Source organism: Corallococcus sp. CA054B (genome assembly GCF_003611625.1).
Lineage (GTDB): Bacteria > Myxococcota > Myxococcia > Myxococcales > Myxococcaceae > Corallococcus > Corallococcus coralloides.
Genome location: NZ_RAVY01000058.1, coordinates 1 through 46,482, shown reverse-complemented (window position 1 = coordinate 46,482; position 46,482 = coordinate 1). Strand labels below are relative to the sequence as shown.

38 protein-coding genes are annotated in these 46,482 nt (G+C 70.0%); 27 read left to right on the top strand and 11 right to left on the bottom strand.

Features of this window, described 5'->3' with window-relative positions; genetic code table 11:
- Positions 1–156: 156 nt before the first annotated feature.
- From D7V80_RS16630 to D7V80_RS16620, 3 genes are all read right to left on the bottom strand, one after another.
- On the bottom strand, positions 157–570 hold the full coding sequence (locus tag D7V80_RS16630) for a hypothetical protein (protein ID WP_120589093.1): 414 nt from the start codon (positions 568–570) through the stop codon (positions 157–159).
- Between the two features lie 50 nt (positions 571–620).
- Positions 621–1,664, bottom strand: a complete 1,044-nt coding sequence (locus D7V80_RS16625; RefSeq protein ID WP_120589092.1) for a diguanylate cyclase — start codon at positions 1,662–1,664, stop codon at positions 621–623.
- A gap of 175 nt (positions 1,665–1,839) precedes the next feature.
- Positions 1,840–2,460, bottom strand: a complete 621-nt coding sequence (locus D7V80_RS16620; protein WP_014399078.1) for a tRNA (guanosine(46)-N(7))-methyltransferase TrmB — start codon at positions 2,458–2,460, stop codon at positions 1,840–1,842.
- A gap of 80 nt (positions 2,461–2,540) precedes the next feature.
- Between D7V80_RS16620 and D7V80_RS16615 the strand changes: the two genes are divergently transcribed.
- The 6 genes from D7V80_RS16615 (at position 2,541) to D7V80_RS16590 (ending at position 10,875) form a co-directional block, all read left to right on the top strand.
- Entirely contained in the window at positions 2,541–3,467 is a 927-nt protein-coding gene (locus D7V80_RS16615) for a bifunctional riboflavin kinase/FAD synthetase (RefSeq protein ID WP_120589091.1), read from the top strand.
- 210 nt (positions 3,468–3,677) lie between these two features.
- Positions 3,678–5,378 carry a type IV-A pilus assembly ATPase PilB gene (gene pilB / locus D7V80_RS16610; protein WP_120589090.1) on the top strand — a complete coding sequence of 567 codons (1,701 nt, stop codon included), beginning with the start codon at positions 3,678–3,680 and terminating at the stop codon, positions 5,376–5,378.
- 45 nt (positions 5,379–5,423) lie between these two features.
- The gene (locus D7V80_RS16605) at positions 5,424–6,536 is read left to right on the top strand and encodes a type IV pilus twitching motility protein PilT (RefSeq protein WP_120589089.1); all 1,113 of its coding nucleotides are present in this window, start codon (positions 5,424–5,426) and stop codon (positions 6,534–6,536) included.
- Between the two features lie 55 nt (positions 6,537–6,591).
- Positions 6,592–7,848, top strand: a complete 1,257-nt coding sequence (locus D7V80_RS16600; RefSeq protein WP_120589088.1) for a type II secretion system F family protein — start codon at positions 6,592–6,594, stop codon at positions 7,846–7,848.
- 28 nt (positions 7,849–7,876) lie between these two features.
- On the top strand, positions 7,877–9,445 hold the full coding sequence (locus tag D7V80_RS16595) for a nitrogen regulation protein NR(II) (RefSeq protein WP_199738694.1): 1,569 nt from the start codon (positions 7,877–7,879) through the stop codon (positions 9,443–9,445).
- A complete protein-coding gene (locus tag D7V80_RS16590; protein WP_120589087.1) occupies positions 9,442–10,875 on the top strand; it encodes a sigma-54 dependent transcriptional regulator in 1,434 nt (477 codons plus the stop codon). Before D7V80_RS16595 ends, D7V80_RS16590 begins: the two co-directional genes overlap by 4 nt.
- Before the next feature lie 25 nt (positions 10,876–10,900).
- Here D7V80_RS16590 and D7V80_RS16585 read toward each other — a convergent pair whose 3' ends face one another.
- The 4 genes from D7V80_RS16585 to D7V80_RS16570 form a co-directional block, all read right to left on the bottom strand.
- Positions 10,901–11,668 carry an ABC transporter permease gene (locus D7V80_RS16585; RefSeq protein ID WP_120589086.1) on the bottom strand — a complete coding sequence of 256 codons (768 nt, stop codon included), beginning with the start codon at positions 11,666–11,668 and terminating at the stop codon, positions 10,901–10,903.
- Positions 11,665–12,645 carry an ABC transporter ATP-binding protein gene (locus tag D7V80_RS16580; RefSeq protein ID WP_120589085.1) on the bottom strand — a complete coding sequence of 327 codons (981 nt, stop codon included), beginning with the start codon at positions 12,643–12,645 and terminating at the stop codon, positions 11,665–11,667. The genes D7V80_RS16585 and D7V80_RS16580 overlap by 4 nt, the downstream gene beginning before the upstream one ends.
- Positions 12,642–13,547: a pilus assembly protein PilG gene (locus D7V80_RS16575; RefSeq protein WP_120589084.1), complete on the bottom strand. Its 906-nt coding sequence runs from the start codon at positions 13,545–13,547 to the stop codon at positions 12,642–12,644. The genes D7V80_RS16580 and D7V80_RS16575 overlap by 4 nt, the downstream gene beginning before the upstream one ends.
- Before the next feature lie 122 nt (positions 13,548–13,669).
- A complete protein-coding gene (locus D7V80_RS16570) occupies positions 13,670–14,299 on the bottom strand; it encodes a type IV pilin protein (RefSeq protein WP_120589083.1) in 630 nt (209 codons plus the stop codon).
- 229 nt (positions 14,300–14,528) lie between these two features.
- Between D7V80_RS16570 and D7V80_RS16565 the strand changes: the two genes are divergently transcribed.
- The 18 genes from D7V80_RS16565 (at position 14,529) to D7V80_RS16480 (ending at position 40,026) form a co-directional block, all read left to right on the top strand.
- A complete protein-coding gene (locus D7V80_RS16565; RefSeq protein ID WP_120589082.1) occupies positions 14,529–15,554 on the top strand; it encodes an A24 family peptidase in 1,026 nt (341 codons plus the stop codon).
- A 22-nt stretch (positions 15,555–15,576) separates the two neighbouring features.
- A complete protein-coding gene (locus D7V80_RS16560; RefSeq protein ID WP_120589081.1) occupies positions 15,577–16,695 on the top strand; it encodes a sensor histidine kinase in 1,119 nt (372 codons plus the stop codon).
- 35 nt (positions 16,696–16,730) lie between these two features.
- Positions 16,731–18,143, top strand: a complete 1,413-nt coding sequence (locus D7V80_RS16555) for a sigma-54 dependent transcriptional regulator (protein ID WP_120589080.1) — start codon at positions 16,731–16,733, stop codon at positions 18,141–18,143.
- A 227-nt stretch (positions 18,144–18,370) separates the two neighbouring features.
- Positions 18,371–19,453: a type IV pilus assembly protein PilM gene (pilM, locus tag D7V80_RS16550; protein ID WP_014399064.1), complete on the top strand. Its 1,083-nt coding sequence runs from the start codon at positions 18,371–18,373 to the stop codon at positions 19,451–19,453.
- Between the two features lie 30 nt (positions 19,454–19,483).
- Positions 19,484–20,167 (top strand): PilN domain-containing protein, encoded by a 684-nt coding sequence (locus tag D7V80_RS16545; RefSeq protein WP_120589079.1) that lies wholly within the window; start codon positions 19,484–19,486, stop codon positions 20,165–20,167.
- A 22-nt stretch (positions 20,168–20,189) separates the two neighbouring features.
- Positions 20,190–20,813, top strand: coding sequence for a type 4a pilus biogenesis protein PilO (locus D7V80_RS16540; protein ID WP_120589078.1), 624 nt, complete (start codon positions 20,190–20,192; stop codon positions 20,811–20,813).
- A gap of 44 nt (positions 20,814–20,857) precedes the next feature.
- Entirely contained in the window at positions 20,858–21,418 is a 561-nt protein-coding gene (locus D7V80_RS16535; protein ID WP_199738690.1) for a pilus assembly protein PilP, read from the top strand.
- 58 nt (positions 21,419–21,476) lie between these two features.
- Positions 21,477–24,233, top strand: coding sequence for a type IV pilus secretin PilQ (pilQ, locus tag D7V80_RS16530; RefSeq protein WP_120589076.1), 2,757 nt, complete (start codon positions 21,477–21,479; stop codon positions 24,231–24,233).
- A gap of 30 nt (positions 24,234–24,263) precedes the next feature.
- Entirely contained in the window at positions 24,264–24,953 is a 690-nt protein-coding gene (locus D7V80_RS16525; RefSeq protein WP_120589075.1) for a hypothetical protein, read from the top strand.
- Positions 24,954–25,316, top strand: a complete 363-nt coding sequence (locus tag D7V80_RS16520) for a hypothetical protein (RefSeq protein ID WP_120566331.1) — start codon at positions 24,954–24,956, stop codon at positions 25,314–25,316.
- 140 nt (positions 25,317–25,456) lie between these two features.
- A complete protein-coding gene (efp, locus tag D7V80_RS16515) occupies positions 25,457–26,038 on the top strand; it encodes an elongation factor P (protein WP_120589074.1) in 582 nt (193 codons plus the stop codon).
- Between the two features lie 40 nt (positions 26,039–26,078).
- The gene (gene accB / locus D7V80_RS16510; protein ID WP_120589073.1) at positions 26,079–26,669 is read left to right on the top strand and encodes an acetyl-CoA carboxylase biotin carboxyl carrier protein; all 591 of its coding nucleotides are present in this window, start codon (positions 26,079–26,081) and stop codon (positions 26,667–26,669) included.
- A 76-nt stretch (positions 26,670–26,745) separates the two neighbouring features.
- Positions 26,746–28,131, top strand: coding sequence for an acetyl-CoA carboxylase biotin carboxylase subunit (gene accC / locus D7V80_RS16505; protein WP_120589072.1), 1,386 nt, complete (start codon positions 26,746–26,748; stop codon positions 28,129–28,131).
- A 191-nt stretch (positions 28,132–28,322) separates the two neighbouring features.
- The gene (locus D7V80_RS16500; RefSeq protein ID WP_120589071.1) at positions 28,323–31,493 is read left to right on the top strand and encodes a tetratricopeptide repeat protein; all 3,171 of its coding nucleotides are present in this window, start codon (positions 28,323–28,325) and stop codon (positions 31,491–31,493) included.
- A 27-nt stretch (positions 31,494–31,520) separates the two neighbouring features.
- On the top strand, positions 31,521–32,462 hold the full coding sequence (locus tag D7V80_RS16495) for an ExeA family protein (protein WP_014399053.1): 942 nt from the start codon (positions 31,521–31,523) through the stop codon (positions 32,460–32,462).
- A gap of 4 nt (positions 32,463–32,466) precedes the next feature.
- Positions 32,467–36,396, top strand: a complete 3,930-nt coding sequence (locus D7V80_RS16490) for a translocation/assembly module TamB domain-containing protein (RefSeq protein ID WP_120589070.1) — start codon at positions 32,467–32,469, stop codon at positions 36,394–36,396.
- A gap of 14 nt (positions 36,397–36,410) precedes the next feature.
- Positions 36,411–39,479, top strand: a complete 3,069-nt coding sequence (locus tag D7V80_RS16485; protein WP_120589069.1) for an outer membrane protein assembly factor — start codon at positions 36,411–36,413, stop codon at positions 39,477–39,479.
- A gap of 16 nt (positions 39,480–39,495) precedes the next feature.
- A complete protein-coding gene (locus D7V80_RS16480) occupies positions 39,496–40,026 on the top strand; it encodes a hypothetical protein (RefSeq protein ID WP_120589068.1) in 531 nt (176 codons plus the stop codon).
- Between the two features lie 10 nt (positions 40,027–40,036).
- Here D7V80_RS16480 and D7V80_RS16475 read toward each other — a convergent pair whose 3' ends face one another.
- From D7V80_RS16475 to D7V80_RS16465, 3 genes are all read right to left on the bottom strand, one after another.
- Positions 40,037–41,164, bottom strand: a complete 1,128-nt coding sequence (locus tag D7V80_RS16475; RefSeq protein ID WP_147447120.1) for an Ig domain-containing protein — start codon at positions 41,162–41,164, stop codon at positions 40,037–40,039.
- Positions 41,165–41,276: 112 nt separating this feature from the next.
- Positions 41,277–42,032, bottom strand: coding sequence for a hypothetical protein (locus tag D7V80_RS16470; protein ID WP_120589066.1), 756 nt, complete (start codon positions 42,030–42,032; stop codon positions 41,277–41,279).
- Complete coding sequence (locus D7V80_RS16465; RefSeq protein ID WP_120589065.1) at positions 42,029–43,285, bottom strand: hypothetical protein; 1,257 nt, start codon at positions 43,283–43,285, stop codon at positions 42,029–42,031. Before D7V80_RS16465 ends, D7V80_RS16470 begins: the two co-directional genes overlap by 4 nt.
- A gap of 129 nt (positions 43,286–43,414) precedes the next feature.
- On the opposite strand from D7V80_RS16465, the gene D7V80_RS16460 reads away from it, so the two are divergent.
- On the top strand, positions 43,415–44,044 hold the full coding sequence (locus tag D7V80_RS16460; protein ID WP_120589064.1) for an RNA polymerase sigma factor: 630 nt from the start codon (positions 43,415–43,417) through the stop codon (positions 44,042–44,044).
- On the top strand, positions 44,041–44,814 hold the full coding sequence (locus D7V80_RS16455; protein WP_120589063.1) for a hypothetical protein: 774 nt from the start codon (positions 44,041–44,043) through the stop codon (positions 44,812–44,814). The genes D7V80_RS16460 and D7V80_RS16455 overlap by 4 nt, the downstream gene beginning before the upstream one ends.
- A 101-nt stretch (positions 44,815–44,915) precedes the next feature.
- Here D7V80_RS16455 and D7V80_RS16450 read toward each other — a convergent pair whose 3' ends face one another.
- Positions 44,916–45,134: a hypothetical protein gene (locus D7V80_RS16450; protein ID WP_199738685.1), complete on the bottom strand. Its 219-nt coding sequence runs from the start codon at positions 45,132–45,134 to the stop codon at positions 44,916–44,918.
- A gap of 282 nt (positions 45,135–45,416) precedes the next feature.
- Here D7V80_RS16450 and D7V80_RS16445 point away from each other — a divergent pair.
- Positions 45,417–46,482, top strand: a 1,066-nt coding sequence (locus D7V80_RS16445; protein ID WP_120589062.1) for a lysophospholipid acyltransferase family protein, incomplete at its 3' end; no start/stop codon positions are given.

Below are 46,482 nucleotides of genomic sequence, written 5' to 3'. Positions count from 1 at the left end.
GGGGAGGGGGTGGGGGCAGTCGAGGACGGCGTCACCGGGCCGCCGGGCGTGGAGCCCGGCCTGCGGATGACTTCGACTGCGGGGAGCACCCGCCGTGTCTTCCTGTCGTTCACGGTTGTACGTTACCTGATGCGCGGGGCCCGGGCATGCCCGGGCTCACGGCTGGGGGGATGCTGAAAAGTCCACCTTCCACCCGGACGGTTCCCTCACCATCCGGACCTCGCCCGACCTTCCCGCCGAGCGCACCACCAAGGTCGCCACGTCGCCCTCCTGGCGGAGCAGCGAAACCTCCTGAACATCCGGCGGCACCGGGACATTCGCGAAGAACAGCGGGAGCGGCTCCGGCTTCACCATGCCCCCTGACGCGTCGCTGACCTCCTGCGCCCGCGTCTTCAGGACCTGCTGGGTCTGTTGTGACAACCCGGCGTACGCCTTGGGCAGCTCTCCGCGCTGCACGTGCCGGTGGAACGTCTGGTAGGCCCCCACGGGGGGGTCCGGCTGCAGCCGGCTGCAGCCGCCCAGGGAGAGGAGGGCGAACAGCAGCCAGGTCGTCATCGCGAGCGGGCGCATGAGGCCTCCGATTTAGGTCAAACCGCCGCTGTGGGGAAGCGGGAGGTGTGTCACGCCGCGTGCTGGTGGACGCGGTTTCGCCCCGTCCCCTTGGCGGAATACAGGCTCGCGTCCGCCGCGCGCAGCAGGGCCTCCGTGCCCGGCAGGTCGTCCGCGGGCACCGTCGCCACGCCCAGCGACGCGGTCAGCTTCACCTCCTGCGACACTCCGTCCGGGCCCTTCCACGTCAGCTCCAGCCGCTCGATCGCCTCCCGCACCCGCTCGCACGCCCGCAGCGCGTCCTGGGGGGCCGCCTCCGGCAGGAGGGCAATGAACTCCTCGCCGCCGTAGCGGGCCAGGAGGTCCACCTCCCGCAGCGTCGCGCGCGCCGTGTGCGCCACCGCGCGCAGCACCTCGTCCCCGAAGGGGTGCCCGAACGTGTCGTTGATGCGCTTGAAGTGGTCGATGTCCAGCATCACCAGCGACAGGGGGGAGCGGTACCGGCGCGAGCGCATGAACTCCTCGCTCAGCCGCTCCTCGAAGTAGCGCCGGTTGTACAGGCCCGTGAGCGCGTCCGTGCGGCTGAGCGCGAGCAGCTCCTGCCGGCGGCGGTCCAGCTCGCGGTTGGCCCACTCCAGCTCGCGGTTCTTCTCCACGAGCGCGTCCTGCAGCGCCTTGAGCCGCAGCATGGACTTCACGCGCGCGCCCAGCTCCAGCATGTCGAACGGCTTCACCAGGTAGTCGTCCGCGCCCAGCTCCAGCCCCTCCACCTTGCCCGCCGCCTGCCGGGCCGTCATCAGGATGACCGGGATGAAGCCGAAGCCGCCCTCGCCCGCGTTCGCCTTGACGATGCGGCACACCTCCACGCCGCCCAGGCCCGGCATCTCCACGTCCATCACGATGAGGTCCGGCCGGCCCGCGCGGATGGCGGACAGCGCCTGCGCCCCGTCCAGCGCTTCCTTGAAGATGTAGCCGTGCGGGGCCAGGCCCTCGCGCACGTGGCGGATCTGCGCCGGATCATCGTCCACGATGAGCACGGTGCGCCCGGAGAAGTCGTTGGCGGGTCCGCTCCTGCGCACGCCCTCCGGCATCCGTTTCCTTTCGGCTTCCGGCATGAGGCGCCCACCCCCCAACAGGATGCGGTCGTGGCCCGACGTCGCGAGTGTCCCCTGGGGTAGGAACCCCGTGGGTGGATTCTCCTCCGGGTGAGGGGCGCTGCCAAGGGCCCTCGCGGGCACCCCCAGGACACGGGGCCGCCGGGCGTCCAGGGCCTGACAGGCGCCGGCGGAACTAGGACGCGGGTTTCACCAGGCGTGCGCGGTACACGGGCTCTCCGGACGCCAGGTAGCGCCGCTCGCGGGTGGAGGGCACCTCTTCCGGGTCGTACGGGTGGAACACCCCGGCGCCCAGCGGGTTGTGGAAGCCCGCCGCCTCCAGGATTTCGAGCATGGCCACCGCGCGGTCCTGCACGTCGGTGCGCATGTCGAAGCGGCCGCCGGGCTTGAGCAGCCCCAGCATCACCTTCGCGAAGTCGGGCTGCACGACCGCCCGCTTGGCGTGCGAGCGCTTCCACCACGGGTCGGGGAACTGCAGGTGGATGACGTCCAGCGACCCGGGGGCGAAGATGCGCGGCACCACGAAGCGCGCGTCGGATTCAATGACGCGCAGGTTCTTCATGCCCGCCTTCTCCGCGCGCATCTGCGTGTCGCGCGCGTACTTCTTGCGCCACTCGAAGGCCACGAAGCGCACGCCGGGGTTGCGGCGGCAGTACTCCAGCGCGTGCCCGCCCGCCCCGGAGCCGATCTCCAGCTCCAATGGCCCGGTGAAGCCGAACTCCGCGTCCCAGTCCGGGGGCGCTTCCAGGGGGACGAACTTGAGGCCGACCGGATCAGGGAGCAGGGCAGGGCGCATGGCGGGAGCGGGGGCCTCTAACCATGGAGCCGCGTGGGTTGGCCAGGGCAAAAGCGTGCGGGGTGGTATAGGGAAGGGCCATGAAGGTCTTCCAGTCCGTGTCCGAGGCGGGCCGCCAGCTTCAGGGGCAGGCCCTCGCGCTGGGCAACTTCGACGGGGTGCACGTGGGCCACCAGGCCCTCTTCGCGGAGGCGCTTCGCCACGCCCCCGCGAACGCGCTCACCTTCCAGCCCCACCCGGGCAAGGTGCTCCAGCCGGACCTGGCGCCCAAGCTGATTACGCTCCTGCCGCGCAAGCTGGAGCTGCTCGCCGCGTGCGGCCTGTCCCACGTGGTGGTGCAGTCCTTCACCCGCGACTACGCACGCTCCACGCCGCAGGACTTCGAGGCCGCCCTCTTCGACACCCTGGGAGTGGGCCACGTCGTCGTGGGCAGCGACTACACCTACGGCGCCCAGCGCGCCGGCACCGTCACCACGCTGCGCGACGCCGCGGCGAAGCGGGGCGCGCAGGTGCACGTCGTGCAGCCGGTGAACGTGGACGGCGTCGTCGCGTCCTCGTCGCGGATCCGCGAGTACATCCTGGAGGGCAGGGTGGGCGCGGCCAGGCGCCTGCTCGGCCGCCCGTTCGACCTGGACGGCACGGTGGTGTCCGGCGCGGGCCGGGGACGCACCATCGGCTTTCCCACCGCCAACGTGGACACGCAGAACGAGCTGCGGCCCGCGCCCGGCGTGTACGCCATCCGCGTGCGCCTCCTGGCGGAGGCCGAAGGGCCCTGGCGGCCGGGGGCGGCCAACATCGGCGTGAAGCCCACCTTCGGGGGCACGGAGGTCACCATCGAGGCGCACCTCCTGGACTTCTCCGGCGACCTCTACGGCAAGGAGCTGCGGGTGCAGTTCCTGGAGCGGCTGCGGCCCGAGCAACGCTTTGGTTCCGCCGCCGAGTTGGTGGGTCAAATCAAACGCGACGTGGAGGCCGCGCGCACCGTGGTGGCCCGCGGCGACGGGTAGGGCCTGTAGCGCCCTGCTGAAGAGGGCGCCGGACAGCAAGGGAGCACGCCAGGGCGCCTTGACAGGCCGCGCATCGGTTTCCTCTAATCCGGGAGGATCCGTGCCAGGGCTTCAGGCCCCTGCCTCACGGGCTCATTTCCCCCCCGCGGGTCCCGCTGACAGCCGGGGCTCTGGCTGTTCCCTCCTCACGCTCAAAGAGGCATCCCAGAAATGTCCGGTCGACTCGGTGAATTGCTGGTGCGCGAGAACCTCATCTCCGTCCAGCAACTCCGCAAGGCGCAGGAGGAGCAGCAGAAGAGTGGTGCGCGCATCGGCACGGCGCTCATCAAGACGGGCGCCATCGAGGAGTCGAAGCTCACCGACTTCCTGTCGAAGCAGTACGGCGTCCCGGCCATCAACCTGAAGGACTTCGACATTGATCCGGACATCATCAAGCTCGTGCCCAAGGAAGTGGCCGAGAAGCACCTGGTGATCCCGGTCAACCGCGCGGGCCCGTCCCTCATCGTGGCCATGTGCGACCCGTCCAACATCTTCGCGGTGGACGACCTGAAGTTCCTCACCGGCTACAACATCGAAGCCGTCGTCGCGTCCGAAATCTCCATCCGCGAATCGATTGAGCGCTACTACGCGGAGAAGGGCCCCTCGCTGGAGGACATCGTCGGCGACGTGGGCGACGACATTGAAGTCGCCAAGGAGGAGCAGGAGAACGTGGATGAGATGGCCAAGGCCGCGGATGACGCGCCCGTGGTCAAGCTGGTGAACCTCATCCTCATGGACGCCATCAAGAAGCGCGCGTCCGACATCCACATCGAGCCGTACGAGAAGGACTTCCGGGTCCGCTTCCGCATCGACGGCGTGATGTACGAGGTGATGCGCCCGCCCATGAAGCTGCGCAACGCCATCACCAGCCGCCTGAAGATCATGGCGTCGCTGGACATCTCCGAACGGCGCCTGCCGCAGGACGGCCGCATCAAGATCAAGATCGGCGGCGGCAAGGAGATGGACTTCCGCGTGAGCGTGTGCCCCACGCTCTTCGGCGAGAAGGTCGTGATGCGCTTGCTCGACAAGAGCAACCTGCAGCTGGACATGACGAAGCTGGGCTTCGACGCGCAGCCCCTGGCCTGGTTCAAGGAGGCCATCGACCGGCCCTACGGCATGGTGCTGGTGACGGGCCCCACGGGCTCCGGCAAGACGACGACGCTGTACTCCGCGCTCTCCAGCCTCAACGACGTGGGCACCAACATCTGCACCGCGGAAGACCCGGTCGAATTCAACTTCGCCGGCATCAACCAGGTGCAGATGCACGAAGACATCGGCCTGAACTTCGCGGCCGGCCTGCGCTCCTTCCTCCGCCAGGACCCCGACATCATCATGATCGGTGAGATCCGCGACTTCGAGACGGCGGAAATCGGCGTGAAGGCGGCGCTCACGGGCCACCTGGTGCTCTCCACGCTGCACACCAACGACGCCCCGGGCACGGTCAGCCGCCTGCTCAACATGGGCATCGAGCCGTTCCTCGTGACGGCGTCGCTCAACCTCATCCTCGCCCAGCGTCTGGCGCGCCGGCTGTGCCCGGCCTGCAAGCGCCCCGCGGAGAAGGTGGACGAGCAGGCCCTCATCGACGCGGGCATCCCGCCGGACAAGATGGGCACCTTCACCATGTACGAGAAGGTCGGCTGCCGCGAGTGCAACGACCGCGGCTACCGCGGCCGCGTGGCCATCTACGAGGTCATGCCCTTCTGGGACGGCCTCAAGGAGCTGGTCATCAACGGCGCCTCCGCCGCGGAGCTCAAGCAGGAGGCCATCCGCCTGGGCATGAGCAGCCTGCGCATGAGCGCGCTCAAGAAGCTCATGGACGGCATGACCACCCTGGAAGAGGTCGTGGGCAACACCGCGCCGGACCGCTTCTAGTCACCCCCTTCCTCCACCACTTTTCCCCCGACAGGACACGCATCCGTGGCCAACCTGCACCAGCTCCTCAAGGCGATGGTCGAGAAGGGCTCTTCCGACCTCCACATCACCACCGGCTCGCCGCCGCAGCTCCGCGTGGACGGTGAGCTCGTCCCGCTCAAGACGGCGCCGCTCACGCCCGTGGAGACCAAGCAGCTCTGCTACTCCATCCTCACGGACGCCCAGAAGCACAAGTTCGAGGAGGAGAACGAGCTGGACCTGTCGTTCGGCGTGAAGGGCCTGTCGCGCTTCCGCGCGAACATCTTCATGCAGCGCGGCGCCGTCGCCGGCGCGTTCCGCACGATTCCCTTCAAGATCCTGACGTTCCAGGAGCTGGGCCTGCCGCCGGTGGTGGCGGAGCTGGTGAAGAAGCCGCGCGGCCTCATCCTGGTGACGGGCCCCACGGGCTCCGGCAAGTCCACCACGCTGGCCTCGATGATCGACAAGATCAACACCGAGCGTCATGAGCACATCATGACCATCGAGGACCCCATCGAGTACCTGCACCCGCACAAGAACTGCCTGGTGAACCAGCGCGAGGTCGGTGCGGACACGCGCAACTTCAAGACGGCCCTCAAGTACATCCTCCGCCAGGACCCGGACGTGGTGCTCGTCGGCGAGTTGCGCGACCTGGAGACCATCGAAGCGGCGCTCACCATCGCGGAGACGGGCCACATCTGCTACGCGACGCTGCACACCAACAGCGCGGTGCAGACCATCAACCGCGTCCTGGACGTGTTCCCGCCGTACCAGCAGCCCCAGGTGCGCGCCCAGCTGTCCTTCGTGCTGGAAGGCGTGATGAGCCAGGCGCTCGTCGCCAAGCAGGGCGCTCCGGGCCGCGTGCTGGCCCTGGAGGTCATGGTGCCCAACCCCGCCATCCGGAACCTCATCCGCGAGGACAAGGTCCACCAGATCTACTCGTCCATGCAGGTGGGTCAGGCGAAGTACGGCATGCAGACGTTCAACCAGGCGCTGGCCGCCCTTCTGGCGCGCCGGGTCATCTCCCAGGACGAGGCCTTCGGCCGTTCCTCCGACCCGGAGGAGCTGCGCAACATCCTCGCCACGGGCGGTGGGCCGGGTGGAGCCCAGCGGCCGGCCGGGGGAGCGGGTGCCCGTTAGTTTTGGGGCATGAAAATCACAGGTTAGACTCCTCGCCCTCCCCGGAGGTCCCGTCATGGCAGCACCGGCAGTGCAGCAGAAGGCGACAGCGTCCAAGAAGAACACGGCCCAGTTCCTCTGGGAGGCGAAGACCAAGAGCGGGGAGAACAAGAAGGGCGAGATGGAGGCCTCGGACATCGAGGCCGTCAACGCGCGCCTGAAGTCCCTGGGCCTCAACCCGACGAAGGTGCGCAAGAAGAGCGCGCTCGACGGGGAGATCTCCCTGCCCGGCCTGGGCGGGGTGACGGGCAAGGACATCCTCATCTTCACCCGTCAGTTCGCGACGATGATCGACGCGGGCCTGCCGCTGGTGCAGTGCTTGGACATCCTCGCCAGCCAGATGGACAACCCCGCCTTCAAGAAGGTGGTGTTCGCCATCAAGAGCAAGGTGGAGCAGGGCAGCACCTTCGCGGACGCGCTGAAGGAGCACCCCAAGGTCTTCGACGAGCTCTACGTGCAGCTGTGCGCCGCGGGCGAGGTGGGCGGTATCCTCGACACCATCCTCAACCGGCTCGCCGCCTACCGTGAGAAGAACGAGAAGCTCAAGGCGAAGGTCAAGGGCGCCATGACCTACCCGACGGTGGTCATCCTGGTGGCCATCGGCGTGACGGCGCTGCTGCTGCTCAAGGTGACGCCCGTCTTCGAGAAGATGTTCTCGGACTTCGGCTCCGCGCTGCCGGGCCCCACGCAGGTCGTCGTGGACATGTCGAAGTTCGCCCAGGCGTACTTCCTCCACACCGTCGTGGCCATCGCCGCGGTCGTCTTCGCCTTCACCTGGAGCTACCGCCAGCCCAGGGGCCGCAAGTTCTGGGACAAGACCTTCCTCAAGCTGCCCCTGTTCGGCGACGTGCTGCGCAAGGTGGCGGTGGCGCGCTTCACGCGCACGCTGGGCACGATGATCTCCTCCGGCGTGCCCATCCTGGACGCGCTGGACGTGACGGCGAAGACGGCCGGCAACCGCACGGTGGAAGAGGCCATCTACTACGTGCGCGGGAAGATCGCCGAGGGCAAGAACATCGCGGGTCCGCTCCTGGAGACCAAGGTGTTCCCGTCCATGGTGGTGCAGATGATTGGCGTCGGTGAGGCGACGGGCGCCATGGACACCATGCTCAACAAGATCGCCGACTTCTACGATGACGAAGTGGACACGGCCATCGGCGCGCTGACGTCGATGATCGAACCCATCCTGATGGTGTTCCTCGGCGGCGTGGTCGGCGGCTTCCTCATCGCCATGTACCTGCCCATCTTCTCGCTTGCCGGCGCGATCAAGTAACGCGGTGTCAGGAAGCACGGCGCGAAGCGTGGCCCCGGGGCTGCGCTCGCGCCTGGTGTGGCTGGTGTTGTTCCGCACCGTGGCGGCGAGCCTGTCGCTCGCCGTGACGGTGGTGCGGCTGGTGACCCAGCCCGTGCAGGAGCCCAGCCGCGCGGACTCGCTGTCGTTCGCGGTCATCGCGGGCGCCTACCTCCTCACCGTGGTGACGGGCCTGCGGCTGCGCCGGGGCACGGCCGGGCGCCTGGACGCCACGGTGCAGGTGGTGGGCGACGTGCTCATCGCCACCGGGCTCGTCTACTTGAGCGGCGGCGCGGACTCCCCGCTCACGTTCCTCTACAGCCTGGCCGTCATCGGCGCGGCGGTGGTGCTGGACTGGCGCGGCGCGCTGGTGGCCGCGGCCGTGTCCACGTTCGCCTTCACCGTGCTCCTGCTGGTGATGGGGCTCACCACGCCCGCGGGCAGCGTCATGGTGTCGCCCTCACGGGTGCTCTTCGTGCTGGGCAGCAACGCGCTGGCGCTGGTGCTCATCGCCGTCCTGTCCGGCTACCTGTCGCGCCAGCTGTCCGCCACCGGCGGCGCGCTGTCCCAGAGCGAGGCGGACCTGCGCCGGCTGGGGCGGCTCCAGCAGCTCATCCTGTCCTCCATGCCGTCGGGGCTCGTCACCTGCGACGTCCACCGGCGCGTCACCTTCCTCAACACCGCGGGCAGCGGCATCCTCCAGGAGGACGCCCACGCGTGCGTGGGGCAGCCCCTGGAGAAGCTGCTGCCGGGCGTGTCCTCGCTGGCGCCGCGCTCCATCCGCAGCGAGCTGCCCGTGCAGACGCCGGGCGGCAAGCGGGTGCTGGGCCTGTCGGTGTCACCCCTGGAGGGGGAGGCGGGCGCGCTGCTCATCGTCTTCCAGGACCTCACTGAACTGCGGCGCATGGAGGAAGACCTGAAGCGCACGGACCGGCTGGCCAGCCTGGGCACGCTCTCCGCGCAGCTGGCGCACGAGCTGCGCAACCCGCTGGCCTCCATGCGCGGCTCCGCGCAGCTTTTGGCCCAGGAGCAGTCGCAGGACGCGGTGGTGCAGCGGCTCACCGGCATCCTCACGCGCGAGTCGGACCGGCTGGCGCGGCTGGTGGAGGACTTCCTGCGCTTTGCCCGCCCGCCCCAGCCCCAGCGCCGCCCGGTGGCGCTGGACACGCTGGTGTCGGAGACGGTGGACATGCTGCGCGCGGACCCCCTCACGCGCGAGGTGACGCTGGAGGTGCGGGCGCCCCAGCCGCTCACGGCGCCGGTGGATCCGGATCAGCTGCGCCAGGTGCTCATCAACCTGGTGCGCAACGGCTGTCAGGCGGCGGGGGCGCGGGGCACGGTGCGCGTGGCCCTGGCGCGGGCGGATGAGGAAGCGCAGATTCGGGTCTGGGATTCGGCCGGCAGCATCACGGAGGAGATGATGGGACACCTGTTCGAACCGTTCTTCACCACGCGGAACGGTGGCACCGGGCTGGGCCTGTCCACCGCGCACTCCCTCATCCGCGCGCACGGCGGCACCATCCGCGTGAAGTCGCACCCGGCCGAGGGCACCGAGTTCCTGGTGGGGCTGCCGCTGTGAGCGCGCTCCATGAGGGAGGCCCGCGCGGCCAGGTGCTGGTGGTGGACGACGAGCTGTCCATGCGCGAGTACCTTGAAATCCTGCTCGTGCGGGACGGCTACGCGGTGACGAGCGTCCCCACGGTGGCGGCCGCCTGCGAGGTGCTGGCCCGGGACTCCGTGGACCTGGTCATCTCCGACATGAAGCTGGGCCCCGGCGGCAGCGGGCTGGACGTGCTGCGGGCGGCGCGCGCGCGCAAGGAGCCGCCGGAGGTGGTGCTCATCACCGCCTTCGGCACGCCCGCCTCCGCGGTGGAGGCCATGCGCGAGGGCGCCTACGACTACATCTGCAAGCCCTTCGACAACGAGGAGCTGCGGCAGCTGGTGCACAAGGCGCTGGAGAAGCGCGCGCTGCGCCAGGAGAACAGCACGCTGAAGGAGCGGCTCTTGCCGGGCCTGGGCGGGTTGATGGTGGGCTCCAGCCCCCGCATGCGCGCGCTGTGGCACCTGGTGGAGAAGGTGGCCCCGGGGCGCAGCACGGTGCTGGTGACGGGGGAGAGCGGCACCGGCAAGGAGCTGGTGGCCCGGGCCATCCACCTGCGCGGCCAGCGCGCCGCCCAGCCCTTCCTGCCCTTCAACTGCGGCGCCCTCAACGAGGGCGTGCTGGAGAGCGAGCTGTTCGGCCACATGAAGGGCTCCTTCACCGGCGCCACGCACGAGCGTCCGGGCCTGCTGGTGTCCGCGGGCGAGGGCACGGTGATGCTGGACGAGGTGGGGGAGATGCCCCTGTCCACGCAGGTGAAGCTGTTGCGCGTGCTGCAGGAGCGCAAGGTGAAGCCCGTGGGCAGCGCGGCGGAGATCCCCTTCCACGCGCGCGTCATCGCCGCCACCAACCGCCGGCTGGAGGCGGAGGTGAAGGCGGGGCGCTTCCGGGAGGACCTCTTCTACCGGCTCAACGTCATCACCCTGGAGCTGCCCGCCCTGCGCGAGCGCCCGGACGACATCGCCCCGCTGGCGACCCACTTCCTGGCGCGCCTGGCGGAGGAGCTGGGCCGCCCGGGGCTGCGGTTCGCCCCGGAGACGCTGGCCCTGATGGAGCGTTACGCGTTCCCGGGCAACGTGCGCCAGTTGCAGAACATGGTGGAGCGCGCGGCCACGCTGTCGGACTCGGACCTGCTGGGGCCCACGACGCTGCCGCCCACGGTGCGCGGCGAGGCGGAGCCCCAGTCCCGCGCCGGCGAGGCCGGCGAGCCCGCGATGGGGGCGGGCTTCAACCTGGAGCGCCACCTGGACGACAGCGAGCGGCGCCACCTGCTGGCCGCGCTCAAGCAGGCGCAAGGCGTGAAGACGCGCGCCGCGGAGCTCCTGGGGCTGTCCTTCCGCTCCTTCCGCTACCGGCTGGCCAAGCACGGCCTCACCGAAGAGATGGACGAGCCGACGCCCCGGGCCTGAAGCCCGGGGTCCGCCGTGCTTCACCTCAGCGGAAGTCGCGCCGCTCGAAGATGACCGTGGCCAGGGCGATGAGCACGCCCGCCCACGCGACGCTGTAGGCCGCGCCGGACAGGAAGGTGCTGGCGTCCACCGGCAGCGCGTACGTGGCCTGCGGACGGAAGTTCACCCGCTCCAGGTTGGGCAGCGCGTAATAGATGCTCTTGCCCAGCACCTGGATGAACGTGCTCTCCGAGCGGCTGGCGATGGCGTAGAGGTCGCCCGTCAGGTGCCCGGTGAAGTACAGGCCCGTGGTGGCGATGGCCGACACCGCGGGGCCCGCGAAGCTGGAGAAGAGGATGCCCACGCTGCTGATGACCAGCAGCTCGAACCACAGTCCCGCGCTCGCCAGCAGCTGCGTGGAGGTGATGTTCGCGCCGAACATCACCAGCTGAAGCAGGAAGACGAGCGTCATCGCCACCAGCAACGCGCCCAGCGTCAGCATGGTGCCGGCCAGCCGCGCCAGCAGGAACTGGGTGCGGGACACGGGCTTGCTCACCACCAGGAAGATGGTGCGCCGCTCGATTTCGCGGCTCAGCAGGCTGCTCGACAGGAACACCGCCAGGAAGACGAGGATGATGCTCATCATCCCCAGGCCGAAGTCCGTCAGCACGCGGTCGAACGTGGTGACCGTCACCTCCGTCACCAGCGTGGAGGAGAAGAGCACCACCGCGGCGAACACGCCCACCACCACCGTCACCCGGTTGCGGCGCGCCTCGCGAAAGCCATTCCACATCATCGCGCTGAAGGCGCTCATGTATTGATCTCCCCGCCCACGGTGGACGCGCGCCCGGACTCCTTGAGCGCGTTCATGAACAGCTGCTCCAGCGAGAACCGCGCCGGCTGCACCTGGTTCACACGGCCCCCGGCGCCCAGCACGCCGCTCAAAAGCCGCTGGGTGTCCACGTCCGACACCTGGAGCAGCACGCGGCCATCGAGCGCCTGGAGCGACTCCAGGGGAATGCCCAGCCCCTTCACCGCGTCCGGCGCCATGCCCTCCACCACGACCTCCACGGTGGGCACCTGCGCGGACACCAGCTCCCGGACGCTGCCTTCGCGCACCAGCCGTCCGCCCACCAGCACCGCCAGCCGGTCGCACAGCGACTCGACGTCCGGGATGATGTGGCTGCAGAAGAGGACCGTGGTGCCCTTGTCCCGCTCCGCCAGGATGAGGTCGCGCATCTGGCGGCGGCCCAGCGGATCCAACCCGCTCGTCGGCTCATCCAGGATGAGCAGCTTCGGCCGGCTCACCAGCGCCTGGGCCAGCGCCACGCGCTGCACCATTCCCTTGGAGTAGCGGCGGATCTGCAGCTTCTCCGCGCCCGCCATCTCCACCGAGCCCAGGACCTCCTTGACGCGCACGTCCAGCTCCTGGCCGCTCAGGCCCGCGAGCTGTCCGGCCAGCGTCACGAACTCCCGGCCCGTGAGGTACTCGTACGGGGCGGGGTTCTCCGGAAGGAAGCCCACCAGCCGCCGGGTGGAGGCCTCATCCACCGGCTGGCCGAAGATGCGCGCGACCCCGCTGCTGGGGCGCACCAGGTTCATCAGGATCTTGATGGTGGTGGACTTGCCCGCGCCGTTGGGCCCGAGCAGGCCGTAGATCTGCCCGGCCCCCACCTGGAGGTCCAGCGACTGCAGGGCACGCACGGTGCGGTTGAACCAGAAGCCGACCTTGTAGGTCTTGGCGAGCCCCTGGGCCAGGATGGGAGGGGCGTCAGGATGGGGTGTCGTCATGGCGCTTGGGTCGTGCGGGGCTTGGGCAGGATGCGTTCGCCGCTTTCGTCCTTCTCGTCCTGGATGAGCTCCAGCCGGAACCTGGAGGCGTTGGAGTAGGCCCGGCCGTCCTCGCCCAGGAAGAACTCCCCGCCCAGCGGATCCTCGGGAATCACGCGCAGGTCGCCGGCGGTCACCAGCGCGGGCAGCGTGTCGGGCAGGCGTCCCTCGCGAGCGCGGTAGCGGGCGATGGCCGCGTCGATGCCCCGGAGCACGCGCTCCTGCTGGATCTCCTGGATGCGCTGCTCGTAGAAGGCGCGCGACTCCTCGTCCTCCGCGCTGTCGCGCAGCGCGAGGGTCAACGACATGCTCGCGTCGAAGTCACCAGACTGCGCGTACAGCCGCGTCGCGAGCGCGGCGAAGTAGGGCGGGGCCCCCTCCCACCGGGACATCTCCTGGATGAGGTCCGCGGCTTCCTTGTACTTCCGCTCGAAGAACATCAGGTTGTACGCGAGCTGGAAGGTCAGGGGCTGGTCGTGCGGGACGTTCGCCACGCCCTTGCGCAACAGGGCCGTGGACTCCGCCGTGTTGAGGTAGCCGCCCTTGCCCGTGTAGACGGGGATGGTGAGGCCTCCGTAGAGGTACGCCTGCCGGAACTTCGGATCCAGGTCCGTCACCAGCTCCGCGTAGTCGGCGACGTGGAGGTAGTCCTCCGCTCGCACCGCGCTGCCAATGCGGTTGAGCATGAGGATCCAGAAGTAGTCCGTCACCAGCCCCTTCTGCGCGGTGAACAGCGCCTTGAGCAGATCAGGACGTGGCAGTAGGGGACCGCCACCTTGCCTGCGCGGGGGGACGGGCGGCGCGGACAGGAGGGCTACCAGCAGCAGTCCCGGAACGAATCGCAGCAGGGGCAGCTTTCGCATGGCCTCACGAAACGACAACGGGACGCCCGAAATGCCCGGGCGCCCCGTTGATTGTGCCATGTCGAGCCGCTTCGATGAATCAAATGAAGCGGGCCCGGCAGGCTTGCACGGCGTGCAGGGTATTAACCGCCGCAGCTCACGTCGTTGAACGCGTTGGTGGGCTCGCCCGCGACCAGGTTCAGGCCGTTCGGGGTGTCCTCGTCGATGCCGCAGGGGTTCTGCACAACGGCCTCACCGGCGACCGTGTTGGACGTGATGCCCCAGGTGTCACCCTCGGGATCGTTGTCCACGTTGCCAACCGCCGTCGCGTTGAACGAGCAGTTCGGGCAGTCGTCGATGGTGGGGTTCACGCCCACCGCGTTGACGGCGTCCGCGGCGGCCGGCGCCGTGGGGAACTTCAGCGCGTCCTGGCCGATGCAGCCGGCGATGGCGCCAGCGCGACGAGCCGTGGGGGTCGCGTCGACGGGCTGGTTGCAGCCCGTGGCCATGCCGTAGCTGTAGCGGTTGCCGGCCTCGGGATCAAAGCCGATGACCGTGAAGTTCACCTGGTACTTGTCCTTCTCACCGAAGTACGCCTTCTGGGCCGTGAAGATGGCCTTCAGGTTCGTCTTCGCCTCCGACTGCTTCGACTTCGCCTGGAAGCGGATGAAGTTCGGGATGGCGATGGCGGCCAGGATGCCGATGATGGCGACCACGATCATCAGCTCGATGAGGGTGAAGCCACCCTTCTTCCGGAAGAGACGGTTCATCATGATTGGGAACTCCGCAGTGGGCAGAGGGGGGTTGGACGACGTGCGAACTCTTAGCATGAAGAGTGCCAGGCCGAACACTTCCCCCAACCGCTGGGATTCCCAGGGCAGGCGGCCCAAGCAGGGGGTGGATCACCCGCGGGCCTGCCAATTTTTGTCACTGACGCTGACGGTTTTCGTCCTCCATCGCGCAGTCGCCAGCTTTGGAAGTGGCGGGTAGGATTCCAGCCCCGTGACGTTCACCTACGCGCCGGGCTGGGCCGAGCCCCTCTTCATCCTCTTCCTGTTCATCCTCGGCCTGTGCATCGGCTCGTTCCTCAATGTCGTCATCGCACGGGTGCCCGAAGGGCTGAGCATCGTGCGGCCCGGGTCCCGCTGCCCCAAGTGCGGGCATGTGCTCTCCTGGTACGAGAACATCCCCGTCCTGTCGTGGCTGGGGCTGCGCGGGAAGTGCCGCGGCTGCGGCATGCGCATCTCCCCGCGCTACGTCCTGGTGGAGCTGCTCACGGGGCTGCTCTTCCTCGCGTGCCTCAAGCGCTTTGACTGGACGTACGCGCTGGTGCCCGCGCTCGTGCTCGTGTTCCTGCTGGTGCCGCTCACCTTCATTGATCTGGAGCACTGGATCCTGCCCTTGTCGCTCACCGTGCCGGGCATCGTGGCGGGCATCGTGCTGGCCATTCCCCTGGGCCAGGACGCGGTGGTGAACGCGGTGGTGGGCGCGTCGGTGGGCTTCCTCACCTTCCGCTTCATGGAGTACGTGGGCTGGAAGGTCTTCAAGAAGGAGGCGCTGGGCGGCGGGGACAAGTTCCTCGTCGCGCTGCTGGGTGCGTTCCTCGGCTGGCAGTCGCTGCTCGGCATCCTCTTCTTCTCGTCGCTCCAGGGCTCCATCGTGGGCGTGGCGATGCTCGCCTTCACGGGCCGGGCAGGCCCTCGCGGCGAGGAGAAGGACGACCCATCCAAGGCCGCCGCCGAGGAGGAGCCGGAGGAGCCCCCGTCCACGATGACGTGGGAGTTCACGAAGCCCGGACTGCCCTGGTGGAAGCGGGTGGCGCTGGTGATTCCGTGCCTGCTCTTGCAGGACATCCCGGACGTGACCCTGGACGAGGAGACGGGCGAGGATCAGTGGGAGCCCGGGGTCACCAACATCCCCTTTGGCCCGTGGCTGGCGCTGGCGGGGCTGGAGCTGATGCTCCTGGGGCCGTTGCTCGCGCGCGTGCTGTCCCCGGAGGTGGCGATGATGCTCGGAGGGACGCAGTGAGGCACCCCGCGCCGGTGCGGGGATGAAGTGGCGCATCGCCAGCGTGGCGTTCCTGCTGGGCTCGCTGTCCACGGGCCTGTCGTGGCTGACGCTGCAGCCGGTGCTCATCCGCCTGCTGGACACGGCGCGCCGGCTGGCACTGCCGGGGTCGCTGGACATGGAGAGCCTCGCGCGGATCCGCGCCTTCCTGCCGCTGGCGCTGGGGTTGGATCTGCTGGTGCTGACGCTGCTGGCCTATGGCGTGCTGGACCTGGCGGTGGGCCGCCCGCTGCGCGCCATGGAGAAGTCCGTGGAGCAGCTGGGCCGGCTGCAGCTGGACGTGCCGCTCTCCGGACAGGGGGGGCCGCTCCTGTCGCGCATCCAGCGCGAGCTCCAGCGCATGGCGGAGGCGCTGCGCCAGGAGCAGGCCCTCACGCGCGCGCAGCTGGAGGCGCTGCGCGAGGCGAACGCCCGGCTCGCGAGGGCGCAGACGGAGCTCGTCGCCTCCGGGCGCCTGGCCACGGTGGGAAAGCTGGCCGCGGGCGTGGCGCACGAGGTGGGCAATCCGCTGGCGGGCATCCTGGGCTATCTCTCCCTGGCCCGCTCCAGGGCGCAGGGGCCGGAGCTCAAGGACTTCCTGGAGCGCATCGACCATGAAGTGCTCCGCATCGACCGCATCGTGCGGGGGCTCCTGGACCTGGGCCGCCCGGCCAGCACCCAGCCCGGGCCGGTGGACGTGGGGCAGGTGGTGGAGACGTGCGTGCGGCTGGTGCGCGCCGGGCCGGAGCTGGACCGGGTAGACGTCACCCTGGACGCGGCGCCCGGCCTGCTGGCCCGCGCGGATCCGGGCCCGCTGTCGCAGATCCTCATCAACCTGCTGCTCAACGCCGCGCAGGCCATGGGGGGCGAGGGCCGCGTGCGCATCTCCACCCGGCGCGAGGACGCGCTCGTCCTGGTGGAGGTGGAGGACAGCGGCCCGGGCCTTTCACCGGAGGTGAGAGCGCACCTCTTCGAGCCGTTCTTCACCACCAAGGGCCGGCAGGGCACGGGCCTGGGACTCGCGGTGTCCTTGAACCTGGCCCAGGGCATGGGCGGCCGGCTGGACGCGCGCGACGGGGCGGGCGGCGGCGCGTGCTTCCGGCTATCGCTGCCAGCGGCCTGACGGCGGGGCCGGACAGCATATGATGGGCATCCCCCATGCCCCTCTTCCGCACCGTCCTCGTCGCCGACGACGAGCCGTCCATCCGCCACATCCTCACCCTGGTGCTCACCGACAAGGGCTACGACGTGCGCGCCGTCGCCGACGGGGACGAGGCCCTGCGCGAGCTGTCCACGCGCGCCTACGACGTCCTGGTGACGGACGTGCGCATGCCCAAGCGCGACGGGCTGTCGGTGCTCAGGGCCGCGCTGGCGGAGCAGCCCGGCCTCACCGTGGTGGTGATGAGCGCGTACGGCTCCCAGGAGCAGGCGCTGGAGGCGGTGCAGGCGGGCGCCTACGACTACGTCCAGAAGCCCTTCAAGCCGGAGGAGATCGTCCTCGTCCTGCGCAAGGCGGAGGAGCGCGAGCGGCTGGTCCGCGAGAACCGCCGGCTGCACGAGGCCCGGCTCCCCGGCGCCTCGGGCAGCCACATCCTGGGGCACAGCGCCGCGCTCCAGGCGGTGCTCAAGCAGGTGGCGCGCGTGGCCCCCGTGGACACGACGGTGCTCATCTCCGGAGAGAGCGGCACGGGCAAGGAGCTCATCGCGCGCGAGCTGCACGGAAAGAGCCGCCGCGCCGCCATGCCCTTCGTCGCCGTCAACTGCGGCGCCATTCCCCACGGCCTGCTGGAGAGCGAGCTGTTCGGCCACGCGAAGGGCGCCTTCACCGACGCGCGCACCGCCCGCCGCGGCCTGTTCGCGGAGGCCGACGGCGGCACGCTCTTCCTCGACGAGGTGGGCGAGCTGCCCCTGGGCGCGCAGGTGAAGCTCCTGCGCGTGCTGCAGGAGGGGGAGATCCGCCCGGTGGGCGAAAGCCGCGTGGAGCGCGTGGACGTGCGCGTGGTGGCCGCCACGCTGCGCGACCTGGGCAAGCTGGTGACCCAGGGCGACTTCCGCGAGGACCTCTACTACCGCCTCAACGTCGTGAACCTCACCCTGCCGCCCCTGCGCGAGCGCCGCGAGGACATCCCGCTGCTCGCCCGCGCCTTCCTCCAGCGCTTCAACCGCGACCTCAACCGCGAGCCTCCGGTGGAGGGCTTCACCCCGGAGGCCGAGGCCCTGATGACGGCCTACGCCTGGCCGGGCAACGTGCGCGAGCTGGAGAACGCCATGGAGCGCGCGGTGCTGCTCGCGGAAGGCACCCACATCGCGCCCGGCAGCCTGCCGGAAAAGCTGTGGGCGGCTTCCGCACCCGCCCCGGCCGGGACGGCTCCGCCGCTACAGGCCGGGAGCGACCTGTCGCTCAAGCGCGCCATCCGGGAGCTGGAGGAGTCCTACATCCGGGCGGCGCTGCGGCGCACGAAGGGCAACCGCACCCGGGCGGCGGAGGTGTTGGACATCAGCCACCGGGCGCTCCTCTACAAGATCAAGGAGTACGGCATCGATCCGGACGCGGAGGGTGCCCGGACCTGAGGGCAGGAAAGACGCCCGGCGGGCAACCCTGGAGGAATCCTCCGGCGCGATTTGACGGAACGCCGCCGGGGCCGGAAAATCGGGCCTCCGCGACGGTGGGCCTGGGGGCGCGGTCGTGGCTGGCTTTCACGGCGCTCTCCCGTCCGCAGGGCGGCCGGGCGCCAAGCACTTTTTAGGAGGGGTATCAAGCCGGTGCTACGCTGGCGCCCTCTCCGATGGAGTTACGCATGGCGAAGGGCAAACTGGCACTCGGGCTGGATATCGGGTCGACGTCGATCAAGATGATCATGCTCAAGGAGCAGCGCAAGCGCGGTGAAGTCGGCTACGCGCTCCAGAGCTTCGGAATGAAGCCGCTGCCTCCCGAGGCCATCGTGGACGGCGCGTTGATGAACTCCACGGCCATCGTGCAGGCCGTGCAGGAGCTGATGTCCGAGCTGAAGGTCAAGGGCAAGGACGTCGCCATCGGCGTGTCCGGCCACTCGGTCATCATCAAGAAGATCCAGATGCCCCGCATGAGCCAGGAAGAGCTCGAGGAGAGCATCCAGTGGGAGGCGGAGCAGTACATCCCCTTCGACGTGAAGGATGTGAACATCGACACGCAGATTTTGGACGGCGGCGGCAACGACGCCACCGGCCAGATGGACGTGCTGCTCGTCGCCGCCAAGAAGGACATGATCAACGACTACACCACCGTGGTCTCCGAGGCGGGACTGGCCCCGGTGGTGGTGGACGTGGACGCGTTCGCCGTCCAGAACATGTTCTCCACGAACTACGAGCTGCCGGACAAGGAGACCGTCGTCCTCATCAACGCCGGCGCCTCCGTGGTGAACATCAACATCATCGCCAACGGCGTCACCGTCTTCACCCGTGACGTGACCATCGGTGGCAACCAGTTCACCGAGGAGATCCAGAAGCAGCTCAACGTCTCCTACGAGGAGGCGGAGGCGCTGAAGATCGGCGGCAACCGCGCGGACGCGGACGCCGTCGTGCCGCAGGACGTCGAGCGCGTGCTCTCCAGCGTGGCGGAGCAGGTGGCCGGTGAAATCCAGCGCTCGCTGGACTTCTACGCGGGCACCGCCGCGGACTCGAACTTCACCAAGGTCTACCTGTCTGGCGGCACCGCGAAGATCCCCGCCCTGTTCAAGACCATCGAGGCGCGAACCGGCGTGCCGGTGGAGATCCTCAACCCGTTCCGGAAGATTGAAGTGGACAACCGCAAGTTCGACCCCGCGTTCATCATGGACGTGGCGCCCATGGCCGCGGTGGCAGTGGGACTGGCGCTCCGGCGCCCGGGCGACAAGCTGGGCTGATCCCGCTCTGGCCACGAGGAAATCACGCACATGATGATCCGAATCAACCTGCTGCCCGTCCGGGCGGTGAAGAAGCGGGAGATGGGCCGGCAGATCCTGGCCCTCTACGCCGCGGTCCTGATCGCCGCGGTGATCGGCAACTACGCCTGGTACTCGAACCGCGACGACGAGCTGCAGCGGGCCAACCAGGGCATCGCCCAGACGAAGGCGAAGATCGCGGAGCTGGAGAAGGTCATCGGCGAGGTGACCAACATCAATGCCCGCAAGACGGAAGTGGAGAAGAAGCTCGCGGTGCTGGACACGCTGCGCAAGGGCCGCAACGGGCCGGTGCGCATGCTGGACGCGCTGTCCTCGGCCATCCCGAAGAAGGTCTGGCTCAAGAACTTCGCCGAGGCGGCCAACAAGGTCACCATCGACGGTTCGGCCGTCAGCCACGACGAGGTCGCGGAGCTGATGCGCGGCCTGGGCAGCATGGTGTGGACGCCCAAGGGCATGGGGCGCCTGGTGGATCAGGGCCGCACCGCCAGCAAGACGTCCCGCGTGGAGCTCTTCAACACGGAGACCGCCAGCGTGGAGGAGTTCTCCGCGAACGAAATCAAGCCCTTCTTCGGCAACGTCGAACTGACCAACGCCGTGCAGTCCAAGGGCGCCACCGCCGGCGCGGCGACGTTCGTCGACTTCAAGCTCACCCTCACCGCCAACTACGCCATCTGATTGGCGGCGAAGGACCCCTGTCATGGAAAAATACCTGGATCAACTGGCGAAGGCTCCCCCCGCGGCGAAGTTCGGCGGGCTCGCGGCCATCGTCATCATCTTGACCGTGGGCAACTTCTTCTCCTTCATCAAGCCCACGGACGAGAACATCGCCCGCCGCGCGGCGGACCGCCGGAAGCTCGATCAGGAGCTCGCGGAGAAGAGCGAGATCGCCCAGAACCTCAACGAGCGCCGGCGTGAGATGGACGTGCTCGAGCAGAAGCTGGCGGAGGCCCTCACGGAGCTGCCGGAGCGGCGCGACATGGAGGAGCTGCTCGCGCAGATCAACGACATCGGCAAGAAGTCCGGCCTGGAGATCGCCCGAGTGGAGCCCGGCAAGGAGTACGTCGAGGGCACCGAGTTCTTCGCGCGCATCCCCATCAAGATGACGGTGAGCGGCAACTACCACGAGATCGCCATGTTCCTGCAGGAGATGGCGAACATGCGCCGCATCGTGAACGTCAACAACATCAAGCTCGATGGCGCGACCCTGAAGAACGAGAAGGTCGTCCTGCAGAGCAGCTTCCTGGCGACGACGTTCCGGTTCGTCGACACGAAGGCCGCCGCCACGAAGGCCACCGACAAGAACAAGAAGAAGAGCAACTAGAAACTTGATCCGCCCGGCAACAAGGGCGACAAGGGATGACGCGGATGAAGACGTTCAAGTCCACGATGACCGCTGCGGTGATGGCGCTGACTCTGTCCGCTTGTTCGGACACGCCCAAGGCCTCACCCCCTGCTCCTGCCAAGGCCGCCGCCCCCGCGCCGGCCCCGGTGACGGAGAAGACCGAGGCGTCGGCGGCGCCAACGTTCGTCTACACCTACAGTCCGGTGGGCAAGCGGGATCCGTTCCGCAGTCCGCTGGAGGAGATCGGGCCGGTGGCGCGTGACGCACCGGAGCGAGCCTGCAACGAACCCCTGTGCGTGTTCGATCTCGACCAGCTCAAGCTGGTGGCGGTCGTCACGGGGGATGCCAGCCCGCTGGCGATGGTCGAGGACCCCCTGGGTCGCGGCCACATCGTCCGGCGCAACACCCGCGTGGGGCGCCAGGGCGGCAAGGTTACACAGATTCTCCGGGACTCGGTCACCGTCACCGAGGTCTTCACGGGAGCCAAGGGCGAGCTCATCAGCAATCCGGTGAGTCTCCAGCTCAAGGCGGATGGCGTGAAGGACCCCGCCTACAATTTGATGACGGGCAAGAACTGGGAGTAGCGCCCCACGGCGCGCCCGCGGGCAGTCGTCGCCCGCTTCCAACTTGTTGAGGGGACGCATGCTCGAGCAGAGCGCTGTGACGAGGGGCAAGTGGATCATGGCGACCGCATGGGCGGTCGTCCTGGCAAGCGCCAAGGTGTACGGCGCGGATCTCAATACGCTGAGGGACCTGCAGGTGTCCCGGACGGGAGCCGGTGCCCAGGTCGTGGTGACCGGGACCCGGCCGCCCACCTTCACCGTCTTCCGGCTCAGTGGGCCGGAGCGGCTGGTGGTGGACCTGTCGTCCGCGGACGCCACCGGAATCAAGGGGCACCATGACGGCACCGGTCCGGTGTCCGGCGTGGTGGCCGCCCAGTTCTCCGACGCGCGCGCCAGCGTGGGCCGCGTGCTGGTGGCGCTCGATCAGGCCTCCCAGTACGACGTCCGCGCGGAGGGCAACCGCGTGGTCATCTCCGTGGACGGCTCGCCGGTGGCCCCCGCCGCCGCGACCGCCCAGGCTCCGCAGGCTCCGGCCGAAGTGAAGCCGGCCGGGCCCGCGCCGGTGAAGGCCGAGCCCGCGCCGGTGGTGGAGGCGATGGTGGCGGTGGTGCCGGAGGAGGGGACGTCCTCCAAGGCCGCCCCGTCCCAGGCGCCGGGCCGTGAGAACGTCGTCGCCACGGAGGCGGATGAGCGCGAGGTGGCCCACCCGGCCCAGCGCATCACCCGGCTGTCGCTGGACGGCGAGTCGCTGCGCATCGCCGCTGACGGCGAGATCGCCCGCTACGAGGTCCTGGAGCTGGTGGACCCGCCGCGCCTGGCCGTGGACGTGTACGGCGTGGGCCTGGGCGCGAAGGCGCCCAAGGTGAAGGGCAACCTGCTCAAGGACGTGCGCGTGGGCGCCCACGAGGACAAGGTGCGCCTGGTGCTCGTGGCCAAGGGCGACATGCCCGCCTACCGCGTGGACCGCGCCGAGCGCGGCCTGGAAGTGGTGCTGGGCGGCGCGGTGGCGCGCAAGTCCAAGCCTTCGCAGCCGCGCGACGCGGTGGCGGAGACGGAGCCCCTGCGCCCGCAGCCCCTGCCCGTGCAGGAGTCGGCGAAGCCCCAGCCCGCGGTGGCGCAGGCCGCGCCGCAGCCGGCGGTGGTGGAGGTCAAGGACCTGTCCTTCGACGAGAGCCCCTCGGGCGGTCGCGTGCAGCTGAAGCTGTCCGGCGCGACGGCGTGGAAGGTGGACCGTCCGGATCCGCGCAGCGCGGTGCTGACGCTGGAGAACGCGCGGCTGCCCAAGAAGCTGGAGCGCAGCCTGGACACCAGCGCGCTGGACACGCCGGTGAAGATGATCAGCGCCTTCAGCGTGCCGGGTGAGGGCCGCAAGGTGCGCCTGGTGGTCGCCGCGGACGGCGCCATCGAGGAGAACGTCACCCAGGGCGCCAACAGCCTGAGCTGGCGGCTGGACGTGCAGGGCGTGAAGACGGAGGAGGTGGCCGTCACCCAGCGCACCGCCGGCTTCACGGCGGAGGCCCCGGCGTACGCGGCGGAGGGCGCGCCCCAGCAGGCGCGCTACCGCGGCAAGCGCGTGTCCTTCGAGTTCAAGGACATCGACATCCAGAACCTGCTGCGCGTCATCGCGGAGATCTCCAAGCGCAACATCGTCGTGGCCGACGACGTGTCGGGCCGCGTGACCATCCGCCTGCGCAACGTGCCCTGGGACCAGGCGCTGGACCTCATCCTGCGCACCAAGCAGCTGGGCCAGGAGCAGGTGGGCAACATCATCCGCATCGCGCCGCTGAAGACGCTGGAAGAGGAGGCGCGGCTGCGCCAGGAGCGCAAGAAGTCGCTGCAGCAGCAGGAGGACCTGCTGGTCAGCCTGGTGCCGGTGAACTACGCGGTGGCCGGTGACATGTCGGCGCGCGTGAAGGACGTGCTCAGCGACCGCGGCTCGGTGACGGTGGACGTGCGCACCAACGTGCTCATCATCAAGGACATCCGCTCCAACACGGAGAAGGCGCGCGCCCTGGTGCGCAGCCTGGACACGCAGACGCCGCAGGTCCTCATCGAGAGCCGCATCGTGGAGGCGAGCACGTCCTTCAGCCGCAACCTGGGCGTGCAGTGGGGCGGTCAGACGCGTCTGTCGGCCGCGTCCGGCAACCCGACCGGCCTCATCTTCCCCAGCACCGTCGGTGTCACGGGCGGCGCGGGTGGCACGGCGGCGGGCGTTCCGGCCCAGCCCAACTTCGCGGTGAACCTGCCGGCGGCGGTGGGTCAGGGCCTCGGTGGCGCCATGGGCTTCGCCTTCGGCTCCGCGGGCGGCGCCGTGCAGCTCAACCTGCGCCTGTCCGCGGCGGAGGCCGAGGGCACGGTGAAGACCATCTCGTCGCCCAAGGTCACCACGCTGGACAACAACACGGCCCGCATCAGCCAGGGTCTGTCCATCCCGTTCAGCCAGACGTCGGCCGGCGGCGTGAACACGACCTTCGTGGAAGCGCGCCTGTCGCTGGAAGTCACGCCGCACATCACCCAGGACGGCAGCATCCTCATGTCCATCCAGGCTCAGAACAACCAGCCGGACCCGTCCAACACCGGTGCCAACGGCCAGCCGTCCATCCAGCGCAAGGAGGCCAACACCCAGGTGCTGGTGAAGGATGGCGACACGACGGTCATCGGCGGCATCTACGTGCGCCGCGGCAGCACCTCGTCCGACTCGGTGCCCTTCCTGTCGAAGATTCCCGTGCTCGGCTTCTTCTTCCGGAGCACCCTGGAGACGGACACGCGGCAGGAACTGCTCATCTTCATCACGCCCCGCATCCTCAACCGGCAGACCATCGCGCAGAGCCTCTAACGGCACCGCGCCTGACTGGGAGACACTCCAATGAAGCCCTTCTTCATCGCGGCGGCCCTGTCGCTCGGGCTCTGCTCGTGCTCTGAAAGCGCCCCCGTCGTCCAGATCCTCCAGACCATCCAGCCGGATGAGAGCTGCGATTTCGGCCCCGACGATACCGGCATCGCGAATGGTTCGCTCAACCTGGCCTACCGGAACGCCTACGTGCTGGGGCTCGTCGTCAAGTCGAGCTACACGAGCACGCCCATCGACGTGAACGGCGTTCCCCTGGAGCCGGACACCGACGTCGGAGGGGCCGCCACCGCCTTCGTGGATACGCTGAAGCTGTCCTACTCCTCGACGCCGAGCATCAACATCCCCGACGGAGAGGTTCCCTACACGGCGGCCATCAATCCCGCGTCGGACGAGAACCGGCTGGTGGTCAACCTGATGACCGCGGAAGCCGCGGCGGCCCTGCGGACCGCCCTGGCCGGGAACGCGTCGGCCACGGTGCGGGTCACCATTCAGCTCACGGGCAAGCTCGCGTCGGGCGGCAAGAAGTTCGAGTCGAACGAGGTCATCTACGGCATCGACGTCGACAACAGGGCCGTCACGCTTCCGACCTGCGTCGGGACCGCGGCGCCTGAGATCCCCCCGGGCCCGTGTGGTTCGGGTATCGGTCAGGACAACCAGTATCCCTCGTGCCAGCCCGGTGCGGCGGGCGCGGACGGCGGGGCCTAGATGGCCTTCCGCACGCACCTCGAAGCGGTGGTGAACCAGGTGGACGGGGCCCTCGCGTGCAGCGTGATGGGCTTCGACGGCATCTCCGTGGAGACGTTCCAGAAGGACGAAGCCACGGAACTGGACGTGTCCGGCACCTGGGTGGAGTACGCCAACCTGCTCACGCAGTTGAAGAACGCGGCCGAATCCCTGAAGACGGGCACCGTCACCGAGGTGTCCGTCAACAGCGAGAAGGTCCTCACCGTGATGCGCATGCTGACGCCGGAGTACTTCCTGGTGCTGGCGCTGCGCGCGGATGGGAATTTCGGCAAGGGGCGCTATGTCTTGCGCGTCACCGCGCCGCAGGTGAAGGCGGAGTTGTAGCCGCGCACGTCCGCTCGGGCAGGGGCTTGTCGAGCCTGCCCGGCGACGCAGCGTGCCTCCGCTTTCCTCTTTGCAGGAACCAGGGCATGGGCTAGACACCCCGGACTTTCGCTTTTACGTTTGTCCGAGGAGTCGGTCCCATGGCCGGGTTTGTCGATACGTCTGAATTCCGCAATGGTTTGAAGATCTTGTGGGAGGACAAGCCGTACGTCATCGAGTACTTCCAGCACGTCAAGCCTGGAAAGGGCTCCTCCTTCACCCGCACGAAGATCCGCAGCCTGCTGGACGGCCGCGTCCTGGAGCCCACGCTGAAGTCCGGCGACAAGGTGGGCACCCCGGACATCGAGTCCAAGGACATGCAGTTCCTGTACGTCCAGGGTGACGAGTACCACTTCATGGAGAAGAAGACCTTCGAGCAGACCTTCCTGTCCAAGGAAGGCCTCGGTGAGGCCGCCAACTTCCTGAAGGAGAATCTGGACGTCGAGATCCTCTTCTGGAACGGCAAGGCCATCAACGTGACGCTGCCGAACTCCGTGGACCTCAAGGTCACCAAGTGCGACCCGGGCGTGCGCGGCGACACCGTGTCCGGCGCCATGAAGCCCGCCACGCTGGAGACCGGCTACACCGTCAACGTGCCCCTGTTCATCAACGAGGGCGACGTGCTGAAGATCGACACGCGTGAAGGTGGCAAGTACCTCACCCGCGTGGCCACCAGCGGCTGAGAGCGGCTTCCCTTCACCTGGCGACCCGGGAGGGGTCTGAATGGCAACGAAGCGCAAGGCAACCCGGCCGGCCGAGTCCTCGGGCGCGGTCTCCGGGCGGGATGCGGGCACCACGTCGCTGGACGTGGAGGCCCTCCGGCAGATCGTCGAAATCCTGGAGGCCTCCGACGTCACCCGGTTGGTGTGGACGAAGGGCCCGGAGAAGCTCTACATCCGCCGCGGTCACGCGCCGGAGACGACCATCGTCCACCACACGGCGCCGTCGGGCCCCGGGGTGACGGTGTCGCCGCCGGTGGAGTACGCCGCTCCGGCAGCACCTCGTGCGGCGCCCGCCGCCGCGCCCGCGGCTTCCGTCGCTGCCGCGGCGCCGGAGAAGCCCGCGGAGAAGCCGGGCCACCAGGTGACCAGCCCCTTCGTGGGGACGTTCTACCGGACCCCCGCGCCGGATCAGCCCCCGTTCGTGGACGTGGGCACGGTGGTGCGCAAGGGCCAGGTGCTCTGCATCGTGGAAGCGATGAAGTTGATGAACGAAATCGAGTCCGAGGTCTCCGGCCGCATCGCCGAGGTCCTTGTGGAGAACGGTCGCCCGGTGGAGTTCGGCCAGGCGCTGTTCCGCATCGAGCCGGCCTGAGTCTGCTGACCCGTCAGGCGCGTCCGGCCCCATCCGGGCGGGACGCGCCCCAGGCCCTCGCGTTAGGAGCACGGCCGTGTTCAAGAAGGTACTGGTCGCCAACCGCGGGGAGATTGCCCTGCGGGTCATCCGCGCATGCCGTGAGCTGGGCATCGCCACCGTGGCGGTGCACTCCACCGCTGACGCCAACGCGCTGCACGTGCGCTTCGCGGACGAGGCCGTCTGCATCGGGCCGCCTCCGTCCAAGGAGAGCTACCTCAACGTGCCGCAGCTGCTCTCCGCGGCGGAGATCACGCGCGCGGACGCCATCCACCCGGGCTACGGCTTCCTGTCGGAGAACGCCGAGTTCGCGGAGGTCTGCGAGAACTGCAAGATCCGCTTCATTGGCCCGCGTCCGGAGATGCTGCGGCTGATGGGCAACAAGGTGCGCGCGCGCGCCGCGGCCCGCGAGGCCGGCATGCCGCTGCTCCCGGGCAGCCCCGGCACGGTGAAGGATCCGCGCGAGGCGGAGGCGTTCGCCAAGGAGATCGGCTTCCCGGTCATCCTGAAGGCGGCGGCGGGCGGCGGCGGCAAGGGCATGAAGATCGTCCGCGAGCCGGGCGTGCTCGCGCAGGCGTTCTCCACCGCGCAGGCGGAGGCGCTGGCCTCCTTCAACAACGGCGACCTCTACATCGAGCGGTACGTGGAGAAGCCGCGCCACATCGAGATCCAGATCGTCGCGGACGAGCACGGGAACATCATCCACCTCAACGAGCGTGAGTGCTCCGTGCAGCGGCGGCACCAGAAGCTCATCGAGGAGGCCCCGTCGCCCGCGCTCACGCCGGAGCTGCGCCAGCGCATGGGCGAGGTGTCCGTCGCGGCGATGAAGAAGCTCCGTTACAACAACGTGGGCACCATCGAGTACCTGCTCGACGAGCGCGGCGAGTTCTACTTCATGGAGATGAACACGCGCATCCAGGTGGAGCACCCCGTGACGGAGCTGGTCATGGGCGTGGACCTGGTCCGTGAGCAGATCCGCATGGCCTACGGGCACCCCCTGCGCTTCAAGCAGGAGGACGTGCAGATCCGCGGGCACGCCATCGAGTGCCGCGTGAACGCGGAGGACCCCGTCACCTTCGCGCCGTGGCCGGGGAAGATCACCGGCTACAGCGTGCCGGGCGGCTACGGCGTGCGCGTGGACTCCGCCGCGTACGAGAACTACACGGTGCTGCCGCACTACGACAGCCTGCTGTCCAAGCTGATCGTCCATGCGGAGGACCGCGAGACGGCCATCCGCCGCATGCAGCGCGCACTCTCCGAGTACGTCGTGGAGGGCATCCGCACCAACATACCGTTCCACCGGGCCGCACTGGCGGAGGAGTCCTTCCAGGAGGGCAACTACGACACCCGCTTCGTGGAGCGCCTGCTGGCGAGCGAGACGGGTTCTCGCCGGCTCAAGAAGGCCGTGGAAGAGACGCCGTAGCGCTCGCCGTGAAGGCATGGAAAACCCGCCGGGCGTGCGAGCGTCCAGGCGGGTGATCCAGCCCCGGGGGAGGGCAGGCTGTTTCTTGACCCGCATCGGAGGATTCCGTTAGCCTCCGAAGCTCCCCCCCAGAGAAGGACTGAAACCCGCGAAGTTCCTCGGGGTTTCTGCCTGCCGGAAGCGCACGCTCGATGGACAAGAACAAGATCATCGAAGCCGCCGCGAAGCTGGTCGCGAAGGGCGCGTACGACAAAGCCATCAAGGAGTATCAGAAGGTCCTGGAGGTCGACCCGAAGGACATCCGGGTCCTCCAGAAGATGGGGGAGCTGTACCAGAAGAAGAACGACAACGCGCAGGCGGCGCACTTCTTCACCAAGGTCGCGGAGAGCTACTCCTCGGACGGCTTCTTCCTCAAGGCCGTCGCCCTCTACAAGCAGGTCCTCAAGCTCAACCCGAACCTGCTGGAGGTGAACCTCAAGCTGGCGGAGCTGCACCAGCAGCTGGGCTTGATGTCGGAGGCGATGGCGTACTTCCAGATCGTCGCCAACCACTACGACAAGGCGGGCGACACCAAGTCGAGCCTCGACACGCTGAAGAAGATGGTGGATCTCGACCCCGAGAACGTGGCGTCGAAGATCAAGCTCGCGGAGCTGTACGCGCGCGAGAACATGACGAAGGAAGCGGCGCAGGAGTTCAAGCGCGCCGCGGAGTACCTCAAGCGCAACGCCCGTGCGGATGACTGGCTGCGCGTCGCGGAGCGCCTCTCCGCGCTGGAGCCGGACAACCTCCCGCTCGCGAAGGAGCTGGCCGCGTCGTACCTGCAGCGCGGCGACCAGAAGCGCGCGCTCGCCAAGCTTCAGGTGTGCTTCAAGGCGGATGGCCGCGACGTGGAGACGCTGACGCTGCTGGCCCAGGCGTTCCAGGGGCTGGGCCAGGTCTCCAAGACGGTGTCCGTCTACAAGGAACTCGCGAAGATCCACCAGGAGCGCGGCCGCGCCGCTGAGTCCGACGGCGTGTGGACGCAGATCGAGCTGCTGGATCCGCAGGATCCGGATCTGCTCGCGCGCCGGGGCCCCGTCGCCGAACCGGAGCCGGAGCCCGCGCCGGTGGCCGCGCATCACGCCGAGGAGGAGCCCGCGCCCGCGTGGAGCGCTCCCTCCGCCACGGTGCCTCCGATGTCCCGGCCCCTCCCCGTCGCGCCGCCCGCGGCCGTGGTGCCGCCTCCTCCCGCGGGGATGAGCCGCGAGCAGCTGGCCAAGCTGCTGACGGAGACGGACGTCTACGTGAAGTACGGGCTCCACGACAAAGCGCTGGAGCACCTGCGCAAGGTGTTCTCCGTGGATCCGGAGAACCTGGACGCGCACGAAAAGGCGTACCACATCTACGTGGCGGCCAATAACGGCGCGCAGGCGTCCGAGCAGCTGCTCAACGTGCTGCGCCTGTGCACGCGCCGCGCGGACGTGCAGCGCGCGCAGCCGTACCTGGCGACCATCCTCCAGGAGAATCCGGCGCATCCCGAGGTGCCCGCCTTCCTGTCCGTGCTCCGCGCGGAAGGGGGCTTCGTGGCGCCCGCGGCGACGCCGGGCGTGGAGTCGCTGGAGGAGGACGCCATCCTGGTGGACTCCAACGAGGACGAGATCCTCGTCGCGGATCCGCCGGAGGACGCGCTCGCGCAGCCCGGGGGTGACGAGCTGGCGCTCGCGGCGCTGAGCCACGGGTCGGACTCGGACGAAATCGTCGACGACGAGGTCGCGGAGACCACGTTGAGCGGCGAGGAAGCGGTGATGGGCGAGCCCATCAGCTCCGCCGAGAACACCGTCTACGACCTGCCGCCGCAGGACGACCTGGTGATGGGGTCCGACGAGGACTCGCTGGTGCTCGCGGACGAGCCGGGCCTGGGCGATCCGGACGCCTCCGGAGGCTTGGACGACGAGCCGCTGCTCGCCCAGGACGACGCGCTGGCGTACGCGGCGGACGCGGGCGGCGACGAGCCCATGGTGCTCGCGGACGAGCCGGGCGGCATGTCGCTGGGCGACGAGGAGGAGGCGCCTCCCACGCGCATCCTGTCCCCGTCGCGCGCGCTGCTGGAAGAGGCCGCGCCGGACACGCGCCAGCTGCCCACGCTGGGCGACAGCGGCGACGACGAGGCCCTGGTCGAACCCGGCATGTCGCTGGGCGAGGACGACGACGCGCCCACGCGCGTGGGGCTCGCGCCCCTGGATGCGTCCGCCCTGGACGATGCGGGCCTGGACGAAAGCTTCGACGCGCCAGCGGAAGAGCCCGCGTACGCGGAGGGCATGTCGCTGGGCGACGAGGAGCAGGAGGAGCCCACGGCGGCGCACATGGTGCTCCCGTCGGTGGAGGGCCTGTCCTACGACGAGCCCCAGGCCGAGGCGTTCGCGGACGAGCCCGAACCCGAGGCCCTGGCGGATGCGCCCGAGCCCGAGCCCGAGCCGGAAGCGGAGCCCGAGGAGGAGCCTGCCTCCGAGGAGTGCGACGAGGCGTCGTTCTTCCTCGACCAGGGGCTCCTGGAAGAGGCGCGCGAAATCCTGGAGACGGTGGCCATCGCGTTCCCCGGCCACGTGCGCGCCGGCGAGCTGATGGCGCGGCTGGAGGAGCTGGAGGCCGGCGGTGGCGCGGCCCCCGAGGACGACGCTCCCTCGGAGCCCGTGCACGTGCCCTCCGTGCAGCCGGTGACGGAGGCCTCGCTCGACGACGGTGCCAGTGGCGGCGACGCGTTCGACCTGGCGGCGCAGCTGGCGGGTGAGCTGGACGACCTGGGCGGTGAGTCGCTGGCGGCGGTGCCCCCGGCGGAAGAGGACTTCCAGTACTCGGTGGACGAGGTCTTCGCCGAGTTCAAGAAGGGCCTGGCCAAGGTGGTGAAGCCCGAGGACGTGGACACGCACTACGACCTGGGCATCGCCTACAAGGAAATGGGCCTGCTGGACGACGCCGTCCACGAGTTCGACGTGGCCCGCCAGGGCTGCGTGGGCACCCCGCGCGAGCTGGACTGCCTGACGATGATTGGCATGCTGCACACGCTGCGCGGCAAGCCGGAAGAGTCCGTGGCGGTGTTCAAGGAAGGCCTTTCCAACGTGCTCGCGACGGGCGAGGTGGCCAAGGCGCTGGGCTTCGAGCTGGCGAGCGCCTACGACGCGCTCAACGAGCAGGGCAAGGCGCTCTTCCACTTCCAGCGGGTGGCCGCCATGGACGCGAAATACCGCGACGTGGGGTCCCAGGTGACGCGGCTGTCGGCCATGACCGCACCGGAGGAGGACCCGCTTCCTCGCGCCGGAAAGGGTCCCGCGACGCCGGTTCCCGCCGCGGGCGTGCCGAAGGCTCGTAAAGTAGGGTACGTGTAGCGCGTCCCCCACGAGGCCCGGCGAGCGATGACGACCTACCTCGATTTCTTCGAACTCACCCAGGAGCCGTTCTCCAACGCTCCGGTGAGCCGCTTCTATTACAACTCCGCGCAGCACTCGCAGGCCCTCACGCGGCTGATGCACGCCGTGGGCTACATGAAGGGCCTGTCCATCCTCATTGGCGACATCGGCGCGGGCAAGACGACGCTCGCCCGGCGCATGCTCGACTCGCTTCCAGAGTCCGAGTACGAGGCCGCGCTGCTCGTCATCATCCACTCGGGCATCACCGCCCAGTGGCTGCTGCGCCGCATCGCGCTCCAGCTGGGCGTGGAGAACCCCGCGCAGGAGAAGCTGGCGCTCCTGTCGCAGCTCTACCAGCGCCTGCTGCAAATCTATGAGTCCGGCAAGAAGGCCGTCGTCCTCATCGACGAGGCGCAGATGCTGGAGACGCGCGAGCTCATGGAGGAGTTCCGGGGGCTGCTGAACCTGGAAGTGCCGGAGCGCAAGCTCATCTCCTTCGTCTTCTTCGGCCTGCCGGAGATTGAGAAGAACCTGAAGCTGGATCCGCCGCTCGCCCAGCGCGTGGCGCTCCGCTACAAGCTGGAGCCCTTCACGGCGGAGTCCACGGAGGCGTACGTGAAGCACCGGCTGCGGCTCGCCGGCTGCCCGCGGATGCCCTTCACGCCGGAGGCGCTGCTCGCCGTGCACGAGCACTCCGGCGGCACCCCGCGCGTCATCAACACCCTGTGCGACAACGCCCTCTTCGAGGCGTTCCTCGCGCGCTCGGAGACCATCAGCGCGGAGCTGGTGCACCGCATCGGCAACAACCTGGGGCTCCAGGGTGGCTCGGCTGCTTCCCAGGCAAGCGAGCGGGCAAGCGCGCCCGCCACCTCGCTGCCCCGGACGGCGAACACCAAAATCGACCTGGCGGAGATCGACCGCTACCTCGAGGGACTCGGTAAGCTCTAGCGGCTTGTCCCTCCCCAGCCGCAACAGTGCAGCGCGCAAGGCGCTCTTGTTGGTGCTCCTCGTGGTGTCGGGGAGCATCCTGCTGTTGCGTCAGCCGTTCACCTGGGACGCCGCCTGCACCCTGGCGCGCAGGAACCTGCCGGACCTGCTGGGCGTGGACGTGGGCATCGGCCGGTGCGAGCTGGATCCGCTGGGCTCGCGCGTGGTGCTGCACGGCGTGTCGGTGTTCGCGCCGGGCAGGGACACGCCGCTGTTCACCGCGGACGAGGCGGAGGTGGGGCTGGGCTTCCTGTCGCCCCTGTCCCGCCGCCTGATGCTGGGCCACGTGCGCGTGCGCCATCCGCGCGTGGCGCTGGACCTGTCCCGGCCCTCCTCGAGCCCGCCGCCTTCCCCTGACGGCACGTGCCCGCTCACGCCATTGACTCGCGTGGGCGCGGGGCGCGTGGACATCACCGGCGCGGAGGTGCGCCTCGCGCTGCCGGACGGGCGGGGCGTGGAGGTGGAGAACCTGGACGTGGGGTGGGTGGAGCACTGGGGCGTGATGGAGCTGGAGGTGGGCGCGCGGCGGGGGCTGGTGCGCCTGGGCGCGGGGGGCGGCGAGCTGACGCTGGGGCAGCTGGGCTTCACCGGCGCGCTGGACCCCGACGAAGGGCTGCTGGACGTGGAGCGCGCGGAGGTGACGCTCGACGACATCACCGCCACGGTGTCCGGCCGCGTGGAGACGCTGTGCCATCCGGTGCTCGCGCTGGACGCGCAGGTGTTCCTGCCGCTGCGCACGCTGTCGCAGGCGAAGCTGTTGCCGCGTCCGGCCACGGGGCATCTGTGGACGCGCCTGTCCGTCACCGGGAAGCCGTCCGCGCTCGCGGTGGGCGCGGACCTGTCCGCGAGCAACCTGTCCTACGAGCAGTACGGCCCGGTGAGCCTCAACGCGCGCCTGTCGTACGCGGGGGACAGCGTGCGCGTGGAGTCGCTGGAGGCCCCGCTGGGCTCTGGCAAGGTGAAGCTGTCGGGCGCGTTGAAGCTCACGCCGGAGCTGCCCGTGGACGTGACGCTCCAGACGGAGGACGCGTCCTTCGGGCGCATCCTGGAGCGCGCGGGCGTGGCGGGCTCGTGGGTGGACTTCCCCGCGACGGCGAACGCGCACCTCACCGGGACGCTGCTGCCCCGGCCCTCGCTGTCCGGGCCGCTGGATTTGCGCAGCGGCCGCTTCGTGCTGGCCACGCGCGCGTTCGACGCGCCGGTCAGCGCGGGCAAGACGCTGCTCACCTTCGAGCGGGGCCGCGCGCAGACGGCCGTGAAGCTGACGGGGGACCGCGTGTCCTTCAGCCGCCTCACGGTGGAGTCCGGCCGCTCGCGCGTGCACGGCGACGTGACGCTCTACTTCGACACCGCGCGCGGCCTGGACATCCAGGGCAACGGCGAGCTGGAGCTGTCGGACTTCGGCCACATCGCGGAGCTGCCGTGGTCCGGGAAGGGCTCCGCGAACTACTCCATCGTGGGGGCGTACTCGGACGTGAAGGTGGACGCGAGCCTGTCCCTGCGCGACTTCACCTTCTGGGGCTTCGGCCTGGGCGTGACGCAGGCGAAGCTGTCGTACTCCAATGGCCTGCTGTCCTTCCCGTCGCTCACCGGCCAGAAGGGGCGCACGCAGTACTTCGGCAAGGCGGCGCTCACCTTCGCGCGCCTCCTGCACCTGCGCCTGGACGTGACCGTGCCGCAGGGCCGCACCGAGGACCTGGTGGACCTGGTGGCGGGGCTGAGCCCGTCCATCGCCGTGGTGCAGGGCCAGTTCGCTGGCGCGGCTTCGGGCCGCGTCGAAATCGACAGTCCCCTGGAGAAGCTGGAGGGGCTGGTGGCCTTCGACCTGCGAGACACCACGTACCTGGGCCGCCGGCTGGGCGCGGGCTCCGCGCGGCTGCGCTTCGTGGACGGCAAGGAGATGGTGCTGGAGCGCACCGTGCTGGATGGCCGGCTGGGGCGCACCTGGGTGGAGGGCTCCTTCGGCTTCACCGCGGGCGCGCTGGACTACCGCTTCGGCGGAGAGAACCTGTCGCTCGCGGAGGCCGTGGGGCAGGAGACCGCGGAAGCGATGGGCATCCAGGGCACGCTCGCGCTCGCGGGCACCGTGGCGGGCTCGGCGGACAAGCCCGACATCCAGGCCACGCTGAAGGGCCCGCGCATCACCTTCGCGTCGCGCGACCTGGGCGCCATGGACCTCGCGCTGCACCAGGAGGGCAAGCAGCTGCGCATCACCGGGCGCCCCTTCCGCGACGCGCAGGGCTACCTGAACATGACGGTGAAGGAGCCCTACCTCTTCGACTCCACCGTCGACCTGCTGCTGCCGGAAATCAAGCCGCTGCTGCCGCAGGTGCCGGCGCTGGCGGGCGTCACCGGCATGCTCGCGGGGCGCGTGACGCTGCAGGGCCCGCTGTTGCAGCCAGAGAGCTACACGGTGGGGGCCACGGTGCGGGAGCTGTCGCTCGCCCGGGGGGACCTGCGCGGCCGCAACCAGGGCCCCATCGTGCTGACGTACGTCAACAGCCGGCTGGATGTGCAGCCCTTCCGCTTCAGCGGCGCGTCGGTGGACTTCACGTTGGGCGGCTGGGTGAGCCGGCGCGCCGTGAACATGAGCCTGCGCGAGGGGCGCATGGACGTGCGGCTCCTGGAGCCGCTGTTGCCCGGCATGGAGCGCGTGGGCGGCCAGCTGCGCGTGGACGCGGAGGCGACGGGTTCGCTGGACGCGCCGTCGGTGGTGGGCACCGCGGAGCTGGCCGACGTGCGGCTGGCCATGCGCGACCTGCCGCTCACCGTGCGCGGCATGTCCGGCCGCCTGGAGCTGACGGGGCAGCGCGTGCTGCTGGAGCACCTGCAGGCCCAGGTCAACGAAGGCCAGGTGTCCGCGCGCGGCGACATCCGGCTGGAGCGCTTCGTGCCCAAGCGGCTGGCGCTGACGCTGCAACTGGACGCCGTGCCGTACCGGATGACGGAGGACCTGCCGCTCACCGTGTCCGGCCTGCTCCAGGTGGTGGGGCCGCCCACGGGGCCCACCGTCACGGGTGGGCTGGACATCATCAAGCTGCGCTACCAGAAGCCGCTCGACATCGAAGCGCTGCTCAAGACGATGCAGAAGAAGCCGAACCTCGCCGTGGGCGGAGGGGGCGAGCGCGCGAGGGACCCCTTCTTCACCTGGGACGTCAACGTGCACTTCGGTGACGTGCGCGTGGACAACAACCTGGCGAAGGCGCGGCTCTTGGGCGACGTGCGGCTGACCGGCACGGACGTGAAGCCGGGGCTCCTGGGCCGCGTGGAGGCGGCGGAAGGCAGCCAGGCGTTCTTCCGCAACAACCTCTTCACCATCGACCAGGGGCAGCTGGAGTTCCGCGACGCGTCCGGCATCGACCCGGTGTTCGAGGTGCAGGCGCAGACGTCGGTGCGCGAGTTCGTGGTGAAGCTGCACGCGTTCGGCCGGCCGGCCAACCCGCTGGTGGTGCTGTCCTCGGAGCCGGTGCTCACGGAGGGTGACATCCTGTCGCTGCTGACACTGGGGGTGACGAGCGCGGACAAGGACACGGCGGCGTCGGCGAGCTACGGTCTGGCGGCGGAGGCCCTCTTCAACGTGTCGGGACTGGACCGGCAGGTGCGCCGGTTCCTGCCCAGCAACCCCGTTCTCAGGGATTTGTCCCTGCAGATCTCCACCACCTACAACGACGCCACCCGGCAAGCGGAGCCGACCGCACAACTGGAGTCGAAGTTCCTTTCCGAGCAGCTTAAAATCGGGATGACCCAGCCAGTGAGTGGGCGAGGCACCCGGGCACGCGCTGAGTACCGCTTCGACGACCGTCTTTCCGCACAGGCCCAGTGGGACAACGAGAACAGCCAGGCGTCGTTCGGAAACCTCGGGCTCGAGCTGAAGCTGGGCTGGGAGGTCGAGTAGCCGCGCTGGCCGCGGTGCTGCTCCTCGTGTGCGCGCTGCCCGCCTTCGCGGCGCCCGCGGGCCACGACGATGACGCGCCGGAAGTGGTGGCCGTGGAGCTGCACCTGCCGGAGGGCATGGCCCCGGACGGGCTTTCGGGCCTGGTCACCCTGCGCAAGGGACAGGCGCTGACGCCGGGCGCGGTGCGCAAGTCCGTGGAGCAGCTGTTCGCCACGGGGCGATTCGCGGACGTGGTGGCGCTCACGCAGGACGTGCCAGGGGGCGTGCGGCTGGTGTTCCAGCTCATGCCGCTGCCGCTGCTGTCGCACGTGGCGGTGCGCGGCAACCAGGTCCTCACGTCCGGGGAGCTGCTGGAGGCGAGCGGGCTGCTCCAGGGCGGGCCGTTGGATCCGGAGGAGCTGGACACCGCGGCGGACGCCGTGCGCGAGGCCTACCAGCGCAAGGGCTATGACGCCGTCGACATCCAGGTCGAGGAGCGGCCGGTGCCCGCGGGCGGCGTGGCGGTGACGCTGGTGGTGGTGGAGGGCAAGCCCACCCGCGTGCGGCAGGTGACCTTCTCCGGCAGCCCCGCGCTGCCACTGCCGCGCCTGGTGGAGGCGCTGGGGATGAAGCCCGGAGAGGTCTTCGACCGGGCGAAGCTGGACGGTGGCCTGGAGCGGCTGCGCGTGCTCCTGCGCGAGGGCCAGCACTGGCGGGCCTGGGTGGGCACGCCCACCGTCGTCGTGGAGGACAGCGAGGCGTCCGTGGCGGTGCCGGTGTCCGCGGGGCCCGCGTTCCACCTGCGCTTCGCGGGCAACCGCCGCTTCCCGGACTCGCTGCTGGCGCGCGTGGTGGCCTACGACGGCGAGGAGGCGATGGATGAGACCGTGGCGGCGCGGCTCGCGCGGCGGCTGGAGGCGTTCTACCGGCGGCGCGGCTTCCACGACGCGCGCGTGCGGGCGCTGGAGGTCATCCGGCCGGACGGCGACGCGGCGGTGCTGGGCTTCCAGGTGGAGGAGGGCGCCCCGCTGCGCGTGACGGACGTGCGCTTCCATGGCAACGCGGCGCTGTCCTCCGAGTTGCTGCGCTCCATGCTCACCAACCAGGTGGCGGCGCTGGAGACGTGGCCGGAGCTGGACCTGCCCATGCGCGAGGACCCGCTGGAGACGGAGGGGCGCGAGCGGCGCTACGACAAGAGCGTGGTGTCCCCGCCCGACCCGTCCACGGTCTACGTGGAGGACGCGTGGCTGGAGGCCGCCGACGCGATGACGACGGCCTACCGCGAGCAGGGCTTCGCGTCCGCGCAGGTGACCTTCCGGGGGCTCACGGTGGACGTGGCCCGTCACCAGGCGGAGGCGGACTTCGACGTGGAGGAGGGGCCCCAGGCGTTGATCCGCGCGCCCATCTTCCTGGGCATCCCGCTGGAGGTGGATCCCGTCTGGGTGAACCTGCTGCTGCCCGTGGAGACGCCGCTGAGCTTCGAGCGGGTGGAGCAGGCGCAGGCCGCGCTGGAGCGGGGACTGGGCCGCGAGGGCTACCTCTTCGCGCACGTGAGCAACTCCGTGTCGGTGGAGGAGAATGGCACCTCCGCGCACGTGACCTACCGCACGGACCCGGGGCCTCGCGTGCGCGTGGGGCAGGTGCTGCTCCAGGGGCTGACGCGCTCGGATCCGGACGTGGTGCTGGCGCAGCTGGACCTGAAGCCCGGGGCTCCGCTGTCGGTGGAGGCGCTGGCGGAGGCGCAGCGCCGGCTGTCCCGGCTGGGGCTGTTCCGCCAGGCGGAGGTGTCGCTGGCGGACCCCAACCGCCGCGAGGCCTCCAAGGACGTGCTGGTGACGGTGCAGGAGCGCCCGCGCATCGACGGCGAGGTGTCCGGTGGCTACTTCCTGGTGGACGGTCCGCGCATCACGCTGGACACGGCATGGCGCAACCTGGATGGCCGGGGGCTGAACCTCCTGGCGCGCGGCAAGGTGAACTACGCGGGCGCGAGCGCGGAGGCGCTGTCGTCCTCGCGGCTTCCGGCCGGGTGCTCCACCGGAGAGCTGTCCGGCGAGGCGTGTGAGTCCGACCTGGATGGCTTCAGCGGCCTGGGCGGGCGCGGCAACCTGGCGCTGTCCCAGCCCCGGCTGTCCTTCCTGGCGCCGCAGGAGATTGGCGCGCGGGTGGATCTCATCGGCGAGCGCGTGCACCGGCCGTCGTACCTGTCCACGCGGTTCGCGGCGGTGATGGGCGTGGACTGGGCGCTGGCGTCGTGGGTGAACGTGTCGCTCCAGTACGAACTGGAGAACAACCGGCTGCGCTCGCGCGGAGGCGTGCTGGAGCTCATCAACCGCGCGGACCAGGAGCGCCTGCGCTACCCGTACGGTGACTTCGCGCTGCACTCGCTGCGCCCGTCCATGACGTTGGACTTCCGCGACGACCCGGCGAACCCCCGGCGCGGCATGGTGCTCAGCAGCAGCGTGGAGTTCATGCGCGGCATCAGCGTCCACCCCACGGACGTCGCGGGCAACCGCGTGCCGGAGTTCCCCATCGACGGCGTGAAGCTGTCCGGCAGCGTGAGCGCGTACGCGCCGCTGGGCCGCCGCGCGAGCGTGGCGGTGAGCGCGCGCGCGGGCACCATCGTGCCGCTGACGCAGGGGGCGCAGAACATCGGGTCCAAGCTGTTCTACCTGGGCGGCTCGTCCAGCCTCCGGGGCTTCCGCGAGGACGGCGTGCTGCCGCAGGACGTGCGCGAGGTGCTGCACCAGCGGCTGGCCGCGTGCCGCGCCGTGATTTCCCCCGCGGGCTGCCCGGACGACCTGAAGGCGGTGCTCGCCGGACAGGTGCCCGCGAGCCAGGGCGGCGAGCTCTTCACGCTGGCCAAGGCGGAGCTGCGCGTGCCGGCCATCGCCTCGGTGGACCTGGGGCTCTTCTTCGAGGCGGGCAACCTGTGGCAGGACCGCACGCTGTTCGACCCGGGCGTGCTGCGCTACGCGGCGGGCGTGGGCCTGCGCTACGTGACGCCCGTGGGCCCGCTCGCCTTCGACGTGGGCTTCAACCTGGACCGCGACGAGGCGCTCAACGAGGCTCCCACGCAGTTCCACTTCAGCATCGGGACGTTCTGACCGGAGGCCTCCGTCCATGCGAACCCACCTTGCGCGCCGTGGAGTGGCTTGGGGCCTGGGCCTGCTGGGGTTGTTCGCGCTCGCGTGTCAGCATGGGCCAGACACGGCCGCGAAGGCGCCGCGTCCCGCGTGGATGCCGCCGGAGGGCACCTGTCCTCGCGGCGCGCAGCTCCAGATGGAGCGGCTGGGGCTGAAGGTGGGGGACCGCATCCCCGTCATCGTGGACAGCATCCAGGACCACCCGGGGCCGGCCCGGTACAACTACAGCTTCGTCATCGCGCTGCCGCAGGGGGAAGGGGAGGCGAAGCTGCCGGGGGCGCGCATCGGCGGGCGGCTCTACGTGACGAAGCACCGCGTGTTCGGCCGGTACGACCGCATCTTCACCCCGGAGAGCGGCGCCACGTCCGTGCCCTTCTGCGGCGTGCTGCTGGACACGCGCTGGGACCGCGACGGCGAGGGGCTCATCGCGTATCCCAGCCCGATGAAGGGCTTCTCCGTGGTGCAGGACAACACGGGCGTCATCCAGGTGGTGGACCGCTACCCGTGAGGCCCGCGCCTCAGTCGACGTGCAGGGTGTAGGCGCGCTCGTCGGAGAAGAGCAGGTCCGCGACGCCGAGCCGGAAGGTGAAGTCGCCCTGGGTCATGGGCTTGCCGGAGAGGACGCCGTTGCTCGTGTCCAGGAGGATGCCCGGAGGGAGCGCTCCGGCCTTCAGGCTCCAGTTGCCCGCGCCGCTGACGCGCACGGTGTAGCTGTAGTCGGAGCCCACGCGGCCACCAGGCACCGCGCGAGACAGCACCTTGAGGCCGAGCCCGGCCTCCGTGAGGGTGATGGAGAGCGTGCCGGTCGTGGTCTGGGGCGGCGTGTCGCTGTCCGTCACGGCCACTGTGAACTCCGTCCTCCCCGCCTGGGTGGTGGTGCCGCTGAGGCTGCCGTTGGCCGCGAGCGTCAGGCCCGCGGGCAGCGACTGCTGCGGCGCGAGCGCGAAGCTGTACGGCGCCTTGCCTCCCGTCGCGGAGATGCGCTCGGCGTACGCGCGACTGTTGATGGCGTCCGCGAGCGGCTCCGGGCCCGCGACCCGCAGCAGCGGACGGACGGGCAGCCGCAGGCTGGCGCTGGCGCGCTTCGTCGGGATGCTCCGGTCGGACACTTCCACCGGGAGGACCAGCTCGCCCGCGCGCGTGGGCGTCCCGCTGATGCGGCCCGCGGTATCCAGCGCGAGGCCGGTGGGGAGCTGGGCGGTGGCGGTGAACTGGTACGGCGGGGTCCCGCCCCGGGCCTGGAGCTGCGCCGAGTAGGCGACGGACTCGATGCCCTCCGCCAGGATGCTGGATTCCAGCGCGAGCGGCTCCGCGGGACCTGCGTCTTCACTGCCCGCGTCTTCGCTGCCCGCGTCGGCTTCGCCCGCGTCCGTCTCACCGACGGGCCCGGTGCCCGCATCCACGCCGCCATCCATGGAGCCGGCGTCCGTCTCCGCGTTCGTGTCCGGATCCTCGTCGAACCCGTCACAGCGCCCGCCCTCGCCGCAGGTCGGCAGGCAGCGATTCTCCGAGGCGAGGCATGACGTCCCGGAGGGGCAGCCCCCCGGCCCATCGCATGCGGTGAAGCGCGACAGGTCCGGCGCGAACGTGCACGCCCCCGCCGCGAGGAGGGTGGCGCTCATCAACGCGGCAAGCAGCTTCCTCATGGCAGGACCTCCGTCACGGGCGTCGCACTCCGGAGGGCGTAGCGCGGGTGCGGGGCCCGCGACAAGTCCACGCGCGACCCGAAGGAGCCGTCGGGTGTCCCCATCTGTCTGCTCATGGAAGCTCCCAGATGAAGGACAGCGTGCCCCCGACGCCGAGCAGCGCGCCCACGCCCAGCAGCACGTTGGACGTCCGCGCCTGGCGGCGGCCCGCTTCGAGCCGCGACGTGATGCAATCCGCGAACGCCTCGCCGGCCGTGGCGCAATCACCGCCGTTCTTCGACAGCTTCGACTCCGTGCTCCGCGCCGCCAGGCCGAAGCCCACGCCCGCGATGAGCGCCGCGCCGCCCGCGCCCCACAACACCTTGGGCAGTACGCGCGAGGCGCCCTGGGGCTCCCGCTTCGCCTGCGTCGTCACCAGAGGGGACCACACCTGCTGGAGCGCCAGCCTCGCGCGCGCGTCCGCTTCGCCCGGCATCGTGGCCGGGGCCTCGAACTGCGCACGCGTCTCCGGGCCTCGCGCGTCCGTCACGGTGAGCGCCACGCTGCGCTTGCCTCCCACGCCCAGCGCCACGCCCCGCACCAGCCTGCGCACGCCCAGCGCCGTGGCCTGCGCGCTCCGGCACTCCGCGTCGCCACACGCCGTCAGCGCCGCGCCCGAGCCGCGCAGCCGCGCCACCGTGTCCTCGCGCGACTCCAGGCACGCGTCCGGCAACGCGGCCACCGCGCGCCGCGTGGCGTCCTCCAGCTCGCGCGCGTCCGTGGATGGCAGGGCCAGCCTTTCGAAGGGCATGAGCACCACGCGCGTGTTCGCGTCGCAGGGCGCGGACATGCGCAGCATCATCAACAGCAGGGATGCGGGCAGGCTCATGGCACCAGGACGGCGTCGGCTTCGTCCGGCGACGGCGTGATGCCGAGGCTCGCCATGTAGCCCCGGTAGAAGCGCGGCCCGAAGGGCACGGAGAAGAGCTTGTCGCGCATCGCGTCCTGCGCCGCGCCCCGGGCCGCCACGCTGGCGTCGTGCCAGGGCAGGCCGCCCGCGTCCACCACCTCCGACGTACGGCTGATGGCGAACGGCGCCTCCCGGCCGCTGCTTCGCAGGTAGTAGCCGCGGCCCAGGGGCAGGGCCACCACCAGCGGACGCTCGCGCTCCTTGTGCAGCTCCACCACGCGGATGCCGCGCGAGTCCTCCACCCAGAGCCGGCCCGCCAGGCCCGTGGGCACCATCAGGTAGCCCAGCGACGCGGCGTCTCCCAGGTCCGTCAGCGCGAACGCGCGATTGAGCGCGGGCGGCTGGATGAACACGTTCGGCTGGCCCCGCACGTCGTCCGTGCCCTGGCTCGCGGCGGCCACGAAGGCCCGCAGCTCCGCGTAGTCCACCTTGCCATCCCCGTTGACGTCGCCCGCGCCCGACAGCGCCGAGCGCACCATGTGGCTGAAGACGCCGGAGCGGATGGCGCTCCACTCCTGGCTCTCCTGCTCCGAGGCCGTGGACAGCACCACGCCCACCTGCGGGAAGCGCCCCAGCTCGCGGTTGCCCAAGAGCCCCTTCACCGCGTCCACGTACGCGGGGCCCACGGGCAGCGCGCCGCGCGAGTGGACGAAGAAGTACGAATCACACGCGTCCACGATGAGCTGGAGGAAGGACGCCTTGCTCGGCGACACCACGCGCTCGTACAGCTCCGTGCGCGTCAGCGGCCCGTCCAGCAGGCTCACGGACCCTTCGCCCGCGGCGCCGCGCTTGCCATGGCCCACGAACACGAAGGTCAGCACCGGCACGGCGCCCTTCGCCCGGTCCTCCGCCATGCGGGCGTTCAGGCGGGCGAGCGCGGCCCCCAGCGCGGGATGCGTGGGCGGGCGCGTCTTCGCGGCGAGCCCCGGGTGCAGGGCCTGGGTCTCCGCGTCCAGCACGCTCAGCAGCACGACCTCCCGCGAGCGGGGCGCGAACAGCTCGTAGTACCGCGCGCCGTCGTCGTCCGCGTAGCGCAGGGGCGCCTGGGACGGTGCCGTGCCCGTGTTGTTGGCCACGATGAGGGCGTAATGCACCTGCTCCGGCGCGGCGCTCGCGGCGGTCCCGGCCAGGAGGAAGAGAACACCCAGGACCAGCGGCCTGTGAGGGGGCATAGGCATCAAGGGTTTGCGCGATGCGCTGTGAGAAAGAATGCCATGGGCCCCAACCGACAATCCACCCGTGGCCGCTCGCGACAACATGCGGATGACGGGACCGCGACGGTCGCGGTAAGCCCTTGAGGGATGGAGTGGGATGACGACACGCTGCGCCGTTTTCGCGAAGGCACCCCGGAGGTGCTGGCGGAGGTGTATCGCGCGCACGCGGAGCCGCTCGCTCGCCTGCTCAAGGCGGCCGCATGGCGGGGAGCCTTCACCCGCCTGAGGAACGCGATGGAGCTGGAGAACACGCTGTTGGAGACCTTCGCCCGCGCCTTCGAGCCGCGCACGCGCGCCGCCTACAACGGCACGCGTCCCTATGCCCACTTCCTGATGGGCATCGCGCGCAACGTGCTGCTGGAGCAGTCGCGCGAGCGCGAGCTGGTGGGCCGCGACGAGGCCTTCGAGGGGCTCACCGAATCCTCCTCCGACGAGGGCGGGCTGGATGAGCTGTTGGAGGACCGCGAGGTGGAGGCGCTGCTCGCGGCGTTCAAGGGCGGCCTGTCCCGTGAGGAACAACGGCTGTTCGAGCTGCGCTTCGGCGAGGGCCTGCCCCAGGAGGAGGCCGCCACGGCGCTGGGCCTCACGCGCATCCAGGTGCGGCGGCGCGAGTTCGGGTTGAAGTCCCGGTTGCTGGGGTTCTTCCAGTCGAAGGGGTACCTCCAGGACCTGGAGACGCAGGGCTGGAGCTTCTTCAAGCGGCGGGGTGCGCGATGAGTGGATGTGACGACCGCCAGGCGAAGCAGGCCATGGCCGCGCTCTTCGAGAAGGGCCGCGACGGGCTGGACGCGGACGGCTTCGAGCGCCTGCGCGCGCACCTGGCCACCTGTCCCGAGTGTCAGGAGTCGTACACGCGGCTGTCGCGCGTGGAGTCGGTGCTGGAGCAGCGGGCGCTGCCCCAGGCCCGGAGCGCGCTCCTGGAACAGGCGCTGTTCGCCAGGCTCCAGCCCGCCCCCGTGCGTGCGGTGGTGGTGCCCGAGCGCAGGAAGTGGTTCGCGTCCCCGCTCTTCATGCCGCTGGCGCTGAGCGCCGCCGCCGCGACCGTGGCGCTGGTCGTCGTGGCGCCGTCGATGGAGCGCCAGGAGCAGCAGCCCGTGCCGGAGTGGCAGGCGCGCTCGTCCGCTCCGGGCGCAGGGGTCTGGGGCGTGCGCGCCTTCTGCATCTCGCCCGCGGGCACCGTGCTGTCTGAGGCCCGGCCCGGCGGGACGCTGACGTGCGCGGAGGGCAACGCGGTGCAGTTCAGCTACACCGCGCCGGAGCGCGTGCGCCTGTCGCTGGAGGGGCTGCCCTCCGAAGGCGAGCCGCTGCGCTTCTTCCCGAGCGAGGGCCCGGCCCCGGAGGTCGCCGCGGGCGTGGACGTCACGCTGCCCTTCAGCACGCCCGTGCAGGGCGGATGGCTGACGGGCCCGGTGCCGGTGCGCGCGCGCTTCACGGACGCGCAGGGCCGCACCGTCGCGGACACGCAGGTGACGCTCCAGCCGCGCTGATCCGCCTTCGCATCATCCAACCCCAAGAACGAACAACCCCCCTCCCGTGCGAGCACAGGAGGGGGGCGGGGACTGTCGTGCCTTGTGGGGTCCGTGAGTGACTACGGACGCTGGACACGGCGATCCACTTCCGCGGTGCCGGTGTACTGCGTGGCCACGTTCAGGAAGCCCTTGCGCTGAACGCGCCAGATGCCGGCGGGTGGGTTCGAAAGGGTGACGGCCTCACCGGTGGAGGTGCCCTCGGCGCTGGTCGCGACGAGTTCCCCGTTGGGGGCAAGGACGTTCAGGTCCAGGTCGTGGGCGGGGCTGCCCCAGCCCATATGGACCGCGAGGACGACGTGACGGCGGCGGTGGCGGCGGCCCAGCCCAGTGACAGCAGACGCTTCATGGGGTGCTCTCCCGAGGTGCGTCGCGGCTCTTCAAAGTCCGCGCAAAAGGGGTGTGTCGGGGGAGCGTTTCCGTGGATCGCCGCCGCACCGGATTGTTCTGTACTGGCTGAATCCGGGGACCTGTCGGGGAAGAGGGTCTTTCCCGCCCCTGGCGGTGACAGTGTCCGGAGCGCAAGCGGGCCCGAGGTGGGGCGTCGGTATACAGTCCACGGCGTGTTCTACGCGTGTGTGCGGGCGGTGGTGGCGCTGGCGCTGCGGCTCTTCTACCGGGTGAAGGTGAATGCCCCGGGCGAAGCGCCCTCCGGGCCGGTGCTCTTCGTGGGCAACCATCCGAACGGGCTCATCGACCCGGCGTTGGTGTTCATCCTCACGCGGCGCCAGGTGACGTTCATGGCCAAGGCGCCGCTGTTCAAGCTGCCAGTCATCGGCTGGTTGTTGAAGGGGCTGGACGCGCTGCCGGTGTATCGCAAGCAGGACGACCCGACGCAGATGGGGCGCAACGAGGGCACGCTGGAGGCGGCGAAGGGCGCGCTCGTGCAGGGGCGGGCCATCACCATCTTCCCGGAGGGCAAGAGCCACTCGGAGCCGGAGCTGGCGGAGCTGAAGACGGGGGCGGCGCGCATCGCGCTCAACGCCGCGCGCGAGGGCGCCCCGGTGCGCATCGTCCCGGTGGGGCTCACCTACGCGGAGAAGAACGTCTTCCGCAGCGAGGTGCTCATCGACCAGGGAGCGCCCATCGACGTGACGGCCTTCCTGCCGAAGGACGCGGCGTCGGAGCAGGACGCGGTGCGCGCGCTGACGGAGCGGGTGGCGGAGGGCCTGCGCTCGGTGACGCTGAACCTGGAGCAGTGGGCGGACCTGCCGGTGGTGCAGGTGGCGGAGCAGCTCTACGCCTTCCGTCAGGGCGGCGCGCTGGACGCGGAGCGGCTGCGGCTGTGGGCGCGCGGGGTGCGGCTGTTCCGGACGCAGGAGCCGGAGCGCTACGCGCGCCTGCATCAGCACCTGTCCTCGTTCGGCAGCCGGATGGCGCTGGTGCAGGCCTCACGGCCGGAGGAGCTGTCCGTGGAGTACCGCCCGGGCAACGTGGTGCCGTTCGCGGTGAAGACGCTGCTGCGATTGGTGTTCGGGCTGCCGCTGTTCGCGCTGGGGCTGGCGGTGTTCGGGCTGCCCTATCCGCTGCCCCGGATGGCGGCGCGCAGAGCGGAGCTGGACATCCAGGCCACGGTGAAGTTCCTCACCGCGGTGGTGGTGTCCGTCGTGTGGTGGTGGGGCCTGACGG

What these genes read in the sequence shown, in the direction of transcription:
- D7V80_RS16555 (WP_120589080.1), top strand. Translation starts at nt 16,731, where the DNA reads ATGCCCCTCTTCCGCACCGTCCTCGTCGCCGACGACGAGCCGTCCATC.
- efp (WP_120589074.1), top strand. Translation starts at nt 25,457, where the DNA reads ATGGCCGGGTTTGTCGATACGTCTGAATTCCGCAATGGTTTGAAGATC.
- D7V80_RS16465 (WP_120589065.1), bottom strand. Translation starts at nt 43,285, where the DNA reads ATGCCCCCTCACAGGCCGCTGGTCCTGGGTGTTCTCTTCCTCCTGGCC.
- D7V80_RS16460 (WP_120589064.1), top strand. Translation starts at nt 43,415, where the DNA reads ATGGAGTGGGATGACGACACGCTGCGCCGTTTTCGCGAAGGCACCCCG.
- pilQ (WP_120589076.1), top strand. Translation starts at nt 21,477, where the DNA reads ATGCTCGAGCAGAGCGCTGTGACGAGGGGCAAGTGGATCATGGCGACC.
- D7V80_RS16495 (WP_014399053.1), top strand. Translation starts at nt 31,521, where the DNA reads ATGACGACCTACCTCGATTTCTTCGAACTCACCCAGGAGCCGTTCTCC.
- D7V80_RS16560 (WP_120589081.1), top strand. Translation starts at nt 15,577, where the DNA reads ATGAAGTGGCGCATCGCCAGCGTGGCGTTCCTGCTGGGCTCGCTGTCC.
- pilB (WP_120589090.1), top strand. Translation starts at nt 3,678, where the DNA reads ATGTCCGGTCGACTCGGTGAATTGCTGGTGCGCGAGAACCTCATCTCC.
- D7V80_RS16535 (WP_199738690.1), top strand. Translation starts at nt 20,858, where the DNA reads ATGAAGACGTTCAAGTCCACGATGACCGCTGCGGTGATGGCGCTGACT.
- D7V80_RS16540 (WP_120589078.1), top strand. Translation starts at nt 20,190, where the DNA reads ATGGAAAAATACCTGGATCAACTGGCGAAGGCTCCCCCCGCGGCGAAG.
- D7V80_RS16525 (WP_120589075.1), top strand. Translation starts at nt 24,264, where the DNA reads ATGAAGCCCTTCTTCATCGCGGCGGCCCTGTCGCTCGGGCTCTGCTCG.
- D7V80_RS16630 (WP_120589093.1), bottom strand. Translation starts at nt 570, where the DNA reads ATGCGCCCGCTCGCGATGACGACCTGGCTGCTGTTCGCCCTCCTCTCC.
- D7V80_RS16575 (WP_120589084.1), bottom strand. Translation starts at nt 13,547, where the DNA reads ATGCGAAAGCTGCCCCTGCTGCGATTCGTTCCGGGACTGCTGCTGGTA.
- accB (WP_120589073.1), top strand. Translation starts at nt 26,079, where the DNA reads ATGGCAACGAAGCGCAAGGCAACCCGGCCGGCCGAGTCCTCGGGCGCG.
- D7V80_RS16455 (WP_120589063.1), top strand. Translation starts at nt 44,041, where the DNA reads ATGAGTGGATGTGACGACCGCCAGGCGAAGCAGGCCATGGCCGCGCTC.
- D7V80_RS16585 (WP_120589086.1), bottom strand. Translation starts at nt 11,668, where the DNA reads ATGAGCGCCTTCAGCGCGATGATGTGGAATGGCTTTCGCGAGGCGCGC.
- D7V80_RS16450 (WP_199738685.1), bottom strand. Translation starts at nt 45,134, where the DNA reads ATGGGCTGGGGCAGCCCCGCCCACGACCTGGACCTGAACGTCCTTGCC.
- D7V80_RS16520 (WP_120566331.1), top strand. Translation starts at nt 24,954, where the DNA reads ATGGCCTTCCGCACGCACCTCGAAGCGGTGGTGAACCAGGTGGACGGG.
- D7V80_RS16480 (WP_120589068.1), top strand. Translation starts at nt 39,496, where the DNA reads ATGCGAACCCACCTTGCGCGCCGTGGAGTGGCTTGGGGCCTGGGCCTG.
- D7V80_RS16475 (WP_147447120.1), bottom strand. Translation starts at nt 41,164, where the DNA reads ATGAGGAAGCTGCTTGCCGCGTTGATGAGCGCCACCCTCCTCGCGGCG.
- pilM (WP_014399064.1), top strand. Translation starts at nt 18,371, where the DNA reads ATGGCGAAGGGCAAACTGGCACTCGGGCTGGATATCGGGTCGACGTCG.
- D7V80_RS16625 (WP_120589092.1), bottom strand. Translation starts at nt 1,664, where the DNA reads ATGCCGGAAGCCGAAAGGAAACGGATGCCGGAGGGCGTGCGCAGGAGC.
- D7V80_RS16470 (WP_120589066.1), bottom strand. Translation starts at nt 42,032, where the DNA reads ATGAGCCTGCCCGCATCCCTGCTGTTGATGATGCTGCGCATGTCCGCG.
- D7V80_RS16620 (WP_014399078.1), bottom strand. Translation starts at nt 2,460, where the DNA reads ATGCGCCCTGCCCTGCTCCCTGATCCGGTCGGCCTCAAGTTCGTCCCC.
- D7V80_RS16580 (WP_120589085.1), bottom strand. Translation starts at nt 12,645, where the DNA reads ATGACGACACCCCATCCTGACGCCCCTCCCATCCTGGCCCAGGGGCTC.
- D7V80_RS16570 (WP_120589083.1), bottom strand. Translation starts at nt 14,299, where the DNA reads ATGATGAACCGTCTCTTCCGGAAGAAGGGTGGCTTCACCCTCATCGAG.
- D7V80_RS16545 (WP_120589079.1), top strand. Translation starts at nt 19,484, where the DNA reads ATGATGATCCGAATCAACCTGCTGCCCGTCCGGGCGGTGAAGAAGCGG.
- D7V80_RS16615 (WP_120589091.1), top strand. Translation starts at nt 2,541, where the DNA reads ATGAAGGTCTTCCAGTCCGTGTCCGAGGCGGGCCGCCAGCTTCAGGGG.
- D7V80_RS16500 (WP_120589071.1), top strand. Translation starts at nt 28,323, where the DNA reads ATGGACAAGAACAAGATCATCGAAGCCGCCGCGAAGCTGGTCGCGAAG.
- D7V80_RS16600 (WP_120589088.1), top strand. Translation starts at nt 6,592, where the DNA reads ATGGCAGCACCGGCAGTGCAGCAGAAGGCGACAGCGTCCAAGAAGAAC.